The 41,227-nt window shown below is 36.9% G+C and carries 44 protein-coding genes, 1 pseudogene and 1 riboswitch; of the genes and pseudogenes, 33 read left to right on the forward strand and 12 right to left on the reverse strand.

The window, feature by feature from the left end; all coding sequences use genetic code 11:
* The first annotated feature begins 290 nt into the window (after positions 1–290).
* From NC797_RS15225 to NC797_RS15235, 3 genes are all read left to right on the forward strand, one after another.
* Positions 291–440 carry a hypothetical protein gene (locus tag NC797_RS15225; RefSeq protein ID WP_272437673.1) on the forward strand — a complete coding sequence of 50 codons (150 nt, stop codon included), beginning with the start codon at positions 291–293 and terminating at the stop codon, positions 438–440.
* A gap of 94 nt (positions 441–534) precedes the next feature.
* On the forward strand, positions 535–1,677 hold the full coding sequence (locus NC797_RS15230; RefSeq protein WP_272437674.1) for a M20 family metallopeptidase: 1,143 nt from the start codon (positions 535–537) through the stop codon (positions 1,675–1,677).
* A gap of 114 nt (positions 1,678–1,791) precedes the next feature.
* Positions 1,792–2,043: a sporulation protein gene (locus tag NC797_RS15235; RefSeq protein ID WP_272437675.1), complete on the forward strand. Its 252-nt coding sequence runs from the start codon at positions 1,792–1,794 to the stop codon at positions 2,041–2,043.
* 91 nt (positions 2,044–2,134) lie between these two features.
* Here the strand turns inward: NC797_RS15235 and NC797_RS15240 are convergent, their stop codons facing one another.
* From NC797_RS15240 to NC797_RS15275, 8 genes are all read right to left on the reverse strand, one after another.
* Positions 2,135–2,431, reverse strand: coding sequence for a cytochrome o ubiquinol oxidase subunit IV (locus NC797_RS15240; protein ID WP_272437676.1), 297 nt, complete (start codon positions 2,429–2,431; stop codon positions 2,135–2,137).
* A gap of 1 nt (position 2,432) precedes the next feature.
* Positions 2,433–3,056, reverse strand: a complete 624-nt coding sequence (cyoC, locus tag NC797_RS15245) for a cytochrome o ubiquinol oxidase subunit III (RefSeq protein ID WP_272437677.1) — start codon at positions 3,054–3,056, stop codon at positions 2,433–2,435.
* Positions 3,056–5,011: a cbb3-type cytochrome c oxidase subunit I gene (locus tag NC797_RS15250; RefSeq protein ID WP_272437678.1), complete on the reverse strand. Its 1,956-nt coding sequence runs from the start codon at positions 5,009–5,011 to the stop codon at positions 3,056–3,058. The genes cyoC and NC797_RS15250 overlap by 1 nt, the downstream gene beginning before the upstream one ends.
* 18 nt (positions 5,012–5,029) lie before the next feature.
* Positions 5,030–5,953: a ubiquinol oxidase subunit II gene (locus NC797_RS15255; protein ID WP_272437679.1), complete on the reverse strand. Its 924-nt coding sequence runs from the start codon at positions 5,951–5,953 to the stop codon at positions 5,030–5,032.
* A 514-nt stretch (positions 5,954–6,467) separates the two neighbouring features.
* Positions 6,468–6,821, reverse strand: a complete 354-nt coding sequence (locus NC797_RS15260; protein ID WP_272437680.1) for a hypothetical protein — start codon at positions 6,819–6,821, stop codon at positions 6,468–6,470.
* A 15-nt stretch (positions 6,822–6,836) separates the two neighbouring features.
* Entirely contained in the window at positions 6,837–7,739 is a 903-nt protein-coding gene (locus NC797_RS15265) for a COX15/CtaA family protein (RefSeq protein WP_272437681.1), read from the reverse strand.
* A 458-nt stretch (positions 7,740–8,197) separates the two neighbouring features.
* Positions 8,198–8,311, reverse strand: a complete 114-nt coding sequence (locus NC797_RS15270; protein WP_272437682.1) for a YjcZ family sporulation protein — start codon at positions 8,309–8,311, stop codon at positions 8,198–8,200.
* 113 nt (positions 8,312–8,424) lie between these two features.
* Positions 8,425–8,685, reverse strand: coding sequence for a hypothetical protein (locus NC797_RS15275; protein ID WP_272437683.1), 261 nt, complete (start codon positions 8,683–8,685; stop codon positions 8,425–8,427).
* Between the two features lie 143 nt (positions 8,686–8,828).
* Between NC797_RS15275 and NC797_RS15280 the strand changes: the two genes are divergently transcribed.
* The 4 genes from NC797_RS15280 to NC797_RS15295 all read left to right on the forward strand — a co-directional run bounded on the left by NC797_RS15280 (position 8,829) and on the right by NC797_RS15295 (position 11,616).
* Positions 8,829–10,070, forward strand: a complete 1,242-nt coding sequence (locus tag NC797_RS15280) for an MBL fold metallo-hydrolase (protein ID WP_272437684.1) — start codon at positions 8,829–8,831, stop codon at positions 10,068–10,070.
* 4 nt (positions 10,071–10,074) lie between these two features.
* Positions 10,075–10,341 carry a DUF3006 family protein gene (locus NC797_RS15285; RefSeq protein ID WP_272437685.1) on the forward strand — a complete coding sequence of 89 codons (267 nt, stop codon included), beginning with the start codon at positions 10,075–10,077 and terminating at the stop codon, positions 10,339–10,341.
* A 274-nt stretch (positions 10,342–10,615) separates the two neighbouring features.
* Positions 10,616–11,092 carry a hypothetical protein gene (locus NC797_RS15290; RefSeq protein ID WP_272437686.1) on the forward strand — a complete coding sequence of 159 codons (477 nt, stop codon included), beginning with the start codon at positions 10,616–10,618 and terminating at the stop codon, positions 11,090–11,092.
* The gene (locus NC797_RS15295) at positions 11,089–11,616 is read left to right on the forward strand and encodes a hypothetical protein (protein WP_272437687.1); all 528 of its coding nucleotides are present in this window, start codon (positions 11,089–11,091) and stop codon (positions 11,614–11,616) included. Before NC797_RS15290 ends, NC797_RS15295 begins: the two co-directional genes overlap by 4 nt.
* Positions 11,617–11,630: 14 nt before the next feature.
* On the opposite strand, the gene NC797_RS15300 is transcribed toward NC797_RS15295, so the two are convergent.
* A complete protein-coding gene (locus tag NC797_RS15300; protein WP_272437688.1) occupies positions 11,631–12,455 on the reverse strand; it encodes a YheC/YheD family protein in 825 nt (274 codons plus the stop codon).
* 206 nt (positions 12,456–12,661) lie between these two features.
* Here NC797_RS15300 and NC797_RS15305 point away from each other — a divergent pair, with 206 nt between their 5' ends.
* The 24 genes from NC797_RS15305 (at position 12,662) to arsC (ending at position 37,321) form a co-directional block, all read left to right on the forward strand.
* On the forward strand, positions 12,662–13,543 hold the full coding sequence (locus NC797_RS15305) for a VanW family protein (protein WP_272437689.1): 882 nt from the start codon (positions 12,662–12,664) through the stop codon (positions 13,541–13,543).
* A 123-nt stretch (positions 13,544–13,666) separates the two neighbouring features.
* A complete protein-coding gene (locus NC797_RS15310; RefSeq protein ID WP_272437690.1) occupies positions 13,667–13,963 on the forward strand; it encodes a rhodanese-like domain-containing protein in 297 nt (98 codons plus the stop codon).
* A gap of 89 nt (positions 13,964–14,052) precedes the next feature.
* The gene (cysK, locus tag NC797_RS15315; RefSeq protein WP_272437691.1) at positions 14,053–14,973 is read left to right on the forward strand and encodes a cysteine synthase A; all 921 of its coding nucleotides are present in this window, start codon (positions 14,053–14,055) and stop codon (positions 14,971–14,973) included.
* 240 nt (positions 14,974–15,213) lie between these two features.
* A complete protein-coding gene (locus tag NC797_RS15320) occupies positions 15,214–15,378 on the forward strand; it encodes an aspartyl-phosphate phosphatase Spo0E family protein (RefSeq protein WP_272437692.1) in 165 nt (54 codons plus the stop codon).
* A 140-nt stretch (positions 15,379–15,518) separates the two neighbouring features.
* Positions 15,519–16,943, forward strand: a complete 1,425-nt coding sequence (locus tag NC797_RS15325) for a DUF7125 family protein (RefSeq protein ID WP_272437693.1) — start codon at positions 15,519–15,521, stop codon at positions 16,941–16,943.
* Between the two features lie 12 nt (positions 16,944–16,955).
* Positions 16,956–17,210: a hypothetical protein gene (locus tag NC797_RS15330; protein WP_272437694.1), complete on the forward strand. Its 255-nt coding sequence runs from the start codon at positions 16,956–16,958 to the stop codon at positions 17,208–17,210.
* Entirely contained in the window at positions 17,195–19,342 is a 2,148-nt protein-coding gene (locus tag NC797_RS15335) for a helix-turn-helix transcriptional regulator (protein ID WP_272437695.1), read from the forward strand. The genes NC797_RS15330 and NC797_RS15335 overlap by 16 nt, the downstream gene beginning before the upstream one ends.
* 284 nt (positions 19,343–19,626) lie before the next feature.
* Positions 19,627–21,747, forward strand: a complete 2,121-nt coding sequence (locus tag NC797_RS15340) for a putative bifunctional diguanylate cyclase/phosphodiesterase (protein ID WP_272437696.1) — start codon at positions 19,627–19,629, stop codon at positions 21,745–21,747.
* 64 nt (positions 21,748–21,811) lie between these two features.
* A riboswitch (cyclic di-GMP riboswitch) is annotated at positions 21,812–21,896 on the forward strand.
* A gap of 184 nt (positions 21,897–22,080) precedes the next feature.
* Entirely contained in the window at positions 22,081–22,887 is an 807-nt protein-coding gene (locus tag NC797_RS15345; protein WP_272437697.1) for a 6-carboxytetrahydropterin synthase, read from the forward strand.
* A 9-nt stretch (positions 22,888–22,896) separates the two neighbouring features.
* Positions 22,897–23,613 (forward strand): SDR family oxidoreductase, encoded by a 717-nt coding sequence (locus NC797_RS15350; protein WP_272437698.1) that lies wholly within the window; start codon positions 22,897–22,899, stop codon positions 23,611–23,613.
* A 19-nt stretch (positions 23,614–23,632) separates the two neighbouring features.
* A complete protein-coding gene (locus tag NC797_RS15355; RefSeq protein WP_272437699.1) occupies positions 23,633–24,568 on the forward strand; it encodes an ATP-binding protein in 936 nt (311 codons plus the stop codon).
* Entirely contained in the window at positions 24,543–25,586 is a 1,044-nt protein-coding gene (locus NC797_RS15360; protein ID WP_272437700.1) for an alpha/beta hydrolase, read from the forward strand. The genes NC797_RS15355 and NC797_RS15360 overlap by 26 nt, the downstream gene beginning before the upstream one ends.
* A gap of 34 nt (positions 25,587–25,620) precedes the next feature.
* Complete coding sequence (locus NC797_RS15365; protein WP_272437701.1) at positions 25,621–25,860, forward strand: acyl carrier protein; 240 nt, start codon at positions 25,621–25,623, stop codon at positions 25,858–25,860.
* Entirely contained in the window at positions 25,857–27,317 is a 1,461-nt protein-coding gene (locus NC797_RS15370; RefSeq protein WP_272437702.1) for a class I adenylate-forming enzyme family protein, read from the forward strand. The genes NC797_RS15365 and NC797_RS15370 overlap by 4 nt, the downstream gene beginning before the upstream one ends.
* Positions 27,314–28,927 carry a methyl-accepting chemotaxis protein gene (locus NC797_RS15375; RefSeq protein WP_272437703.1) on the forward strand — a complete coding sequence of 538 codons (1,614 nt, stop codon included), beginning with the start codon at positions 27,314–27,316 and terminating at the stop codon, positions 28,925–28,927. Before NC797_RS15370 ends, NC797_RS15375 begins: the two co-directional genes overlap by 4 nt.
* Before the next feature lie 5 nt (positions 28,928–28,932).
* Positions 28,933–29,256, forward strand: a complete 324-nt coding sequence (locus NC797_RS15380) for an STAS domain-containing protein (RefSeq protein WP_272437704.1) — start codon at positions 28,933–28,935, stop codon at positions 29,254–29,256.
* A 1-nt stretch (position 29,257) separates the two neighbouring features.
* Positions 29,258–30,097, forward strand: a complete 840-nt coding sequence (locus NC797_RS15385) for a PP2C family protein-serine/threonine phosphatase (protein ID WP_272437705.1) — start codon at positions 29,258–29,260, stop codon at positions 30,095–30,097.
* An 11-nt stretch (positions 30,098–30,108) separates the two neighbouring features.
* Positions 30,109–32,193 carry a FapA family protein gene (locus NC797_RS15390; RefSeq protein ID WP_272437706.1) on the forward strand — a complete coding sequence of 695 codons (2,085 nt, stop codon included), beginning with the start codon at positions 30,109–30,111 and terminating at the stop codon, positions 32,191–32,193.
* A gap of 20 nt (positions 32,194–32,213) precedes the next feature.
* The gene (locus NC797_RS15395) at positions 32,214–32,525 is read left to right on the forward strand and encodes an STAS domain-containing protein (protein WP_272437707.1); all 312 of its coding nucleotides are present in this window, start codon (positions 32,214–32,216) and stop codon (positions 32,523–32,525) included.
* Between the two features lie 89 nt (positions 32,526–32,614).
* The gene (locus tag NC797_RS15400) at positions 32,615–33,247 is read left to right on the forward strand and encodes a response regulator transcription factor (protein WP_272437708.1); all 633 of its coding nucleotides are present in this window, start codon (positions 32,615–32,617) and stop codon (positions 33,245–33,247) included.
* A 377-nt stretch (positions 33,248–33,624) separates the two neighbouring features.
* Positions 33,625–34,443, forward strand: a complete 819-nt coding sequence (locus NC797_RS15405; protein ID WP_272437709.1) for a YitT family protein — start codon at positions 33,625–33,627, stop codon at positions 34,441–34,443.
* 782 nt (positions 34,444–35,225) lie between these two features.
* Complete coding sequence (locus tag NC797_RS15410; protein WP_272437710.1) at positions 35,226–35,570, forward strand: ArsR/SmtB family transcription factor; 345 nt, start codon at positions 35,226–35,228, stop codon at positions 35,568–35,570.
* Positions 35,571–35,586: 16 nt separating this feature from the next.
* Positions 35,587–36,885, forward strand: a complete 1,299-nt coding sequence (locus NC797_RS15415; protein ID WP_272437711.1) for an arsenic transporter — start codon at positions 35,587–35,589, stop codon at positions 36,883–36,885.
* A 16-nt stretch (positions 36,886–36,901) separates the two neighbouring features.
* Positions 36,902–37,321 (forward strand): arsenate reductase (thioredoxin), encoded by a 420-nt coding sequence (arsC, locus tag NC797_RS15420; RefSeq protein WP_272437712.1) that lies wholly within the window; start codon positions 36,902–36,904, stop codon positions 37,319–37,321.
* A gap of 211 nt (positions 37,322–37,532) precedes the next feature.
* Here the strand turns inward: arsC and NC797_RS15425 are convergent, their stop codons facing one another.
* Together NC797_RS15425 and NC797_RS15430 are read right to left on the reverse strand one after the other, a co-directional pair.
* On the reverse strand, positions 37,533–37,667 hold the full coding sequence (locus NC797_RS15425; RefSeq protein WP_272437713.1) for a YjcZ family sporulation protein: 135 nt from the start codon (positions 37,665–37,667) through the stop codon (positions 37,533–37,535).
* 1,290 nt (positions 37,668–38,957) lie between these two features.
* Positions 38,958–39,377, reverse strand: coding sequence for a hypothetical protein (locus NC797_RS15430; RefSeq protein WP_272437714.1), 420 nt, complete (start codon positions 39,375–39,377; stop codon positions 38,958–38,960).
* A gap of 217 nt (positions 39,378–39,594) precedes the next feature.
* Between NC797_RS15430 and NC797_RS15435 the strand changes: the two genes are divergently transcribed.
* On the forward strand, positions 39,595–40,491 hold the full coding sequence (locus NC797_RS15435; protein ID WP_272437715.1) for a patatin-like phospholipase family protein: 897 nt from the start codon (positions 39,595–39,597) through the stop codon (positions 40,489–40,491).
* A gap of 308 nt (positions 40,492–40,799) precedes the next feature.
* Positions 40,800–41,015, forward strand: a complete 216-nt coding sequence (locus tag NC797_RS15440) for a YkvA family protein (protein ID WP_334313214.1) — start codon at positions 40,800–40,802, stop codon at positions 41,013–41,015.
* A gap of 87 nt (positions 41,016–41,102) precedes the next feature.
* Here the strand turns inward: NC797_RS15440 and NC797_RS15445 are convergent.
* A pseudogene (locus NC797_RS15445) lies at positions 41,103–41,227 on the reverse strand (RNA-guided endonuclease TnpB family protein); the annotation flags it as partial.

Consider the following 41,227-nt stretch of genomic DNA (forward strand, 5'->3'; position numbering starts at 1 on the left):
ACATGCATTCTACCAATCAGATCTTTTTGACTTAGACAAGTTTCGTACCACAAACGAGATCTTTGCTTTAGGTGCTCTCACAGATTTAGAGCAAAAAAGTTTGTCCAAGCTGAAAAGTGGAAAAACCATATCCTAGTTGAACGGGATACGGTCATACACAACATAAACCGTGTATGTCTATTTCATTAGAATCCCCCATTTCTAGAAAGCGAACTTTCTTTTGTAAGTGGTGGGTAGTTCAATATACAATTTTAACTTAAAGAGTAACAAACAAAAAGGAGAAAACCGATATGAAAAAAGTAATGATGCTCGTTCAATCAGCATACAATGGGGAAATTTTCCGAGAGGGTAAGGTATATGTGATTCAAGATGAAACTGCAGCACGATGGCATGCAAGTGGCATCGCAAAAATAGTTGAAGATCAAGATACGCAGGATTAAGCTAGTCGTGCCAATTTTACTTATGTTAAATTTTCCTTTCCAAATGTAGTATACTATATATAACGTATTTTTTTGTGAAGGATAGGGGAAAAATATGATCAGATTTTTAGAACAACAACAGCAGAACATGATTGATTTGATTGAAAGGCTTGTAAACATCGATAGTGGAAGCATAAATAAAGACGGCGTTAACGAAATAGGAAAGATTCTACAAGAGCATTTTCAAGAAATTGGCTTTAAGGTAGATGTAGTGGAAGAACAAGAACATGGCGATCATCTCATCATTCAGCATGAAGAGGCAACGAAACCCGACATTATTATACTTGCCCATATGGATACTGTTTTTCCAGAAGGAACTGCATCAGAGCGCCCTTTTCATATAAAAGGTGATAGAGCATATGGTCCAGGTGTGATTGATATGAAATCTAGTATCGTTTCATTGCTATTTGCAGTGAAACTATTAGTTCATCAACAAAAGAAGGGTTACAAAAACATACAAATCATCTTAAACAGTGATGAAGAGATGGGATCGTTGACGTCGCGCTCTTTAATCGAAAGAGAAGCAGCAGGTAAAAAGTACGCTTTAGTCATGGAGCCAGCAAGATCTGACGGCTCGCTTGTTACTTCAAGAAAAGGGAATGGTGTATACACGTTAACCGTTGAAGGCAAGGCGGCACACTCTGGAATCGAACCAGAAAAGGGAAGAAGTGCCATTGAAGAACTTGCACATAAAGTGATTCAACTGCATGAATTATCAGATTATGAAAAAGGAATTAGTGTAAGTGTTGGATTAATTGAGGGTGGTTCAACTGTCAATACGATATCTGATCATGCGGTCGCACATATCGATGTACGTATTTCTGATTTAGAACAAGCAGAGTCTTTAGAACGAAGCATAGAAAGAATTTGTTCTACAACAGATGTTTCTGGGACAAAGACACTGCTTGAAGGTGAAATAAATCGGCCACCAATGGAAAGCAATAAAGAAAATGAATCCCTTTTGCGCATTATTCAAGACATTGGTGATGAAATTGGTGTCAATATTGAAGGTACAAATACTGGTGGTGGTTCAGATGCATCCTTTACTTCTGCACTCGGCATTGCTACCATTGACGGTTTAGGCCCAGTAGGCGGAAATCCTCATAGTGAGAAGGAATATATGGACATACCTTCTCTTTTACCGCGGACCCTTTTATTGGCAACAATTATTCAGCAATTAACAGACAAGCACACATGACAACTACCGAACACATTTTTGGAGTAGACGAAAAATGTATCCATCATACATATTCCAAAAGATTAGAAACATCCTAACCTTATAATGAAAGGCTAAGAAGGAAAGGATGATTTGATGGATCAATCATTACAGTATTTACATGAAGTATTATCTAATTATATTGAAGATAATCATGCTGCCTATGATATTGATCAAAAGATGGTGGCACATAATGATCAGTCAGAAGAATCATTTGTTCGGAATCTTTCTCAAGAAGATACACAAATGCTACGCCAAATATTAGAAAGAGAAATACACCATGCAAACAAATCTGGTGATCATGAACGTGGCTATCAATTGAATGAAATAAATGAATTGTTATACTAGAGAATTAAAAAGCTCTCGAAACGTAAATAAATACGTAATTAAAAAAACACGCTGCCCCAAAATGGACAACGTGTTTTTGTTTAGAAATTTTTTAAAAATTCATTACCCATGCAGAACCACCGACAACTGTAACAGCAATGATAATGCCGACAGCCAATGTGATCAGGATATAACCCCGATTTTTGTTTTCTTTCAAATGCATAAAGTAATAAATTTGGACAAGAAACTGGAGACTAGCAGCTAAAAGAATAGCAATGATGAGCATTGTTTTATCCAACATACCATACAAGACGAGTACTAAAGGAATAATCGTTAAAATAATGGAAAGCGAAAACCCAATAACGTAAGCATTGAAATCCTTTTGTATTTCTTGATTTTCTTTAGACATACTACATCACTCCTATCAAATAGACAACGGTAAAAATAAAGATCCAGACAACGTCTAAGAAGTGCCAGTATAAGGTGACAATATATGTTTTGTGCTCCGTATCTTTCGTAATCCCGTAGCGAGCTATTTGAATAATCGTACTTGCCATCCAAATGATACCGGCAGAAACGTGAATTCCGTGCGTCCCTACTAAAACATAGAAGGCAGAAAGAAAGGCACTCGTCGAAATTGCTGCACCTTCCTCAACGAGAGTTGTAAATTCCGTTATTTCTAGCCCAATAAACGCTAATCCTAAAATAGCTGTTACAATTAACCAGCCTATAACAATTTTAGGATTTTTCCTTTTTAATCCTAAGGTTGCTAAGCCACTTGTAAAACTACTCGTTAACAAAATAAATGTTTCTGCCACGAATATTGGAATTTCAAATAGCTCTTCTCCTGTTGGCCCCCCGTTATAACGAGTTCTTAAAACGGTGTAGGTAGCAAACAGTGTAGCAAACAAAATTAAGTCAGTGATGAGGAAAACCCAAAAGCCAAATGTCTTTATGGAGCTTTCATCATGCTCGTGGTCATGGTCATGCTCATCTTCAATGTGTTTGATCTTGTTCTTTGATGCATATTCCATTACCGTGCACCTCCAATCGAAGCTTCTGTTTTTTCTACTTCTTCTGCAGGAATGTAGTAATCTCTTTCTTTTTGTAAATGCCTAGCTACGATTGAAACTGCGACACCAATTAGTCCAATAATGCCCAGCCAGACCCATTCAAACGTTAATCCAAAACCAGCTATAAACCAGAAAGAGCCCATAATAAAAGGAATTCCGGAATTTTTCGGCATATGAATCGATTTATATTTTGTTGGTTTCATAGATTTACCCTGCTGTTTTTTATACCAGAAATCATCTTGCTGCTCAACAGTTGGGATGACCGCAAAGTTGTATTCTGGTGGAGGTGACGGAATTGACCACTCCAAAGTCCGTCCATCCCAAGGGTCGCCTGTTGTATCCTTTTTCCCTTGTCTGACGCTATAAATTATTTGCCATACTTGGAATATGAAACCTGCACCCATTAAAAATGCACCAATGGTTGAAACGAAATTTAATGGCCACCAGCCCATATCCCAACCATACGTAGAAGAACGACGGGGCATACCCATGAAACCAAGCGCATATTGTGGCATAAATGTAGAGTAGAATCCGATATTCCAGAGCCAAAATGCCCATAATCCTAATTTTTCATTTAACGTAAAACCAAAGATTTTTGGCCACCAGTAATAAATACCAGAGAAGAAACCAAATACCACACCACCAATTAATACCTGGTGAAAGTGGGCAATTAAGAAATAGCTGTTATGATATTGAAAATCTGCAGGTGCAACTGCGAGCATAACCCCTGTCATACCCCCGACAAGAAAAGTTGGGATAAATGCAAGTGTCCACAGCATTGGAGGCTTCATTTGAATTCTTCCCCTAAACATCGTAAACATCCAATTAAATACCTTTACACCAGTTGGAATGGCAATTGCCATTGTCGTAATCGCAAAAAAAGCATCAACCTTATAATCGGCCATAGTAAAGAAGTGGTGCACCCAAGTGAAAAAAGATAGTAAACTAATACTCAATAACGCAAAAACCATCGACTTGTAACCGAAAATTTTCTTTTTACTAAATGTACTTACCACCTCAGAAAATACCCCAAAAGCAGGAAGTACAACGAGATATACTTCAGGATGTCCCCACATCCAAATCAAATTAATGTAATACATCGGATTACCGCCACCGTCTAACGTAAAAAAGCTAGCACCAAAGAAGCGATCAACGAATAAAAGTCCTAACGTTACCGTTAAAATTGGAAATGCAAAAATGATAATAATGCAACTTGATAACACGGACCAAGAGAATAATGGCATTTTCATTAGCTTCATTCCTGGTGCGCGCATTTTTAATATCGTAACTAAGAAGTTGATTCCACTTGCTAAACTACCAATACCTGATATTTGAATACCCCAAATATAGAAGTTTTGACCTGGTCCTTCACTAAATTGCACCTCTGATAGTGGCGCATAGCTTAACCAGCCAGCATCAGGGGAACCTCCAATGACAAAGGATAGGTTAAATAGCATTGCTCCGAAGAAAAAAGCCCAGAAACTTACTGCATTTAAAAACGGATATGCAACATCTCTTGCACCTATTTGAAGAGGTACAACCATATTAAATAATGCAAACATGAGTGGCATAGCCATAAACAAAATCATAATGGTGCCGTGGGTTGTGAAAATTTCATTATATTTATCGGATGGAAGAAAATCCGCATTTGGGAAGGCGAGTTGGGTTCGCATTAAGAGCGCATCCACCCCTCCACGAAACATCATCAGTAAAGATGCAATTAAGTACATAATTCCTATTTTTTTATGGTCAACCGTTGTCAGCCATTCACGCCAAAGCCAATTCCACTTTTTAAAGTACGTTAACACGAAAATAACTGCAATTGTAACTAGAAGAATCGAAACGTCAGCACCATAAATCAATGGATCTCCAGTAACAAAAAAATCAGCGGCAAACGTTTTAATTGATTCAAGCATAATTATTCCTCCTTTCGACTATTCATTATTTGACAGTTCTAGTTGTTTTCGATCGTGATCGCTTGCGGTATGGTTGTTACTTCTGTAATATTGACCACCGTTTTTATCGACAATGTATTCAAACAAATCGGCTGGTATGGTGGAATATTCAGATGTACCGACAACACTTTGTTTACTTAATTCTTGATAATCATTTAAAGTCAGGGGCTTAGACGATTGCTTTACTTCGTTAACCCATTGTTGAAATTCATCATTCGATTTAGCAATAACGTCAAATTTCATCTTTGTAAAATCTTTGCCAGAGAAGTTATTTGCTGTGCCAAAGTATGTGCCTTCCTCCTCAGCTTCAAGCCATAAAGAAAGTGTCTTACCAGGTAATGTATACTTTTGACCACCTAGTTGAGGCACCCAAAAGGAATTGATCGGCGCATCTGTTGTTAATTCAAAATTAATCGGTGTATCTGTTGGTATTTGTAAATAATTAACGGTTGCAATCTCTTGTTCTGGATATTGGAAAAGCCACTTCCAATCAAGTGATGTTACTTGGATTGTCATAGGCTCTACGTCCTTTGAAGGCGGTTCTTCTAATACAAATGTATCCCTTACTGTAAAAAATCCCAATACACCTATAAGAAGAATGGGTATTCCCCACCAAATAATTTCAAGTGTTTTGTTATCGTCCCATTCTGGTTTAAATGGTGCTCGATTCCCAGGTTTATCCCGATAACGAATTACAATAAAAACAAATAATAAAAGTACAGGTACAATAACAGAAGCTAATAGTATGACAGAAGTCCATATTAAGTTAGCCTGTATTTGCCCGACAGGACCTTTTGGGTCCAACACAATATAATCAGCATTGCTGCAGGCTGATAGCAATGTAGTTAGAAAAAGGATCAAACTAATTTTTGATATTCGCTTCATTAAATTCCTAAAGGACATATTTCTTCCCTACCTTTCTATTTCTATTTGATTTTTATTATAGCTAATCGTGATAACAAGATGGGAAACTTCACAAATTGCTTTATTTATTGTAAGAAAGTTGTCATATATTTGTTGAAATGTTGACAAAAAGGCATAAAAAAAAGCCCTTATTAATAAGAGCTAAATTGGATTTGATTGATTAACTTGTTTATTTTTATAAAATCCTTTAACGATGGCTGCCAGAAGAAGAATTTGTAACCAAGCCAAAATGAATCCTACCGCACCCATGAGAATCCATCCCGAGTAAAGGAAACCGCTTACATATAAACTTAAAAGAAAAAGCCCGATAATAAAGTAAGATAATGCGATCCGTTTTAATACCTTTATTGGCCCATACATCTCTTTCTGGTTGGTATTCATTTTAAAGATATTAATAACAATCACCCCAATATTTGTATTTATTATTATTTTATCACAAAATGATCATAAAATGTTCACATTTTGTTCAAAAATTTAATATTGGGGAGAAATTTTAATGCGTTTGTGCCATAGACTGCAAGAATAGGTAAATCAATACTAATGAAAGGATACCGATCACCAGCATTATGATAAAGATGAAATAAAATCTTTTCCGATACATCAATTCTTCTGTTATATTTTTCTCATCTGAATTCTTTATTGTTTTGCTAAGCCTGAAAAATACTATAATGACAATGATGAGAACAAGTATTAGGGCAATCATTATATATAAAAAAATTGGGTAAGTGTTTAAAGAAATGTCAATCGCCTTCGCATGCTTTGCATATACCAACCTTTCACTTCCAAAAAACATAAAACTGAGAAAAGTAACAACTAATAGTGAACGCTGTTTCCAAACCTTCATCATTTTTCACCTTCTATTTTAACGTTTTATCAAAACATAGCTTCCAAATGCCGTTTTACCAAGAATTATTGCCCCTATTGCAATCGTGATGGAAGAAACGATCATGTGCATGGAAGAGGATATTGTACCTAAACTTGTAAAGACCGAAATAAACCCAGTTAGACCGGTTAATAGTACAAACAGTAAGAACAGAGAGCTAACTGTTCTCATGATCCTAAATCGGAAAGAATAGAACAATAGCCACACACTGCTTACCAAAATGACAAAGTTTAGAATGCCGTGTGAATCGTAAAGAAGGTTGGCAAGAAACTGAGAATAGATTAACTGTTCCTCAGCAGGAATATCCAGAAATACCTTACTTGCAGCGCTATGCTTAAAAAAGGCACCTATAATTATTTCTAAATAATAGAGAGAGAAACTAATCAAAATTGGGTAAAACAATTTCTTTTCATTTTTTTGCTGCAATTTGTTCTCGTTGCTAAGAGTGGATACTGGCTTTCTTTGTAAAGCAGTTGTTAGTAAAACTAAACTTACCAACAGACTAAGACTTACCGTAACATCGATCGTAGTAAAACCTGGAGGTGTACCTAACAGAACATTTAGGCCGCCGACTAATGATTGCAAAATCAAGATAAACATACCAATACAGGCTAAAATGGTTACTAACTTTTCCCCCTTAACCTTTTTCTTAAATGCAATAAATAAGTTCACTAAAATAATAATGCCTAATATACCTGTGAATATGCGGTGAGAATACTCGATGATTGTTTTGTAATTGGACAAATTAGGAAACAGACTGCCATTACATTTAGGCCAGTTAGCACCACAAGCATCCCCAGAGTTGGTTGCAGTAACAAGATTCCCAAGCAATAAAGCGACAAGGGTAATAACGGTTGTGATAAAGGAAAAACGATGTCTCATATTTTTTAAATCCTTTCTAACGGAATCGGATTTGTACTGATTCTGCAATTTTGGTAGAAAAAAATAGGGCTAAAGTATTACTATGCTTAGCTAACTATTACATACAAAAGATTATCAATTTACATGCTAAAGTACAATGACTAATATGTGAACTTTTTGGTTCGTGTGCAAAATTCGCGTTTTTTCAACAATAAAAAGGAAGGGTGGTGGGGCCCTTCCTTACGTGTCCGTACTAGGAGAGTACTATGCTCAGGTAGGTGAGCGAGTTGGTGGTTATGGGACTTAGGTTAACCAGTTTTTAGTCGAAAAATCATCATCCGAAATATAGGGAGAGTGGCCTCATTCCCATTCATACAGCGATATGCTTCCAAATCATACATCTCCGTCCCTTACTCATTCGTTTAGCTCATAAAAGTAAGGTAAGGTCATTATTACGAATACCCTTTGACAAGGGTTCATTAATAACCAATGCCGCCGCCTGCTGGGTAGTTGTTACCAACGATAACCAGTAGGACAAACAATACAACTAACAATATAAACCCATCGTTGCCACCGATAAATCCTCCACTCAATGTGTTCACCTCCTTATTAACTTACTGTATTCTATGGTTGTGAAGGAAGTTTGGAAGGGACAGATGTTGTCATTTGTAAAATATCAACTTTTGTCTTGATCTAATCATTTCGGCTAAGGTGGATAGGCAACTACACCAACGATAATGAGTAAAATGAACAGCACCATGATAATAATAAAATCATTGTTCTGGGAAATACCATGTGTCCGATCGAAACAATTCGGATTCGGAATGATCCTGTTGTTATCATATCGTGGTCCATGAAATCGATAGTGGATGGGATTACCGTATCCACCATAATACATATACGGATGTCTGCCATACACAGGATATGGTGGTGGAAGTCTAGTTCCGTATCGATACCACTTCCTCAAATAAGCACCTCCTTTTTCCATTGTGCTATTAGCGTATGGCAGAAACATAAATTTGACTTTGTGTTTGTTTGGTAGTGTTAAGAAACTGTTGTCAATGGTAGAATTGAACAATAAGTACGTGTTCAAAAAGGGAGGAATAAAGATTGAAAAAGAACTTTATTCTATTATTTCATATTCTTCTCTTCACTTTATTCGTTTTATCTGGATGTGAAGAGGTACAAACAAATACTGGTGGGGATCAAAAGGAAACGACAACTGAAGTTGACCAAGCGGATCGTGGAGAAAATCGCTTACAATCGGGCGATCAAACGGAAGAAAAAGGTGACGATGAAAATAACCCGAATGATCGATCATTACCGAAATTGACGGTGCATTTTATAGATGTAGGTCAAGCGGATGCGACTTTATTTGAATTTGGCTCCTTTACGTTACTAATTGATGCTGGTAATTGGGATAGTACCGATGTTGTAGATTACCTGTCAGGTCAAGGCATATCCAAACTAGATATTGTGGTTGGCACGCATCCTGATGCTGACCATATAGGGCAATTGGATAAAATAATAAATCAATTCGAGGTTGGCGAAGTTTGGCTATCTGGAAATACAAATACTTCTGAAACATTTCAAGAGGTTTTAACCGCCATCGATTCTAAGAATGTTGATTATGATGAACCTAGAGCGGGAGACATATATGATATTGGCCCATTAAAGATTGACATTCTGAATCCTGAAACAATTTCTGGAGATTCAAATGAGGAATCCATTTCTATGAAACTAACGTATGGAGATGTAAGTTTTGTGTTTACTGGGGATGCTGGAACTGCTGCTGAACAAAATATGATTCAGAGTGGTAATAACCTTAACGCAACTATTTTACAATTGGGACATCATGGTTCGTCCACTTCCAATAGTCCAGTGTTTCTTGATGCAGTAAATCCTGAGGTTGCGATTTATAGTGCTGGTTCAGACAATCCGTATGGGCACCCGCATGAGGAAGTGGTTGAAGCAATAAATGAACGTGGAATTGAGCTTTATGGAACGGATGTAAATGGTAATATATTAGTTACGACTACAGGAAAAAGTTATGCTGTCAAAACACAGAAAGAGGGAAGTGTTGTCCCATCAAATGAAGGAAATTCGATCGAAGAGGATGATAATGAACAGCAAAGCACGGCTCCAGATTCAGAAGATTATTGCATCGATATAAACAACGCATCAAGACAAGAATTGCAGGAAATTGTTAACATCGGCCCTGAAAGATCTAAAGATTTGATTGATCTAAGGCCATTTGATTCAATGAACGATCTCACCAAAATAAATGGAATTGGTTCAGGGCGAATAAATGAAATAAAAGAACAAGGTTTAGCATGTATAAAAGGGGGATGAAGTGATGAAAGGTATACTAGATAGAATAGAAGATGGGGAAAAAGCAGTTATTTTGATAGAGGAATGGAACAAGGAAGTGATTATCCCAAAAGAACAATTGCCTTGCGGAAGTCAGCTCCATTCCTGGTTTGATCTGGAAATGAAAGAAGATCATATTATATCCATTACACTTAATCAACAAACGACTGAAAGAGAACAAAGAAAAACAAATAGGTTACGAAATAAAATTAAGTCAAAAAAACAATTGGGTAGTAAGTATAAGAGGAATTAAAATAAGATAGGAGAAAGTCATCAAAGAGGATATTCTTCCATTGTTTGGTGACTTTTTTGATGTTTCTGGTGTGATCTGATGTGCATAACCGCGTGAGAATCCGCATAGCAAGACAAGGTGTCCGCATAACCGCGATAGGAGTTTGATGCCAAGTAAAAGAATCCGCCTGATTAACGGACACCTGCACTTATTAGATATGTTCCTAAGTATGATGAGGGGAGTTCTTGGCGATAGTAGTGATGTGTTGAAACTTAGAATATGAGAGTTGAAATATATGAAATCGCAATATGTATTTATTTTATCCATTTTATTAATAATGTCCTTTTTTGTAACGAAAAAGAAATGTAATGTACTTGAAAATATATTTCTCTTTTGCGTTTTAGAATTCGTATTTACAAGTTACTTTGCTATTTTATACATTAATCATAATTTTTGGGAAATAACTAAGAGTATAGAATGGTTCATTGCGTTTCGTATATATGAGGTAATCATCGTACCTTTACTTTATATGTTTTATTACAATTTAATTCCGAAACTACAAACAAAATTATCTAAGGTCGTTTATACATTGTTATTTGTCGGGATTTTGTACGGAAATGAATACATACTCGTGAAGTGGGGGGTTATCGTTTATAGTAATTGGAATGCTTGGCAATCGATTCTTTTTCTTTCGATTATTTTAACAAGCGTTTATTTCCTCCTATTAGGCTTTCGACATATACTCAAAATAGAAGGGGTATCACAACGATGATTCTTCCTGTACAGTTTGATCAAAATGAATGGTTTCTTATTGTAATGATTATTCTTTCATATACTGTTGTTTTTCTAATGCCAAAGCGAATACCATGGAGCCAATTCATTCTAGTCATGCTTTTATCCGTAATGATTGCGAGATTGTCCGATCATCTGCTAGCTTCACCGTCAGTTGATTTATATGACATCAATGACACAGGGAAATACGATCTGTTTGATTTTGTCACCTATCTGCTATACGCTCCATTTAGCTACCTTTTTATATACTTTTATGACAGATTTAATATCCGCGGAATTGGAATTGTACTGTATATTGTTGTCTGTTCTTTTCTTGGTATGCTGTTTGAAATGACCAATGCCTTATTTGAAGTTTTCCATTACAAAGGTTGGAGCGCTGTTTATTCTTTTAGTGTTTATTTGGTTTCCCAATCCATAACTTTACTTCTTTTTAGTTATATTCGCACTGCCTACCATACTCTTCTGAGAAATCAAAACAAAAAGTGGCAAGGTAGTAATCTATGAAGAGGCTACATTTATCATTCTATTCCATCAAGGAAACCTAGGTTTCTCAGCCTTTCCTGCAACCATTTTTCGTTTCGTGATACTTCTCGTTTTTTCATTTCTGTATACAACTTTGTATTCGGAAGTTTTTTAAACAATTTGTAATCTGGCCGTCCTAATGTATCATCGGTATTTACTTCTAGCAACCAAATGCCTCCGTTTGTATCCACGCCAAAGTCTGGACCAATATCAACAAAATAATGGAATTCGTCAAGCGTATCCGTTATCTGATGCGTTACTTTTTTTAATTTCCTTTTTACATCCTTCTCTTTTACCTCATCTTGTAATAGTCGTCTCAAAATAAAGGAAGTATCTGCAATGCCACCATAACCGGTAAAGACATTCGAGACATACGAACGATTCCCACCTACACGAACGACATCACCAACGTAAATCCATTTATCATTCTTATCTCGCTGCATATGTGATCGAATATCAAAAGGACGTCCCAAATAAGAAAGAATCGGTGCCTTTTCTTGAATGATGCATTTTTTTCCTTTGTAATCGTATAGAAGGGCCTTTGTTATCTGTTCTTTTTTATAAAAATATTTGATTGGATGCCCCTGTTTTTTCCAAACAAACACGTTCTTTTTTTTCTCTATTATGCTTAGCCACCTGCCTGCCCATAAATCAATTGGTTTTATAACAAATGAAGTATATGTTGAAATGAAATCATTTAATGTATGCTTGGTTAACATTTTTGTTTTTGGAAGATGACATGCCAACTCTGTTCCGCTTAACAGTTTATACATTTCCCACTTGTTGAAAAATTGCCGATCCTGATCAAATTGAACTTCCACGGATGTCCCCCCTTCCTTTGAAATCGTTTGGTGACTTTTTGATCAACCTCTTTAAAAAACCATATGGTGCCTTTTCGAACATCCCTATACCTATTCTATGCAAGATGACCCATGTTGAAATAAGTCATTCAACTAGAGGTTTTGGAATGAACGGCACATGATTTACCAGCTTTTTCTCATACTAAATAAGGAGGAGGTATCCAATAATGAAAACAGCTCTTTTATCCATCCTTTTCGTTTTTCTACCGCAAGTTGACCTTCCTAGTCAGATCAATATTACGGACCAAGGGAAAACGCTCCAAACTGTTGAACGTCAACAGTTTGCTATTCCATATTTTGGTTCTCCCTTACTAGAACGTTCGAAGCTGGGAACATTGATGAATAAAATAGATCAAGATATATATGAGGAGCCAGGAGATGCTACGTTGAGTGCAGACAACAAGATTATAAAAGAATTACCTGGAAAAAAATTAAATCGGAAAAGGTTTAAGGTCATGTTCTATGAGGCATTTTATCGCAAAGGGCGTATAACGATTCAAATACCGATACAGACGATTTATCCTAAGGTAGACAGCGAATTACTCGATCAGATTAGAGTGAAAAAAATAGGGGACTACAAAACTTATTATAAGACGGGTAATGAGGAACGTTCACATAATATTACACTTGCCACAGAAGCAATTAATAATTACGTCGTCTTTCCAGGCGAAACTTTTTCATTTAATAAAGTTGTTGGCAAAAGAACAAAGGAAAAAGGCTATTTACCAGCACCTGTGATTGTAAAGGGAGAGATTGCTGAAGATGTGGGGGGAGGAATCTGCCAAGTATCCTCAACATTGTACAATGCTGTTGATCAAGCAGGAATGGAAATTGTTCAACGTTACTCCCATAGTAAAAGTGTGCCATATGTACCACCTGGCCGCGATGCGACAGTTAGTTGGTATGGCCCTGATTTTAAATTTAAAAACAAATACAAGAAGCCGATCTTAATTAGGGCAAAGGCCGAACAAGGGAAGATGAGTGTGATTATTCGAACATCAGAAGCGATAGAACCAGATTCCCGCGAAGTCCCAAGCGTTTCCAAATGATTTCCAGAAGCATGCAAGTCATGGGTGTTTTGAACTCTCATTTAAAGAGAATTTCACCTATAGGAGAAGTATTGTTTTGTGTGTTATAATGTGAAAATAAGTATGGTGAGGGAGGTTAATGATTTGAAAGAGGTAACACCAGAAGAAGTAGAATCCTATATCCAACAAGGAAGACCCATTATGATTGTAGATGTTCGAGAGGATCAAGAAGTAAATGCAGGGAAAATTGCGGAGGCAATACATATTCCATTAGGATCTTTAGAGTCTCGTATGAATGAGTTGGACAAATCGAAAGAACACGTGTTTGTATGCCGTTCTGGTCGAAGAAGCGAAATAGCTTGTGACTTACTAGAAGATCACGGTTTCTCTGTTTCCAACATGGTAGGTGGAATGCTAGAATGGGAAGGTAAAGTGGAGTAATATAGGATGCCAAAGTACAAGTGCGTGTTCTAAAATATGAACAACCTCTATAAATTGGAATGAATATAGTGTAGGAAAGGTTGAATACCATGAAAGTTGTACAAAACATAACAGAATTGATTGGCGACACACCTGTCGTTCAGTTGAACAGACTCGTACCTGATGATGCGGCAGATGTTTTTGTTAAATTAGAATTGTTTAACCCGAGTAAAAGTGTAAAAGATCGTGCTGCTTTTAATATGATTAAAATCGCAGAAGAGCAAGGACTAATAAAGCCTGGTTATACTATTATTGAGCCAACAAGCGGAAATACTGGAATAGGTATCGCGATGAATGCTGCTGCCAAAGGCTATCAGGCAGTTTTAGTTATGCCTGATAATATGACAAAAGAAAGGATTAATTTGCTAAAAGCATTTGGTGCAAAAGTCGTTTTAACTCCGAGCAATCAAAAAATGCCTGGTGCAATTAAGAAAGCGAAAGAGTTACAAAAAGAAATTCCAGATAGTTTCATTCCACATCAATTTGAAAACCAAGCAAACCCTGATATACATCGTACAACGACTGCACTTGAGATCTATGAACAAATGGATGGCAAGTTAGATGCGTTCGTTGCTACAGCTGGAACAGGGGGTACTGTTACAGGAACAGGAGAGGTGCTGAAAGATAAAATACCCGGACTTTATATTGCGGTAGTGGAACCAAAGGGATCACCTGTTTTGTCTGGTGGAAAACCTGGTAAGCACAAGCTGGTCGGAACAAGCCCTGGTTTTGTCCCTGACATCTTAAATACAAACATTTACGATGAAATAGTCCAAATTGCTGATGAAGAGGCCATCGAAATGTTTAAAAAAATGGCAAGATTAGAAGGAATCTTTATTGGCCCTTCTGGTGGAGCAGCAGTATATGCAGCCATTGAAATTGCAAAAAGGTTGGGAAAAGGGAAGCGCGTGTTATGTGTTGCACCAGATACAGGGGAGCGTTACTTGAGCATGAATTTGTTTGATGAATAACATGAATAATCGTATTGTATAAAGATCACTGACATACAAGTCATTGGTCTTTTTTTTTGTTTCAAAAAGCTATCATAAAAAAGTACCCTAAGTCATTTTCATTATTGTAATCAGTAGGAATTACTTCCTAGTTTTCTAGTTAATCTCGAAAATGAGAACGATAGGTGATATGAATTCATTCCAGCTTTAGGCAAAATGAACGTAACCAACTGGTTAAAACTCAATCAATGGGGTGTATTCATGTCTAATATAAAATCGATCAATTCAAAAATTTCGAGCAAAAAAATTGAAAAAAAACGAAAGCAAATGATCAATGATGGATTAAGGTATGGGCTGTCTCATAAGAAAACAGTAATGAAAAGTAAAGAGCTAGACGCTTTGTTAAATATGCATCAAAAGGCATAGTCCAAGTTCATTTTTTATGCTTAATCTCGTATAAAAACAGTCCTTTAAGCCCACTAATAAAAGCATTATCGTAATATACTTTTCCCAAGAATTCGTTTATAATGAGACCTAAAATAGAGATTACAATATCAGGGGGATATATGAAGAATTTAGTGGGTACAGGAGTAAACGGATTAGATACGACATTGTATGGAGGAGTACCAAAGGGCAACACGATAATTGTTGAAGGGAATCCTGGTACTGGTAAAACGATACTAGGGATGCAGTTTTTGTATTTTGGCGCAGTTCAGTATAATGAGCCAGGATTATATATTACTTTTGAGGAATTTCCCGATCAAATATACCAGGATATGTACTCCTTTGGGTGGGACATACGAAAATTAGAACAAGAAAATAAACTAAGAGTTATTACGTTAACACCACAAGTATTGATGGAGCAAATAAAGAATCCAGATGGACTTTTCCAGCGTCTTATAGAAGAAATAGGTTGTCAGCGAATCGTGATTGATAGTATTAGTTTGTTCCATTTTTATTACAATTCAAAAGAAGAGCAACGTAAAACGATTTATGCATTAAGAAATGCATTACGTAAATATTCTCTTACTTCTTTTTTAATTAAAGAGTACACCGAAATGGATCAAGAACAAGTTTCTTTTGTCAATTACTTAGTTGACGGAGTCGTTCAGCTTAAACTGGATCATCATTTTGAAAATTACCGAAAACGAACACTCGAAGTAACAAAGATGAGAGGGAGTAATATACAAGAGGGAGAACATTTATTTAAAATCACAGAACAAGGAATCTATCTACTTCCCGCTTTATCGATGGTAGAGGATGAGACTATAACGTCACTAGATGTAGTCCCAACAGGCATTCATAAATTAGATAGACTGCTTGGTGGAGGTATATACGACGGATCATCTTTTATTATTGACACAAATAGTAAATCAAATTACAGATTTTTACTCGCTTCCATTTTAGCGAATCGAATGAAGGCTGGTGAAAATGTTGTCGTTCTATTATCAAGCTTGAACACGATCGATGATCTAAATGGGACGTTAAAATTATTTGATGTTGATCTTGAACAATTTGTTGAAGATGAAAAAGCAATATTCATTGAACATTATAATCGTCCAGTTCCTGAAAAATTCAAGAATGCTACGATAAATGTAGTCGGGTTGGATGATGATAAATACAAACAGCTATTAACGGAGAAAGTTGGCCCCTCCATAAAAAACGGTATTGAAAAAGGTGGGAAATGGTTTGTTTATTACGACCTAAATACAATTGTATCCCAACGAGGTTCGGCTTTTCTTAAACGATATTTCGCTGAAGAAGTTGCCAACATGAGTGCGTTAGGGATCAGTATCTTATCTTTATGTAATTTTAAAGAACTAGGTCAGGAAACTTCAAGTTTTATTGAACGGACAAGTAATGGAGTAATAAGAACATGGGTGGATGGAATATATCAGTACATGCAAATTACAAAGACACCGAATGGTCATAATTCTGAACCGTTTGTCGTTGAAAATATAAATGAAAAACCGTTTATTCGGCTTGTGTAGGAGGAGGATGAAATGAATGATCACCATAATAATGTCCCTTTACAACTAGAGTGTACGTTGTATTTTGAAAAAAACCCATATGCATATGAAACAATAGAAGGATTGGCTTTACGTTTAGGAAGAGAACCATCTGATCTTTCGCCAATTGTCCAGCATCTTGTTTCATTAGATATTATCGAGGCATTAGGGGAAGGGGATTCCGCTATTTACCATTATAATCAACCAAAAATAGCTAGTGAGGTTGATCTGTCATGGGAACAAGTGTAAGCGCACTTCAACATCTTCAAGATGCATTTACGAAACTTATTGGATTATCCTGTTTAATTACAACCAAAGACGGAGAAACGATTACCCATCTTTCTGGAAGTCATAAATTTACAGATCTGGTTATGGCACGAGAAAATAGGAAACAAAGAAGATCGGACGCATTGAGAAGCTTCAACAGCATCTCGAAGCCTATTTTTTTTGATTATGAACCAGGAATTAAAGGAATTCTTGCTCCAATAAAAGTGGATTCAGTAAATAAGTACTTTGTATGGAGTGGCTTCTTTATTGATTATGGAACTAGAGAAACCGTTCAACGTTATGTTGAACAACACATCGATAGTTCTTTTGCTTGGAAAAAAGCTACAGAAGAGTTACCAGAAATTTGGAGCGAAGAAAAACGGAACAAGTTACAGTTGATCGGAACCATGTGCGATATCATTTCTAATTATTTGAATGTAGAAACGTTTTCAGATCAACATAAAAACGTCGATTGCATTGTTAACAATATATTAAAAGAATTAACGACAACCAAATCCTCCGTTCGTTCCATATTGCAACGTAGTTTAACGTATAATAAGAAGTTAGATTTTATCGGGATCGCTGAAAAAATAGATGCGGATTTATTCTCGATCACGAACTTTCAAGGCCTTGCTACTGAAAAATTAATAGGAATGGAGTTTACAACCGGTGAAGGTTTTCTTGGAAGTGTTATTGCAACTGGGACAGGAAACGTATGGAAGGATGCTTTATTTGATCCAAGAGCCGCTTTTTTTAAAGACTTTGAGCCGAAAGGTTTATTTTGTTTTCCATTAATAATGGATGGTGAGACAAATGGCATTTTTTTTGGAGGGAGTACTTTAGCGAATATTTCCTATGATGAAATTGGTTCATTTAGCCAAAAACTTTCCTACATATTGTCCATACAAGTTCATCAAAAGCAGATGAGAAATAGTTTAAATAACCAATTAATGAAGCTATCCATGTTTAATGAAATTTTTCAGGTCATGACGACAATGCAAGATATTAAAAAAATTCTATTTATGTTAGTTGACATTGGGATTAATGTAATGGAAGCTACATACGCTTGTGCTCTGTTAAAGCCTAAAGAAGGAACAACGCAAGCTACAATCGTCTCAAGAGGAATGACATCTGAAGAAATTAATCATTGTGGACAAGCCATTGTAAAAAGGTATTTTTATGTGGAAAATGGTAAAATGGAAACTGCATCTACAACAATAGAAAGCCATTCTTCTGATAAAAAGACTTTGTTACTACCGATTTGTTATCAGCAAGATACGATTGGTTGTTTGGCTATAGGAATACAGCATCAGGAAAAAAAGAAGGAATATCAATCTTTTTTAACGAATTTAACTACGGCAGCTGGTTTATCGATCGCAAAGCAATTAAGTCATACAGAATCTGATCAAATGATCCAATCTTTATACGTTACACTATCCCAATTCGAACCTACAGAGTATCAAAATGTGAAAGAAGAACACGATTTCATTAAAGAATATAGTAATAATAAGGGGTATTCTGAGGCGGAAATGAAACTACTGCTTGATTCATGCTGTGTAAAAGTTATCGATGATTCGATTATTGAAAAAATCGTTACGGACACTTCTATCGTTTCTCTTATTAAAGAATTTAAAGTGCATCAAAGGTTAAATAATAGCAAGAGTAGTGAACAAGAGCAAATAGTGTTAAGTGAACAAAGTCAGATTTTGTTTTTAATTTGGAGTTATGTAAAGCATAACAAAAATGAAAAGTATATCCATACATTAACGACAGTATCTGCTACGATTAAAAATGACTTTCGTGCATTTATTGCAAAAAGAGAAACAACTGAACAAACAATAGACCTTTCAACCATTACGAATCTACAAAGTGAGCAGCTAGTAGAATCAGTGAATCAACAAGTAAGTCTTTCGAAAAGAGAAAAAGAGGTACTTGCTTTAGTCGTACAAGGCTTAAGCAACAAGGATATTGCACTACAATTGTTCATAAGTGATCATACGGTTAAAAATCATTTAACAAATATTTTTCAAAAGTTGCAAGTCTCAGATCGATCTCAAGCCATTGCGAAAGTGTATCGTTTGAAACAAACGTCAACAGGTGATGGTATCATATAGAATTCTATAGTTCATGTATGAAAAAAAACTTGTTCTATTGGCAAATGGAACAAGTTTTTTTCGTTTTTTATTGGTTCTATGTTAATTGATTCTATGTTAATAGGAAGCTCTTCCTATTTATCCTATTCACATAATAATAGGAGCAATGGGTGATAGAAATAAGAACGATAGTACGTCACAATATGGACAAATCTTGTCCACGAAACCCATTGGTTTGCAGCCCATTTATTCACGTAAAAGTTTAAAGAGGTTGTTCAAATAACCTTGAAGGAGAGTGATCTAGTTTGAAAATCTGGAAATCAAAAATATTTTTGCGAATTTGTATCACACAGCTAGCAATCATCCTTATCCTATTTGGATTACTATTCTATCTTTCAAGTTTGATTATTTCAACTAATTCAGAGGTTTACAATCAAGGGGTAATGTCCACCTACAGTGCCGTTCGTGACTTCCAAAAGACTTTACTCCCGATCGGTTTGGCCTTTATTGGCGTTTCCATGTTCATTATGATTTATACGGCTGCAAGAGTACTTAAACCATTAAGTCAACTTTGTTCTGCCATCGATACCATAGCCAAAGGAAATTTTGAAGAACGGGTAGATGTTTCGAACAGGAAAACAGAAACTGAGTTGCTCGCGACTCGTTTTAATGAACTAATAGATCAAATCCAAGATTTTCGCACGAATCTTCTAAAAAACGAAGAACAAGTGCGCAAACAAAAGGAGTTTCTTCAAAAAGTAATCAACCACAACCCAAATGCCATTTATGCTATGGATTCGGAGGGAAGGCATACCCTTGTAAACAAAGCTTATGCCGACTTTTTTCATGTTATTCCAGAAGAAATGGTCGGCAAAAAAGAAGAAGAATTTAATCCTATTAGAATACAGACACAAACCTTTCTTAAGGAAAATCAACAAGTGATCAACACCTTGGAAGAACTGGAAACAGAAGTCTCCATTTTTGATCCAAACGGAAAGCAGTATTGGCTTGATGTCGTAAAAGTTCCAATCATAGGGGACGAGGAAGAGGAGACCCAGGTGTTGTGTGTTGCAACCGACATCACAGAACGAAAAGAACAAGAGGAAAAAATAAGATTTCACGCCTATCATGATGATTTGACAAATCTACCAAATCGAAAAATGTTTTTTAAACGTTTAGAAGAAGAGTTGGAAGACGCAAAAGAGAAGCAAGAAATACTTGCCGTCCTGTTTTTAGATTTAGATGGATTTAAGCAAGTGAATGATACCTTTGGTCATAATGTGGGAGACCGTTTGTTGCAAGTGATCAGTGAACGAATTGGAAGTTGCATTAGGGAGAAAGATACTGTTTTTCGATTGGGTGGTGATGAATTTACTGTCATCCTTCAAAACATCGAAGATAAACACGTTGCTGCAGAATCCGCCAAAAGTATGATGGACATGTTGACAAAACCTTATGAGATTGAAGGGAATACCTTTGTTATGACGACTAGTATCGGAATTTCTATATACCCTGATAATGGGTTGGACAGTTCTTCGCTCACAAAATACGCAGATATGGCCATGTATCAAGGAAAGCAACAGGGAAAAAATACGTACCGCTTCTATACAACAGATATGGAATCAGACATTACAAACAATATAAGACTTAAAATGGAACTACGGAACGCATTAGAGAAAAATCAATTTTTCATTCACTATCAACCAAAAGTTAGTCTAGAATCCGAACAGATCGAAGGAGTAGAAGCATTGTTAAGGTGGGAGCATGAAGAATTAGGGTTGGTATCACCTAATGAATTCATTCCAGTCATAGAAGAAACGGGTATGATTCATGCGATTGGCGAGTGGATACTAAAAACGGTATGTACTCAACATAAAGTGTGGAGGGATCAGGGTTATCCAACTCTCAAAGTAGCAGTCAATCTATCACCAATCCAATTAAAAGATCCAGACATTATAGAGAAAATAACAGATATTTTGCAGGAAACCAATATGGAACCAGAATGGCTGGAATTTGAAATTACAGAAACATCTCTGATCGAAAATAAAAAAGAAGCAACGAAAATTCTTAAAAAACTAAGGAAAATGGGTATCCGTATTGCGATTGATGATTTTGGTACTGGTTATTCATCCTTACATTTATTAAAACGCCTCCCTGTTGACATACTTAAAATCGATCGGGCTTTCATTCAGGACAATGATGATCATGCGATTCTCGAATCTATTCTAGAAATGGCTAAAAAGTTACAACTAACTGTTGTAGCAGAAGGGGTAGAAACGAAAGAACAATTGGACTACCTCAAGGATCAATATTGTCAGGAAGCACAAGGATTCTTCATTTCCCATCCACTTTCAAAGGAAAAATTGGAATCATTTGTAAACGCACAATTAAGTCGAGAAAAGTCAAAATACCTAAAAATATGTTGAAGTTTTTCTAAAATAGTGGGATTATATACCTACAAAGTATAATTTTCGATATAGTATGTATCACCTTCGATAATGGCAAACTCATTGAAAGATGAGGACGCAAAGCTAAGGGTCTAAGGTCTTAGGACTATGATCGCCTGGTTACCGAAAAGGATTGGATCGAATGATTAGTAGCCCGTATTCATTGGCTACATGAGTCTACCATTCTTTTTGGTGGACTCTTTTTTTGTCTAGTAAAAATGAATTAGAGTATACAAACGAGAGGCTGCATCATGCATTCGGGAGTTTGAAAGAAACATCACAATAAGATAAGCGATGGAAAGGAGAAGAAAAATGCTTTATTTATCTCGGAGAGTCGATTTTTCCGCTATGCATAGTTATCGTGTTTCTGACTGGAGTGAAGAAAAGAATCGTACTGTTTTTGGTTTATGCAGTAATCCTAGTGGTCATGGTCACGATTATCAGTTAGAAGTTATGGTCAAAGGGGATTTGGTTCAAAAATCTGGTATTGTTGTGAACACTACCGATATAAAACGCATTGTTGGTGGCTTTGTGCAAAGAGAACTCGATGGTAAATTTTTAAATAAAGAACTTTCGTATTTCCAACAAAACATACCAACAACAGAGAATCTGGTTTTATACCTGTGGAAATCTATTGCACCGCAATTAGAGGATTGCGAGTTACATAGGCTTCGTTTACATGAGAATCCATTTTTGTTCTCAGAGAAGGGGGAAGGAAACATGGTTAGTTTAACGAGAAAATATCATTTTAGTGCTGCACACCGATTACATAGTGATCAACTTACGGAAGAAGAGAATATTCATTTGTTTGGTAAGTGTAACAATGCTTATGGACATGGTCATAATTATTATCTTGAAGTATCTGTTAAAGGGGAACCCGATCCAATTTCAGGCATGGTCATAAATATATCCAGTTTAGATGAAACCGTAGAATCTGTTGTACTCTATAAATTTGACCATAAGCACTTTAACTTAGACACAGAAGAGTTTGTGGCGCTTAATCCTACTTCTGAGAACGTTACAAAAGTTATGTACGACTTGCTAAAACCTTATATACCGAACCTTTATAAGATTGGTTTATGGGAAACAGAGAAAAACTATTTCGAATATATGGGTTAGGAGGAAAACATGAAAATGGACGTATCGCAACTAAAGGATAAAGTAATTATCATAACAGGTGCTAGCCGCGGTATTGGTCGTGCAACAGCGGATGTATTGGAAAAGTGTGGTGCAAAACTTGTTTTGGGTTCTAGGAACATTGAGCAATTGGAACAGGATTCTAACGGAGAAAATATTTTACCCATTTATGTAGATGTCAGCAATGAGCAGTCTGTTAAACAATTTGTTGATACGAGTATGAATCAATTTGGACGAATCGACATTTTAATAAATGCAGCAGGAATTGGTACATTTTCATCTATTTTGGAATCTGATACAAAAGATTTTGACGATATGATCGCCATTAATCTTCGGGGAACGTATTTATCTTGTAAATATGTTGGAAGACACATGAAGAAACAAAAAGAAGGTCAAATCATTAACCTTGTATCTATTGCAGGAACAACAGCACTAGCAGGTTGTGGAGGATATTCCGCATCGAAATTTGGTGTATTCGGATTAACGAAAGTTCTACAAACCGAACTGAGGAGAGATGGAATACGTATTACGGCCGTTCTACCAGGTTCTGTGGATAGCTCTTTTTGGGATGAAATTGAACCAAAACCGGATCGATCTAGTATGATTCCAGTCGAGTCGATTGCAGAGCATATTGCCTATTTATTATGTCAACCAACACAATCGGTAGTTGATGAAATTACGATCATGCCGCCAGCCGGAATTTTATAAAAAGGGGGTGCCGGAGTAAATGAAAAAACTGTTTTCAAAATTCCGCCATGAGCAACCTCTTCAAGAAGAACAATCTCCGGCAATCTCGTTTCCACAACTTGCTTCTTTTTCTTCTCTACAAGAGGTGAAAAAAAGGGCAACTGTTGGATGGATCGCTTCCCGTTTGGCGGCAATGCTTGAAATGAACGGGGTATATAAAGAAACCTTATTCTATTTCGCTTTTATGACGCAACCATTAGATGAAACCATAGATAAAGAATCAAGAGAGATTCTACAGTTAGCAGAATCTGCTGTCGATTGGTTAGAAAAAAACGCTGTTGTAGAGGAAGAAATAAAACGGTTAGCTCTTTCTACCTCTTATCATACAAATTTATCTCTTGTGATCAGTGAGGTTCAGTCTGAAGAAGATCCACAGGAGGATACTTCTTATAAGGTATGGGAAGTATATCGTGATGTCATTTACGCAGCTACCCATGGTCGCTTTCTTTTAATAGACAAACAGGAAATAGGACGTTACAAACAGGGCGAACTTTTGTGTGAAATAGAAATCAAAGAAAGAAAAGATATTCCAAAAGCCCGAGAACTAGCACAAAATGTCTTTGATGACATGGGGTTAAAACGTTCTAAGGCAATGAGTTACAAATTAATCATTTCAGAAGCAGTTACAAACATATTGAAGCATGCTGAGTACGGAAAGATGCAGATTTACAAAGACGAAGAATGTATTCGGATGAGTGTACAAGACAAAGGACCAGGATTTTCATTAAAACTATTACCTCAAACAACACTTATGGCTGGTTTTTCTACTAAAAAATCACTAGGCCAAGGATTCACGTTAATGATGAAAATAGCCGAACAAGTCGTATTAGAAACGTCATCTGCTGGATCGACTTTGATTTTGATAGTGGATGGAGAAAGGGATGAAATCAATGATCAAAACGAACAACAATCCTAATACAACGATTCGAAAAACATTAATGACTGCTAGATTATTTGACGGTTTTTGGGAGAGATGGATTGCTCATGGAGTAGAGAAGGAAGCGGTATTTGAGGTGAGGAATTCTTTACAAGATGTAGAAAATTGGGTGAATGGATTTCTAGATTATGCCTTTACACACTACGAAGCAGCAGAAAAAGCATCCAATGCCCAAGCGGAATATCATTATAGATTATCAGGTCTTTACTACAACTTGATTCATTGGATTTACCCCCAAAATAGTTCACGAAAACAACATTGGTACAAAAAATCAAAAGAGCTATTTATACTTGCAGACCAGTTGTCGAGTACAAAGTGTTCCCTCGAAACGATTTGCATTGATGAGCATCGTTGTGCTGGCAGGGTTCGTACTCCTAAACAACCAAAAGGGTGCATCATTATTCTCAATCCAATTGATTCAACCAAGGAAGAATTATTCTCCTATGAAGAGCATTTTATCGCATTAGGTTTTGCTACCGTTAGCTTTGATGGCCCGGGACAAGGAGAGACGTATACTTTAAATGGCCTAAAGGGAACTACAAAACGGTGGGATGTATTTTTAAATGAACTCATCTCTTTTTCTAAAAAAACATTTCATGATCTTCCTATCTATTTATTTGGTACAAGCTCTGCAGGAACGTGGTCCATTTACGGAAGTGCCAACCGGTATATAGACAAGGCAGTGGCTGTAAGTCCAGCGTTCGGGAATGGAGTTTCTTTACCAGAATACTTTACGGAACGGTTGAACTATGTAATAGAGGACAATGAAACGATATTACCTAGATTAAAGGATGTATCGGATTATAAAGGTGTTTTATTATTTCACGGTAATAAGGATGTCATGGTATCTGATGGGGAAGTTCACCAGCTACACAGCACACTTCCTAATCCGAAAAAAATAGTCGAGTATAGTCAAGAGGGTCATTGCTGTAATCATAAGCTTGTCGAGGTACGTACACAATCAACGCAATGGTTTTTAGAGGATGTCCAACAATGAAACATGAGCCTTTAACAAAAGGAGTGGCGTAAGTATGCGTTTTGATCAATTTTGCACACTTATTTCTGACATTGCCCACATTCCACCAGAAAAAATACAAAGCAACTCCACATTTAGAGACGATTTAGGAATTGATTCACTGCAAATGGTCAATTTATTTATCGAACTATCAGAACAAACAGGAGTGGGATTCGATCATTTTGTAAAATCAGAAGATATACAAACGGTTGGTGGTGTATATCAACAAGTGATATACAAGGGGGAAAATCAATGAGTAAACTAAGAGATTTGCTATTCCGAAAGAATGAGAATCCGATCGTTTTAACAACATTCTCTGGTGATTATACTGCGCAGAACATAACAAACATGATAGATCATTATGTTGAATTGTTAAAAAATGAAAAATTAGCTGGAAAGAAGGTTGGCTTGCTAATACCGACTATTCCATCCTATTTATCACTAGTACTTGCAATCAATCAGCTCGGCGGGACGGTGGTGCCATTAAGCTGGCAATTCCGTAAAGAAGATTTATTATCGGTTCTTTCCTACCTTAATCCCCATATTGTGTTAACGGTAAAAGAATTTGATCATTTTTCGTTTGCTGACGTATTTCATTCCTGGGCGAAAGATTCCCTTGAAAAAACGGTTATCTATGAATCAACCGATTGTAAGGAATGGGAAGTGAAAAGCTATGGTGGAAAAGAAAGACCGATAGAAACAGAAAGAATCGATTTCATTTGTTGCTCTTCAGGAAGTACTGGAACACCAAAAGGCTTGGTAATAGGGGCAGAGACCTTAAACTTCTCTATTCAGATTTTAACGGAACAAAATAAAATCCAACCATCTGATCGGATATTTTTAAATGCGCCTCCTAATGCTGTGTTTGGAATCTCAGCATTGTTGACTGGTGTTTACAACGGAGCTAGGGTCGTTTTTCCTGATCGTTTTGATTTCCCTAACATGATAAAGCTAATGAAGGAAAATAATTGTAACAAATTGATGAGCACCCCGTCTATTTTTAAGGCGATTTATCAAGTAGCAAAAGCAATCAACCCTGACGTAGTAAAGCAACTTGAATTGGTTTCACTGACCGGGGAAATGATGACGGAAGGTTATGCCGAACAATTTGATTTAATGAAAGATTGTGCGTTTTTTGGAATGTACGGAACCTCTGAAATTGGTGGCGCAATGTTTTGTGACCTACGAAAGAAAATCGAGTTCACCTTTTACAATGGAGTAGATCACAAAATAAGTGATAATGAATTACTAATAAAATCACCTTCTGCTTTTTCATATTATTATTTGAACCCTGAATTAACGGAAGCGATGGTCACTCAAGATGGATGGATCCATACTGGAGATCTTGTGCAAGAAAACAAAGCGGGTAAATTTGAGATCATTGGAAGGAAAAAGGACATCATTAAAAAAGGCGGTCAACAAGTAATTCCAAGTGAAATCGAACAACACTTATCTAGACATAAGCATGTAAAACAAGCGGTTGTCATTGGAACGCCACACCCGATTTTTGGAGAACAAATTGTGGCATTTGTCGTAACAGAAGGAGAGATCAACAAAGAGGAATTATTTTATTTCTGTTCTCAATCCATCGCTAGATACAAAGTGCCAGATGTGATCGAACTTATAGACGATATTCCCGTTTCTCAAGGAAAAATAGATAAAATCTCCCTCCGAAAGTGGTACGAACAAACAAGGGGAGGAGTCAAGAAATGAAGATGAAAAATAAAACACTTCGCAAGCAATTTGTCACTCGGATGCTCATCGTGTTGATTAGTATAACGGTTATTTCAGGTGCGATTCAATTCTATCTTTCATATGGACAAGTCGAACAAAATGTAGAGAATGAAGCAATGATGATCGGCCAAAGTATTGAACAAGGGATCACGGAAACAGATTTGGCAGAACGAGCAATCGAACAGCAGATTGATTATAAGCTGGAGGATACGTCGGAACGTATAGGTGAACTTTTACCAGAGAAAGCAGCAGATATTTCGAATTCAGATTTAATAAAGGTGAACGAAAAAGTGAAAATAGCTGGAATCGACATCTTTAAAAAAGAAGATGGTGTAATCTCCGTATCAAACTCTACAGATCCAGAGGAAATTGGATTCACATTAAAAGGAATAAGTGAGGAAGGAAATAACGCACTTGAACAATTACTAATGGAAGAGAAACCTAATGGAAGAGGGATTGCAAGTTATATAAATGACAACATCGTCATTCTTTATACAGCCCAAGCAGGATCTCGTGAAGAGCCCCAATTTTTTAAGTATGCTTACTACCACCAACCAGGTACAGACTACATCATTAGTGCTTTTATTGAAGCAAATGAAGTGTACCAGTTCACCCAAGAGGTAGGTCCAAGTGCTTGGATTGAAAAAGTGTTAACAGGAAGTGAATTCTCAAAAGAGATTGCAATTTTAGATCCACGGGTGTTTGCTGATCCTAGTTTAGCAGAGAGGATGTACCCACCTCTAAAAAAAGTGGTGTACGGAAAATATACTTTTAGAAACGACGAAAAATTACTGATCGATCTGTTGAAAAGTCCAAAGCGAGTGTCTTATATCGATAACAACAACGGAGAGAAAATTTATAAAATGTTTATTCCTTATGATGAGGGTCGTGTCATCTACATCGCGCTTGACTATGAAAAAATGAGTGCACCACTTAAGAATAATTCTCTCCTATTAATCGTATTTGGTTTTCTAGCTTTACTACTTTTATTTATTATTACAGCACGTTTCTTTAGTGATATTTATAACAATATTGCGAAAATAATCAATCAAATTAAATCTCTAGAAAAAGGTGATTTTACCTCCCGCAGTCATGTGGAAGATGGCGGAGAGTTGAGTGACTTATCTAAAACGACAAACAAAATGGCAGAGACGTTAAACAAATTGATCGGTGAAACACGCGAACAAGCAACGGAAACAGAAAGACATGCCTATTTGTTAGAAGCAGAAGCAAATAACTCTGTTGAAAAGGTTTACTCCATGTCGGTGGATACGACGACAACATCAAGAGAAGCAATAGAAGAAATCGATTATTTCTTAAATGAGCTAGAAGGATACCTTCAGCAAGAAGAAGGGGAAAAGGCTAAAAGCATTCTAGGAAAAGTAGATGAGGTGCGTGAACAAATAAGAGCTGGTACGAATTCTACAACAGAGATGACGATCACATTAGCAGACTTATTAAAGTCATTGCATAACCAATCAGCTTCCTTATCAGATATATCAAAGAAATTACTTAAAAATATGGCGCAATTTGAATTAAACACAGATGAAAGCCAAAATGCTGACAAAAACTCTAGTCAAGAGGGGTGAATGGAATGGAATCTAGTATACGCGTTGTAAAAGAAGAAAATGGAATTTGTACATTCCGAGTAAGTGGTGTATTGGATTATTCTACGATGAACCCTTTTATTGAAGAAATCCAATCGATAGAGATCGGCACTAAAAAGGTTATCGTCCACTTTGATGAGTTAGAGTTCATAGATTCTACGGGTATTGGGGCAATTATTAATTTGGTGCATGATGCAAACGCCAAGAACTTTAAAGTTGAGTTCCAAGGAATAAACGAAGAGATTGAAGAATTGTTTGATACGATCGGTGTATTTCAAATAATGGAACAACTAAAAATGGAGGAGGCTTGACATGTACCGAAGAGAATTCTCCCAAACAGTGGATCAATGGTCAGAAGAAGAAATGAATCATACGTTGAAACGTGAAATTCAACTCGCAAGAAATATTCAAATGAAATTATTAAATGGCGAACATCCAGAAGTAGAAAACGGAAAAGTGTCTGGTGTTTCCATCCCTGCCCGTTTAATCGGAGGAGATTACTACGATTTTCACATTTTACCAAATGGGAAACTACGTATTGTAATTGGTGATGTGATGGGAAAAGGGATTCCCGCAGCAATGCTGATGATATTAACCCGTGGGGCTTTTCGAAGTGCTGCTGAAAGCACGAAAGGACCTGGGGAAACATTAGCAGCGATGAATAAAGCAATGTACCAGGATCTACGTACCCTCGGCTCTTTTGTTACTGTATTTTGTGCAGACTGGGATCCCGAAAATCGTCAACTCACATATGCCAACGCAGGTCACAACATTCCTTTAGTTGTACGATCGAAAGATGAGGTTGCGGAAATCCCAAAAACGAAAGGCGTAATGATTGGTGGGTTACCTGATCAGGACTATCCCGAGAATTTCATAATATTAGATGAAGAAAATATCGTTTTATTTTATACAGATGGGATTGTAGAAGCTCAAGATGATGAAAGAGAAATGTATCGTGTCGAACGTTTGCATCAAGTCCTTTTAGATAATCATCATCAAGATGTTCATGCTATAGAAGAATCGATTGTAAATTCGATTCATGCTTTTACTCAAGGTGTTCCCCAAAAAGATGACATTACAATGGTTTTATTAAAAGTTAATCAAGAGAAGACAGATATAACAAGTTATAATTCTCCAGTTATCCATCCATAGGAGGGTTGAAAATGCAAAGCATTGTTTCGAAGGGGAAGAGTGTTAAAGAAGCTGTTCACTTAGGACTAGAACTAATGGAAGTAAAGAAAAATGAAGTAAGTATTGAAATCATTCAATATGGAACAAAAGGTTTTTTCGGGATTGGCGGGAAAAATGCGGTCGTAAAGTTATCAAAACAAGAGAGCAATACTACTTCACGTCAATCAAAAACAAACAGCATTGATTACTATAAAACAATGGAACATTTAGTTGATGATTTACCTTTTGAACAAAGTTCCGTTTTTGAAGGATATCCTATAGACTATGCAATTGATGTATCACAAAAAGAAATGACCGAACAGGAATTAGAGGGAAAGGCATGGGTAACAGACGGCACGATCTATGTGAAAGATTCGGAAACGCAATACCCGATTGTAGAAATTGGAAAAGGTGTACAATTATTTAAAAACAATCAAATGGTGAAAGAAAAAAAGACCATTGTATCTGAAAAAGACGCATTAGAAATAACATTAGAAGACGAACAACAAGATACAAGATGGAATATTACGATCGATCAACATAAATTAAACGTTCTTCTTGAAGTAAATCCTGGCCATACGATTACTCGTAAACTTCAAGACGTAGAACCAAACCAACAAATTGAGCTAACAGTAGATGAACACAAAGAGACGATCAACACACTGACCTATGAAGATATTCGAAATAAAATGGAAACACTCCGGATAACATATGGGATTAATCAAAATGAAATTAGGAAAGCACTTGAAACCAATGTACCTAGTTCCTATGAAATCGCAACTGGAAGTAAAGCGAAACCAGGAGTTGATGGAAGGATCGAGTTAATGGTAGAGGTAGATACAAAAAATGGACTAATTGAAGACGATGCGGGAAAAGTTGATTTTCGCGAGCTTAAAATGATTCCGACAGTTGAGGAAGGACAAATTATTGCAATCATACATCCTCCTATTCCAGGAAAACGAGGTACTACCGTAACAAATGAACCACTTCCCGCAAAAGAAACACATCCGATCGTTCTTAAATCGGAAATAGGTGTCACTGTTGTGGAAGATAACATTATAGCAACGACAGCCGGCCGCCCTTTTGTAGAACAAAGAGGTCCGTTTATAAAAGCTTCTGTTATACCAAAACTGGTTCATAACGGCAATGTAGATATATCGTCAGGAAACATTCGTTTTGATGGGGATATTGAAATAAGAGGTGAAGTAGAGGAAAACATGATCGTTGAAGGTGGCGGAGATATCATTATCTATAAATCAGCAAGTGATGCAACCATCACGACCTCAAAATCGATCATAACGTACGGAAATGTAACAGGCTCTGAATTATCTGCTGGTAAAAGCAATATGTTAATTACAGAATTAGGTCATCTGTTGGGGATTATTCAGATCCAAGTTGAAAAAATGATTTCGTTCATTAAACAACTGTCCCAGTCACCTGCTTTTAAATCTAGTGATTTTTCGCGCGGGGGACTAAATCCGCTCATCCATATTTTATTAGAAAAAAAGTTTAATAGCTTCCTCCCACTTGCTAAGAAATATGTAGAAGTTACAAGAAAAGGAGAGGAATATTTGGAAGAAGAAGATTGGAGGAAAGTTGCAACCTCCATCCAACAAATTTTTTTAACATTATCCAATCAAACAACTTCTTTAGAGCAATTGAAAATCCTTTCTAGAAAAATGAAAGAATTACATGAATATAGTAAAACACCTATAGAGCCCGATTCTTATATAACCATTTCCAATGCACTAAACAGTAGTCTTTATTGTAGTGGCAATATCCTCATTATTGGGCAGGGATGTGTAAATACAAAAGTTCACTCTGGGGGACAATTGAAAATTACAGGATCCGTTCGTGGTGGAGAAGTATATGGTAGACAAGGTGCAGAAATTAAGGAATCAGGCTCAAATAGTGGAACAAAAACAGTAATAGCAGTTCCAAGTGACCAAAAGATCCGAATTGGGAGAGCCTTTGAAGGAACGGTATTAAAAATTGGTCATATACAGCATATCGTAAAAGAAAACAGAAATAACATCACAGCCCGCATAAATAGTGAAGGGCAGATCGTATTTGAATAAAAGGGAAGGGAGGATGTATGATGTTTCATTTTTCAACAAAGGAAATTAAAAATGCTTTAGAAGTTAAGTTAGAAGGAGATTTGGATATTGATGGCACAGAGGTAGTTGAAGACCAATTAATACCTCAGTTAGAAAAGTATAGGGTAATATCTATCAATTTTGAAAATGTTCCTTTTGTTGATTCTTCAGGAATTGGATTGTTAATGCACTTGGTACAAGCACTTCAAGATAAAGGAATACACGTATCTATTTTTAATGTGAAACAGGATGTTCAAGAAATCTTTGACCTGTTACAGTTACCAGAAATTTTAGGGGAAGAAATTTTTATTTAAAGAGGTTGTTCAAAAAGGATGTTCCAAATTAAGAGGACCTTTGAAAAAGTAAAGATATTCAATCGGACGAAGAACAAGGGGTGTGGCTCATGAAAATATCTATATTAAAAGATTCTTCTCTAATTAGAGAAAGTATGTTAAACGCTTTAAGGGAATCTTTTGTGAATGATACTATTTTAACCTATTATTCACAAGATTATAGTGCCCTTTTACAAGAAGAAACGCAATCGGATTTAGTTATTATTGATCTAAACTCACAAGTAGAAATCTTATCCGTCATTGATAACTTTAAAGATAGAAAAATGAAAATTATTGTTTGGACTTCTAGTTTAAATGACACCAGTTTATTAGAGCTTTTTAAGTTGGATTTAAATGGGTATTTTTTTAACGGAATGGAAAAGGAAGAATTAGCTTCCGCCATAACAACGATACGAAATGGAGGAAAATATATCCATACCGAATTAGCTAATTTACTGTTAGAAGACTATGTTCAAGTCCATACGAAAGAATCCATTAGACCAGTTGCATTGTTCACTGAACGCGAATGGGAAGTATTGGAACTCCTAACGGAAGGACGGAAAAATGAACAAATATGTAGAATTTTATGTGTAACCCAAAAAACCGTTAAAAATCATGTTAGTTCGATTTTAAGGAAATTAGATGTTCCAGATCGCACAAATGCTGTATTAACAGCACTACGGAATAACTGGTTTTATGTTTGAACCATATCGCTTTATGTAAAAGGTCTAGCTTGGGTAAAGCTAAGGGGCTTGATATGTTCATTTAGGTAAAAAAAGGATTGACATTTATTTTTTAAACCACTAGAATTCATTAGGTGTTTCTACTGACGTTTTAAGTGCGTGTTCAAAAAGTCGACAAATTAGAAGCAAGCAGGTCGAGGCGGCGCTGTTTTGAGTAACGGAACGTATGCTTTTAATACGTGAGTAACGGAAAAACAAGCCATTTAAGGAATACAGGCTAAGACCGCCACGTCCTGTGGCAACGCCTGCATGACCCACATCGTGTGGGCCTGAGATGCGCTGCTTATCATTTGGTGACTTTTTGAACATCCTCTTTAAGGATCGGAGTGTCATGTCTAATGAATCGTTTATACAAATATGTAGTACTATTTGTGTTTTCTATCGTTCTAGGTTTTGCTTTTAATATGTTTCTGCTTCCCCATGAAGTATTGACTGGCGGAGTAACTGGTCTTGCCATGGTTCTTGGACTACTTTCTCCAATTAATTCAGGGATTTGGCTTGTTCTTTTAAATATCCCGATCTTAATTGTTGGTTGGATGAAGGTAGGAAAGGAGTTTATTGGTAACAGTATATTTTCTGTGTTGGTCACTTCTATATCGATGCAGTATATCCCAGTTTATAAAGTAACCGATGATGCGTTATTGTCAGCAGTTTTTGGAGGCGTCATTGCTGGTGTGGCTATTGGACTTATTATACGATTTTACGGATCAACTGGAGGGTTTGATGTTATTGGAGTCATTCTTACTAAGAAACGTGATATCCCTCTTGGCGGATTAATTTTCGGGTTAAATAGTGTCGTTGTATTTATATCTGGATTTGTATTTTCCTGGGGATTAGCATTGTATACGATGGCTTCCATTTACATTACTGGAATTGTGATTGATCGGGTTCATACCCGCCATATAAAATTGAATCTTATGGTTGTAACAAATCGAGGAGAAGAACTTAAAAGTGAGCTTATTAAAAATTTAATTCGAGGTATTACTGTAATAGATGGACAGGGAGCATATTCCAATACGGAACGTAAAGTGCTATACACCGTCATTTCACGCTATGAATTAGCATTAGTGAAGCCTCTTATTGCAAGTGTTGACCCTGCTGCATTTGTTAGTATCAGCGAAACCGTTGAAGTCATCGGTAATTTTAGAAGAGAATAAGAATGGGACGATCTGCAACCAAAAATCCTTTTCACTAATGTTTTTCCAGTTTTGGTTGACAGATTGTGATCATTTTATCCTACAGAAGGTCACTTACCACATCATACGAATTCATTACTTACCTTATTATGCATAACCTGCAGCACCATCACCATTTATTTCTCGCCTTTTTATCTAAATGTTGGACAAAATCCCAAACAATAAGCTCTCAATCTCATAAAGTAAAGATATAACAAATTTACCACAAAGGAAGGGGGATTCGTATGCCTTGTTTTCCTGGCTATCGGTATTGAGGACCACATTGTACGGGGCCGGGTGCTCCGGTAAACCAACTTGATGCCATTTGTATGGAACATGATGCCTGTTATCAAAAATTCGGTCCAAACAAAATGTGTGATGAAATGTTTTTAAATCGGATTAAACCTTTCGTACATCAACCCAATAAAATGGGAAGAGATGCCGCAATTATGTATAGAGCAATAAAACTAAAACTCACGATATGAAGGGAATCGCCATTGGCGTCCCTTTTTTCTATTCTCTGAAAATAGTATTGCCCTTTTTGGCATACATCATTAGAAAATGATAAAAAAAGCGCAAACAATAAAACTAGTGATACGCTAGAATTCCAACGCTAAGTTACGATTTATAACAAGTAAAAGACGAATTATGAACGTATGTTTGGAAACTTAGTAATTGATGATATAGAAAAACCTACTTTTCATTTGTATATATAAGCAAATCATTATATAATGATATCTAAATGAAAAAAGAGGGGGCTTGTTATGCTTAAAACTGCAGTTGAGATCGATAAGGCGGCTATGATTTTGAAATTGTTCGGTGATCGAACACGTTTAACGATGATGAAAATCCTTGATCATCATGATTGCTGTGTTTGCGAATTCGTTGAAATTTTCCAAGCAAGTCAACCGTCCATTAGCCAACACCTTCGCAAACTGAGGGATGTTGGTCTGGTAAGAGAAGAGAGAAGGGGACAATGGATTTTTTACTCGATTAATAAGAGCAATGACTATTATCCATTCGTTCAAAAGATCCTTGATCAACTACCTGATCAAGATCATAAATTAAAAGAATTAGAAGAACAAGGTACAAGAATTACCTGTTGTTAATTGGAGGGAATGCAGCTTGACATCATCGATTATACTGGCATCTTTAATCTTTGTGGCAACCCTAGTCTTAGTGATTTGGCAGCCAAAAGGTTTATCGATTGGATGGTCCGCATGTGGCGGAGCTGTCCTTGCTTTATTAGTAGGAGTAGTAGGGTTTAGTGATGTATTAGAAGTTACACAGATTGTATGGAACGCAACGTTAGCATTTGTTGCTATTATTCTTATTTCATTACTATTAGATGAGATTGGATTTTTTGAATGGGCTGCTCTTCACATGGCAAGAGCTGCGAAAGGTAACGGAGTAAAAATGTTTGTCTATGTAAGTGTACTGGGTGCCATCGTTGCCGCATTTTTTGCTAACGACGGAGCTGCATTAATTTTGACTCCAATTGTGTTAGCAATGGTTCGTAACTTGAATTTTCAAGAAAAAATGGTGTTTCCGTTCATTATGGCAAGTGGATTTATTGCGGATACAACATCATTACCATTGATCGTTAGTAATTTAGTGAATATTGTTTCGGCAGATTTCTTTGAGATTGGGTTTGTGGAATACGCATCTAGAATGATTATTCCAAACTTATTCTCACTTACTGCGACCATTGTTGTACTCTTCATTTATTTCAGAAAAAACATACCAGAAAATTACGATCTATCACAACTCAAGGAACCGGATGAAGCGATAAGAGATCCCAAATTATTTCGTATATCATGGTATGTTCTTAGTGTATTGTTGATCGGTTATTTTGTTAGTGAATTTATCAACCTGCCCGTATCGATTGTTGCAGGAATTATTGCATTTTTCTTTTTAATGATGGCAAGAAATAGTAGGGCTGTCGATACAGCGTCCGTTCTTAAGGGAGCACCATGGGCAATCGTATTCTTTTCGATTGGGATGTACGTTGTTGTATACGGCCTGAAAAATGCTGGGCTTACAGATGTACTAGCTCAAGTGATCCAAGCAAGTGCTGAACAAGGACTATTTATTGCTACGATAGCAATGGGCTTCATTGCTGCTATTTTGTCGTCGGTTATGAACAACATGCCGACAGTAATGATCGATGCTTTAGCGATTGCAGAAACAAATACTTCTGGTGTGATGCGGGAAACGCTTGTTTATGCGAATGTAATTGGATCTGACTTAGGTCCAAAAATTACACCAATTGGTTCCCTTGCAACCCTTTTATGGCTTCATGTTTTGTCTCAAAAAGGTGTAAAAATCTCATGGGGAACTTACTTTAAAACGGGAATTATTTTAACAATCCCAATCTTACTTATTACTTTAATAGGACTATATTTAACACTATTGATTCTTTAAAAAGGAGCTTATCATTATGTCAAAAAAAACGATCTATTTCTTATGTACTGGTAATTCTTGCAGAAGCCAAATGGCTGAAGGGTGGGCAAAAAAATATTTAGGGGACGAGTGGGAAGTTAAGAGTGCAGGCATTGAAGCACATGGCTTAAACCCGAATGCAGTGAAAGCGATGCATGAAGTTGGAATAGACATCTCCGATCAAAAATCAGAAATCATGGATACGGACATTTTAAATAATGCAGCTATGGCAGTTACGCTTTGTGGAGACGCAGCAGATCGATGCCCGATGACACCACCTCATGTGAAGAGGGAACATTGGGGATTTGACGACCCAGCAAAAGCAGAAGGAACAGATGAGGAAAAGTGGAATGTTTTCCAACGTGTGCGGGACGAAATTGGTGAACGAATAAAACGCTTTGCAGAAACTGGTGAATAATTAGAAATCCGTACGTAATGCGAACATGATGATTCGTCAAGCTATAGTACAAGTTAATGGATGGCAAGTATTAAGCTTGCTATCCATTAACTTATACGTTCTTGAACCCTCACAAAGCAATTTCTGAAATAATAAGAAGATGTATAGTATGATGATTATACAAACTTCCTCAAGTTAGCACTTTAACAGCACCAACGATAGTTAACCATTTTTAATAACCATAGCCGCCAAAAGCGGGAGCTATGATAATTAGCAAGACAAACAATACAACTAGTAAGGCAAATCCACCACCAAATCCTGCGCCGTATCCATAGCCGGCACTAGCACCGGCAAAGCCGCCACTCATTACGAATCACCTCCCTGACCAATGTAATAGTATTCTATGTATTTGACTTAATTAATGTAATGGACAATATCCTATATCAGTAAAAGTGATTTAAAAATATTTGACAGTAATTACGCCCTCCATTTGATTATAGCTCTCATCCGGTCGATGAAGACGCATTCGGAGCGAAAAACCAGCCAAACGTGCTCTCATCGGGTCGATCAAGACGCATTCGGAGCGAAAAACCAGCCAAACGTGCTCTCATCCGGTCGATCAAGACGCATTCGGAGCGAAAAACCAGCCGAACGTGCTCTCATCGGGTCGATCAAGACGCATTCGGAGCGAAAAACCAGCCGAACGTGCTCTCATCGGGTCGATCAAGACGCATTCGGAGCGAAAAACCAGCCAAACGTGCTCTCATCCGGTCGATGAAGACGCATTCGGAGCCAAAAACCAGCCGAACGCGCTCTCATCCAGTCGATCAAGACGCATTCGGAGCGAAAAACCAGCCGAACGCGCTCTCATCCGGTCGATCAAGACGCATTCGGAGCGAAAAACCAGCCGAACGCGCTCTCATCCGGTCGATCAAGACGCATTCGGAGCGAAAAACCAGCCGAACGTGCTCTCATCCAGTCGATCAAGACGCATTCGGAGCGAAAAACCAGCCAAACGTGCTCTCATCCGGTCGATCAAGACGCATTCGGAGCGAAAAACCAGCCGAACGTGCTCTCATCCGGTCGATGAAGACGCATTCGGAGCGAAAAACCAGCCAAACGTGCTCTCATCCGGTCGATGAAGACGCATTCGGAGCGAAAAACCAGCCGAACGCGCTCTCATCGGGTCGATGAAGACGCATTCGGAGCGAAAAACCAGCCGAACGCGCTCTCATCGGGTCGATCAAGACGCATTCGGAGCGAAAAACCAGCCGAACGCGCTCTCATCCGGTCGATCAAGACGCATTCGGAGCGAAAAACCAGCCGAACGTGCAATCTGCCCCGTCTGCTCGCTTTTAATTATCTTGCTTTTGGCCTTTTATACGAAAACTAGTGACTTTAATCTTGTTTTCATTCATTGAGGTGGCTTATGCCATGGAGGTTTTTGAATACGCACTATAAGTTTTAATTGATAGAATGACAGGATGAAATCGCGGTGGTTTTCCGAGGTTTTAAGGCGACAACAATGCCGTAGTTACACGTGTACATAATTCTTCATTATTATAGAGCTCCTCCAGATTTGAAACATCTTAGAAGAGCTCCATTTAAATTGCATTTTTCGTTTTGAGATTAAATTTCTGTTATTTTGAATTCATAGCTACAGTGCTGAAACGGTTGCCAATGTAGCGAGTGGAAGAATGGCACTTCCAAGACCTCCGCCATATCCAGGACCGAATCCATGGCCATAGCCAAAGCCAGGACTTCCATAACCATATCCATAGCCTGGGGTTCCATACCCATAGCCATATCCAGGAGATCCATAACCATATCCACGTTCGTCGTAATTGCTTGGTTCTTCTCTATAACCATTGTCTAAAAGCAAATAAACATGATTGTTATCTACATTATCGATCGTACCTTGATAAACTTGTTGATCAACAGTCACTATTTTTACTTTCTTCTTCATATGTGCAACGCAAGTATTGTAAATGTCATTGAAATGATTATGAAGATGCTCAGGATACTGGTAATTCATTGGGATTTGCGCTTGCTGATTGTAAAAATTATTATGCATCATTATTCATTTCCTCCTTTGTTCTTTTCAGTGACAGGATATTCAACTAAGGAGATTATGTGCATATATCACTTTAATGATGAGACGAAAATATGAAATTGAGAAAGTTCGAGAAGTCTATCAATGAAGTAGTGTGGGGCTTAATCTACAGATTAATTTTCACATAAAACCACCCTTCCATAATATGAATAAAATAAAGGAAGGAAGGAAGGAGGAGATTATGAAAGTAGATGCAGTATTTGAAGGTGGAGGAATAAAAGGTCTGGCATATATCGGAGCAATAGAAATCATGGAAGAAGCAGGGTATAAGTGGGAACGTTTAGCTGGAACATCGGTTGGATCAATAGTTGCATCATTGTTAGCTGTTGGTTATAACGCAAAAGAGCTTAAGCGTTTAATGATTGAACTTCCTTTTGAAAAGATTGAAAAGAAAACGACTGTTGGTAATATCCCGATTATTGGATCATGGCTTAGCTTGTCTATAAATAACGGAATTTATAGGATGACAATTCTAGAGGAATGGTTGAACATGGCACTAAAAGCAAAAGGCATACGTTGCTTTGGTGATTTGCCAGAAAACAAACTAAAAATCGTGATAACGGATCTTTCTCGAAATAGAATGTCTATTCTTCCTGATGATCTTCCCCTTTATAATGTTGACCCTAAATCATTTCCAATTGCTTCAGCTGTTCTAATGAGTAATTCTATTCCTTTCTTCTTTATACCAAGTAAGTTAAATGGGAATGTTATTGTAGATGGTGGAGTTCTCAGCAATTATCCTATCTGGATATTTGATGTAGATGGAATGCCAAGATGGCCTACCATAGGTTTTCGTTTATCTGGACCAAGTGCAATATCACAACCATCTCGAGTGAACGGTCCAGTAAAAACAACATTAGCTATCATTCGTACGATGTTAGAAGCGCATGACAAGAAATATATCAATTCACACAATGCCACTAGAACAGTTTTTATCAAGAATATTGATGTTGGTGCTACAGACTTTAACATCTCTAATAAGCAAAAATTTCAATTAATTGAACTAGGCAGGAATTCGACATATAATTTTATTAAGGATTGGAAGTTTATAAATTATGTAAAACAATATCGCATTTAATGATATATAATTTGATGGCTTTTTTATTAACATTTGGCACAACCAAAGACGCGCCCGTCGAGACTAGAAGCCTATCATAGCGTATTTAAAGGATTCATTATTTGTGGTATTGGTTTTGTACACAATTTTCTCTGTCTGAGAAAACTGTGTACTATATATGGTGCTGGATAATTATTTCCGTACCTCCGTATTAGTTATAGCGAAAAGGGAAGTGGATTCAAACCGTGTAAATACCGTTATATGAGGTCATCGGATGGGGAAAGGTAAGGTTTTGGAACAATTGAAAGCCTAAAAGATTAGAGCGAGGCTTGTTTGTTCTTTACTTTGCTTCTAAAGATTGTCGCGTTCCTTGGTATGCGAAAGTAATTTCTATTTGTGTTATAGCTTATGCTTTTAGCTCCATCGATTTCATACCTGATTTCATACCCGTATTAGGTTATTTTGACGATCTTACTCTTATTCCATTAGGCATTTCATTAGCGGTGAACTACTCCCACCACTTACCACCCTTGCGGGTTGCTTGAAGTGGGGGCTTCTTGGGTAATCGCCACTTTTGGTAGCTGACAAAATTGACCAAGCTAACCCTCTTGTTCCAAGAGTTCATATTGACTTTAGGCAGTTGCTAATAAGCGAATGCCTTCTTTTTTGATGTTTAGTGCTGAATTGTAATCTCTATCAAGATTTAGTCCACATAAACAAACATACATCCTAATATTCATAGGCATTGGTTGAGTAT

The organism is Terrihalobacillus insolitus, from assembly GCF_028416575.1.
Taxonomy (GTDB): domain Bacteria; phylum Bacillota; class Bacilli; order Bacillales; family Amphibacillaceae; genus Terrihalobacillus; species Terrihalobacillus insolitus.

What these genes read in the sequence shown, in the direction of transcription:
- NC797_RS15225 (WP_272437673.1), top strand. Translation starts at nt 291, where the DNA reads ATGAAAAAAGTAATGATGCTCGTTCAATCAGCATACAATGGGGAAATT.
- NC797_RS15230 (WP_272437674.1), top strand. Translation starts at nt 535, where the DNA reads ATGATCAGATTTTTAGAACAACAACAGCAGAACATGATTGATTTGATT.
- NC797_RS15235 (WP_272437675.1), top strand. Translation starts at nt 1,792, where the DNA reads ATGGATCAATCATTACAGTATTTACATGAAGTATTATCTAATTATATT.
- NC797_RS15240 (WP_272437676.1), bottom strand. Translation starts at nt 2,431, where the DNA reads ATGTCTAAAGAAAATCAAGAAATACAAAAGGATTTCAATGCTTACGTT.
- cyoC (WP_272437677.1), bottom strand. Translation starts at nt 3,056, where the DNA reads ATGGAATATGCATCAAAGAACAAGATCAAACACATTGAAGATGAGCAT.
- NC797_RS15250 (WP_272437678.1), bottom strand. Translation starts at nt 5,011, where the DNA reads ATGCTTGAATCAATTAAAACGTTTGCCGCTGATTTTTTTGTTACTGGA.
- NC797_RS15255 (WP_272437679.1), bottom strand. Translation starts at nt 5,953, where the DNA reads ATGTCCTTTAGGAATTTAATGAAGCGAATATCAAAAATTAGTTTGATC.
- NC797_RS15260 (WP_272437680.1), bottom strand. Translation starts at nt 6,821, where the DNA reads ATGATGAAGGTTTGGAAACAGCGTTCACTATTAGTTGTTACTTTTCTC.
- NC797_RS15265 (WP_272437681.1), bottom strand. Translation starts at nt 7,739, where the DNA reads ATGAGACATCGTTTTTCCTTTATCACAACCGTTATTACCCTTGTCGCT.
- NC797_RS15285 (WP_272437685.1), top strand. Translation starts at nt 10,075, where the DNA reads ATGAAAGGTATACTAGATAGAATAGAAGATGGGGAAAAAGCAGTTATT.
- NC797_RS15290 (WP_272437686.1), top strand. Translation starts at nt 10,616, where the DNA reads ATGAAATCGCAATATGTATTTATTTTATCCATTTTATTAATAATGTCC.
- NC797_RS15295 (WP_272437687.1), top strand. Translation starts at nt 11,089, where the DNA reads ATGATTCTTCCTGTACAGTTTGATCAAAATGAATGGTTTCTTATTGTA.
- NC797_RS15305 (WP_272437689.1), top strand. Translation starts at nt 12,662, where the DNA reads ATGAAAACAGCTCTTTTATCCATCCTTTTCGTTTTTCTACCGCAAGTT.
- cysK (WP_272437691.1), top strand. Translation starts at nt 14,053, where the DNA reads ATGAAAGTTGTACAAAACATAACAGAATTGATTGGCGACACACCTGTC.
- NC797_RS15320 (WP_272437692.1), top strand. Translation starts at nt 15,214, where the DNA reads ATGTCTAATATAAAATCGATCAATTCAAAAATTTCGAGCAAAAAAATT.
- NC797_RS15325 (WP_272437693.1), top strand. Translation starts at nt 15,519, where the DNA reads ATGAAGAATTTAGTGGGTACAGGAGTAAACGGATTAGATACGACATTG.
- NC797_RS15330 (WP_272437694.1), top strand. Translation starts at nt 16,956, where the DNA reads ATGAATGATCACCATAATAATGTCCCTTTACAACTAGAGTGTACGTTG.
- NC797_RS15335 (WP_272437695.1), top strand. Translation starts at nt 17,195, where the DNA reads ATGGGAACAAGTGTAAGCGCACTTCAACATCTTCAAGATGCATTTACG.
- NC797_RS15345 (WP_272437697.1), top strand. Translation starts at nt 22,081, where the DNA reads ATGCTTTATTTATCTCGGAGAGTCGATTTTTCCGCTATGCATAGTTAT.
- NC797_RS15350 (WP_272437698.1), top strand. Translation starts at nt 22,897, where the DNA reads ATGAAAATGGACGTATCGCAACTAAAGGATAAAGTAATTATCATAACA.
- NC797_RS15355 (WP_272437699.1), top strand. Translation starts at nt 23,633, where the DNA reads ATGAAAAAACTGTTTTCAAAATTCCGCCATGAGCAACCTCTTCAAGAA.
- NC797_RS15360 (WP_272437700.1), top strand. Translation starts at nt 24,543, where the DNA reads ATGATCAAAACGAACAACAATCCTAATACAACGATTCGAAAAACATTA.
- NC797_RS15365 (WP_272437701.1), top strand. Translation starts at nt 25,621, where the DNA reads ATGCGTTTTGATCAATTTTGCACACTTATTTCTGACATTGCCCACATT.
- NC797_RS15370 (WP_272437702.1), top strand. Translation starts at nt 25,857, where the DNA reads ATGAGTAAACTAAGAGATTTGCTATTCCGAAAGAATGAGAATCCGATC.
- NC797_RS15375 (WP_272437703.1), top strand. Translation starts at nt 27,314, where the DNA reads ATGAAGATGAAAAATAAAACACTTCGCAAGCAATTTGTCACTCGGATG.
- NC797_RS15380 (WP_272437704.1), top strand. Translation starts at nt 28,933, where the DNA reads ATGGAATCTAGTATACGCGTTGTAAAAGAAGAAAATGGAATTTGTACA.
- NC797_RS15385 (WP_272437705.1), top strand. Translation starts at nt 29,258, where the DNA reads ATGTACCGAAGAGAATTCTCCCAAACAGTGGATCAATGGTCAGAAGAA.
- NC797_RS15390 (WP_272437706.1), top strand. Translation starts at nt 30,109, where the DNA reads ATGCAAAGCATTGTTTCGAAGGGGAAGAGTGTTAAAGAAGCTGTTCAC.
- NC797_RS15395 (WP_272437707.1), top strand. Translation starts at nt 32,214, where the DNA reads ATGTTTCATTTTTCAACAAAGGAAATTAAAAATGCTTTAGAAGTTAAG.
- NC797_RS15400 (WP_272437708.1), top strand. Translation starts at nt 32,615, where the DNA reads ATGAAAATATCTATATTAAAAGATTCTTCTCTAATTAGAGAAAGTATG.
- NC797_RS15405 (WP_272437709.1), top strand. Translation starts at nt 33,625, where the DNA reads ATGAATCGTTTATACAAATATGTAGTACTATTTGTGTTTTCTATCGTT.
- NC797_RS15410 (WP_272437710.1), top strand. Translation starts at nt 35,226, where the DNA reads ATGCTTAAAACTGCAGTTGAGATCGATAAGGCGGCTATGATTTTGAAA.
- arsC (WP_272437712.1), top strand. Translation starts at nt 36,902, where the DNA reads ATGTCAAAAAAAACGATCTATTTCTTATGTACTGGTAATTCTTGCAGA.
- NC797_RS15425 (WP_272437713.1), bottom strand. Translation starts at nt 37,667, where the DNA reads ATGAGTGGCGGCTTTGCCGGTGCTAGTGCCGGCTATGGATACGGCGCA.
- NC797_RS15430 (WP_272437714.1), bottom strand. Translation starts at nt 39,377, where the DNA reads ATGATGCATAATAATTTTTACAATCAGCAAGCGCAAATCCCAATGAAT.
- NC797_RS15435 (WP_272437715.1), top strand. Translation starts at nt 39,595, where the DNA reads ATGAAAGTAGATGCAGTATTTGAAGGTGGAGGAATAAAAGGTCTGGCA.